Annotated in this window: 48 protein-coding genes and 1 riboswitch (1 of these 49 running past the window's edge); of the genes, 5 read left to right on the top strand and 43 right to left on the bottom strand. The window is 42.0% G+C overall.

All coding sequences use genetic code 11. The annotated features are described in order from the left end of the window. Positions 1-346, top strand: the 3' portion of a protein-coding gene (locus tag DFR58_RS02885; protein WP_114296300.1) for a metal-dependent transcriptional regulator. 32 nt of this gene lie to the left of the window's left edge; 346 of the gene's 378 nt are visible here — the last part of the coding sequence; its start codon lies beyond the left edge, outside the window; its stop codon occupies positions 344-346. A 32-nt stretch (positions 347-378) separates the two neighbouring features. Here DFR58_RS02885 and DFR58_RS02880 read toward each other — a convergent pair whose 3' ends face one another. The 6 genes from DFR58_RS02880 to DFR58_RS02855 all read right to left on the bottom strand — a co-directional run bounded on the left by DFR58_RS02880 (position 379) and on the right by DFR58_RS02855 (position 5,341). Further along, positions 379-1,773 (bottom strand): S26 family signal peptidase, encoded by a 1,395-nt coding sequence (locus DFR58_RS02880; RefSeq protein ID WP_114296299.1) that lies wholly within the window; start codon positions 1,771-1,773, stop codon positions 379-381. Further along, positions 1,757-2,755, bottom strand: a complete 999-nt coding sequence (locus tag DFR58_RS02875) for a hypothetical protein (protein ID WP_114296298.1) — start codon at positions 2,753-2,755, stop codon at positions 1,757-1,759. The genes DFR58_RS02880 and DFR58_RS02875 overlap by 17 nt, the downstream gene beginning before the upstream one ends. A gap of 25 nt (positions 2,756-2,780) precedes the next feature. Then, a complete protein-coding gene (locus DFR58_RS02870; RefSeq protein WP_114296297.1) occupies positions 2,781-3,323 on the bottom strand; it encodes a signal peptidase I in 543 nt (180 codons plus the stop codon). A 116-nt stretch (positions 3,324-3,439) separates the two neighbouring features. Then, on the bottom strand, positions 3,440-3,970 hold the full coding sequence (locus tag DFR58_RS02865) for a hypothetical protein (protein ID WP_114296296.1): 531 nt from the start codon (positions 3,968-3,970) through the stop codon (positions 3,440-3,442). A gap of 59 nt (positions 3,971-4,029) precedes the next feature. Next, complete coding sequence (locus DFR58_RS02860) at positions 4,030-4,356, bottom strand: hypothetical protein (protein WP_114296295.1); 327 nt, start codon at positions 4,354-4,356, stop codon at positions 4,030-4,032. Between the two features lie 22 nt (positions 4,357-4,378). Next, entirely contained in the window at positions 4,379-5,341 is a 963-nt protein-coding gene (locus DFR58_RS02855; protein ID WP_114296294.1) for a cellulose binding domain-containing protein, read from the bottom strand. Between the two features lie 233 nt (positions 5,342-5,574). Here DFR58_RS02855 and DFR58_RS02850 point away from each other — a divergent pair, with 233 nt between their 5' ends. Continuing rightward, complete coding sequence (locus DFR58_RS02850) at positions 5,575-6,504, top strand: transposase (RefSeq protein ID WP_114296293.1); 930 nt, start codon at positions 5,575-5,577, stop codon at positions 6,502-6,504. Between the two features lie 179 nt (positions 6,505-6,683). Here DFR58_RS02850 and DFR58_RS02845 read toward each other — a convergent pair whose 3' ends face one another. From DFR58_RS02845 to DFR58_RS02770, 16 genes are all read right to left on the bottom strand, one after another. Continuing rightward, a complete protein-coding gene (locus tag DFR58_RS02845) occupies positions 6,684-7,310 on the bottom strand; it encodes a shikimate kinase (protein WP_114296292.1) in 627 nt (208 codons plus the stop codon). A 48-nt stretch (positions 7,311-7,358) separates the two neighbouring features. Further along, positions 7,359-8,642, bottom strand: coding sequence for a phenylacetate--CoA ligase family protein (locus tag DFR58_RS02840; RefSeq protein WP_114296291.1), 1,284 nt, complete (start codon positions 8,640-8,642; stop codon positions 7,359-7,361). A gap of 2 nt (positions 8,643-8,644) precedes the next feature. After that, positions 8,645-9,790 carry a 4Fe-4S binding protein gene (locus DFR58_RS02835; protein ID WP_242987364.1) on the bottom strand — a complete coding sequence of 382 codons (1,146 nt, stop codon included), beginning with the start codon at positions 9,788-9,790 and terminating at the stop codon, positions 8,645-8,647. Next, positions 9,787-10,833, bottom strand: a complete 1,047-nt coding sequence (gene aroC, locus DFR58_RS02830) for a chorismate synthase (protein ID WP_114296290.1) — start codon at positions 10,831-10,833, stop codon at positions 9,787-9,789. Before aroC ends, DFR58_RS02835 begins: the two co-directional genes overlap by 4 nt. Before the next feature lie 438 nt (positions 10,834-11,271). Next, complete coding sequence (locus DFR58_RS02825) at positions 11,272-11,991, bottom strand: hypothetical protein (protein WP_114296289.1); 720 nt, start codon at positions 11,989-11,991, stop codon at positions 11,272-11,274. A gap of 14 nt (positions 11,992-12,005) precedes the next feature. Next, on the bottom strand, positions 12,006-12,902 hold the full coding sequence (locus tag DFR58_RS02820) for a DUF4846 domain-containing protein (protein WP_114296288.1): 897 nt from the start codon (positions 12,900-12,902) through the stop codon (positions 12,006-12,008). 57 nt (positions 12,903-12,959) lie between these two features. Further along, the gene (amrS, locus tag DFR58_RS02815; protein WP_114296287.1) at positions 12,960-13,787 is read right to left on the bottom strand and encodes an AmmeMemoRadiSam system radical SAM enzyme; all 828 of its coding nucleotides are present in this window, start codon (positions 13,785-13,787) and stop codon (positions 12,960-12,962) included. Further along, positions 13,784-15,169: an AmmeMemoRadiSam system protein A gene (amrA, locus tag DFR58_RS02810; RefSeq protein WP_114296286.1), complete on the bottom strand. Its 1,386-nt coding sequence runs from the start codon at positions 15,167-15,169 to the stop codon at positions 13,784-13,786. The genes amrS and amrA overlap by 4 nt, the downstream gene beginning before the upstream one ends. A 202-nt stretch (positions 15,170-15,371) precedes the next feature. Next, positions 15,372-16,499: a hypothetical protein gene (locus DFR58_RS02805; protein WP_114296285.1), complete on the bottom strand. Its 1,128-nt coding sequence runs from the start codon at positions 16,497-16,499 to the stop codon at positions 15,372-15,374. A gap of 460 nt (positions 16,500-16,959) precedes the next feature. Further along, positions 16,960-18,699: a GDSL-type esterase/lipase family protein gene (locus DFR58_RS02800; RefSeq protein ID WP_114296284.1), complete on the bottom strand. Its 1,740-nt coding sequence runs from the start codon at positions 18,697-18,699 to the stop codon at positions 16,960-16,962. A gap of 41 nt (positions 18,700-18,740) precedes the next feature. Further along, the gene (locus tag DFR58_RS02795; RefSeq protein ID WP_207659098.1) at positions 18,741-20,105 is read right to left on the bottom strand and encodes an SGNH/GDSL hydrolase family protein; all 1,365 of its coding nucleotides are present in this window, start codon (positions 20,103-20,105) and stop codon (positions 18,741-18,743) included. Between the two features lie 590 nt (positions 20,106-20,695). Beyond that, positions 20,696-21,841, bottom strand: coding sequence for a toxic anion resistance protein (locus tag DFR58_RS02790; protein ID WP_114296283.1), 1,146 nt, complete (start codon positions 21,839-21,841; stop codon positions 20,696-20,698). A gap of 31 nt (positions 21,842-21,872) precedes the next feature. Continuing rightward, positions 21,873-23,570 (bottom strand): vWA domain-containing protein, encoded by a 1,698-nt coding sequence (locus tag DFR58_RS02785; protein ID WP_114296282.1) that lies wholly within the window; start codon positions 23,568-23,570, stop codon positions 21,873-21,875. Positions 23,571-23,600: 30 nt separating this feature from the next. Beyond that, positions 23,601-24,317, bottom strand: a complete 717-nt coding sequence (locus tag DFR58_RS02780; RefSeq protein WP_242987363.1) for a hypothetical protein — start codon at positions 24,315-24,317, stop codon at positions 23,601-23,603. A 286-nt stretch (positions 24,318-24,603) separates the two neighbouring features. After that, entirely contained in the window at positions 24,604-25,797 is a 1,194-nt protein-coding gene (locus tag DFR58_RS02775; RefSeq protein ID WP_114296281.1) for an acylneuraminate cytidylyltransferase, read from the bottom strand. 1 nt (position 25,798) lies between these two features. Next, entirely contained in the window at positions 25,799-26,662 is an 864-nt protein-coding gene (locus tag DFR58_RS02770) for an N-acetylneuraminate synthase family protein (RefSeq protein WP_114296280.1), read from the bottom strand. 533 nt (positions 26,663-27,195) lie between these two features. Between DFR58_RS02770 and DFR58_RS02765 the strand changes: the two genes are divergently transcribed. Further along, a complete protein-coding gene (locus tag DFR58_RS02765) occupies positions 27,196-28,443 on the top strand; it encodes a 6-phosphofructokinase (RefSeq protein ID WP_114296279.1) in 1,248 nt (415 codons plus the stop codon). A 78-nt stretch (positions 28,444-28,521) separates the two neighbouring features. Here the strand turns inward: DFR58_RS02765 and DFR58_RS02760 are convergent, their stop codons facing one another. From DFR58_RS02760 to DFR58_RS02735, 6 genes are all read right to left on the bottom strand, one after another. Next, complete coding sequence (locus tag DFR58_RS02760; RefSeq protein WP_114296278.1) at positions 28,522-29,547, bottom strand: protein-glutamate methylesterase/protein-glutamine glutaminase; 1,026 nt, start codon at positions 29,545-29,547, stop codon at positions 28,522-28,524. Then, complete coding sequence (locus tag DFR58_RS02755; protein ID WP_114296334.1) at positions 29,544-30,368, bottom strand: CheR family methyltransferase; 825 nt, start codon at positions 30,366-30,368, stop codon at positions 29,544-29,546. The genes DFR58_RS02760 and DFR58_RS02755 overlap by 4 nt, the downstream gene beginning before the upstream one ends. Positions 30,369-30,625: 257 nt before the next feature. Beyond that, positions 30,626-32,458 (bottom strand): methyl-accepting chemotaxis protein, encoded by a 1,833-nt coding sequence (locus DFR58_RS02750; RefSeq protein WP_114296277.1) that lies wholly within the window; start codon positions 32,456-32,458, stop codon positions 30,626-30,628. A 34-nt stretch (positions 32,459-32,492) separates the two neighbouring features. Further along, a complete protein-coding gene (locus tag DFR58_RS02745) occupies positions 32,493-32,987 on the bottom strand; it encodes a chemotaxis protein CheW (protein ID WP_114296276.1) in 495 nt (164 codons plus the stop codon). A 257-nt stretch (positions 32,988-33,244) separates the two neighbouring features. After that, the gene (locus DFR58_RS02740) at positions 33,245-35,326 is read right to left on the bottom strand and encodes a chemotaxis protein CheA (RefSeq protein WP_114296275.1); all 2,082 of its coding nucleotides are present in this window, start codon (positions 35,324-35,326) and stop codon (positions 33,245-33,247) included. A gap of 36 nt (positions 35,327-35,362) precedes the next feature. Beyond that, on the bottom strand, positions 35,363-35,722 hold the full coding sequence (locus tag DFR58_RS02735) for a response regulator (protein WP_114296274.1): 360 nt from the start codon (positions 35,720-35,722) through the stop codon (positions 35,363-35,365). 289 nt (positions 35,723-36,011) lie between these two features. Here DFR58_RS02735 and DFR58_RS02730 point away from each other — a divergent pair, with 289 nt between their 5' ends. Then, positions 36,012-36,572, top strand: coding sequence for a tyrosine-type recombinase/integrase (locus DFR58_RS02730; protein WP_114296273.1), 561 nt, complete (start codon positions 36,012-36,014; stop codon positions 36,570-36,572). A 477-nt stretch (positions 36,573-37,049) separates the two neighbouring features. On the opposite strand, the gene DFR58_RS02725 is transcribed toward DFR58_RS02730, so the two are convergent. From DFR58_RS02725 to DFR58_RS02705, 5 genes are all read right to left on the bottom strand, one after another. Continuing rightward, positions 37,050-39,581, bottom strand: a complete 2,532-nt coding sequence (locus DFR58_RS02725; protein ID WP_114296272.1) for an AMP-binding protein — start codon at positions 39,579-39,581, stop codon at positions 37,050-37,052. Between the two features lie 739 nt (positions 39,582-40,320). Then, positions 40,321-40,527, bottom strand: a complete 207-nt coding sequence (locus tag DFR58_RS02720; protein ID WP_114296271.1) for a hypothetical protein — start codon at positions 40,525-40,527, stop codon at positions 40,321-40,323. Between the two features lie 4 nt (positions 40,528-40,531). Further along, complete coding sequence (locus DFR58_RS02715) at positions 40,532-41,431, bottom strand: nucleotidyl transferase AbiEii/AbiGii toxin family protein (RefSeq protein WP_114296270.1); 900 nt, start codon at positions 41,429-41,431, stop codon at positions 40,532-40,534. Beyond that, entirely contained in the window at positions 41,431-42,033 is a 603-nt protein-coding gene (locus DFR58_RS02710) for a type IV toxin-antitoxin system AbiEi family antitoxin domain-containing protein (protein ID WP_242987362.1), read from the bottom strand. Before DFR58_RS02710 ends, DFR58_RS02715 begins: the two co-directional genes overlap by 1 nt. A 194-nt stretch (positions 42,034-42,227) precedes the next feature. After that, on the bottom strand, positions 42,228-43,361 hold the full coding sequence (locus DFR58_RS02705) for a 3-dehydroquinate synthase II domain-containing protein (RefSeq protein ID WP_114296268.1): 1,134 nt from the start codon (positions 43,359-43,361) through the stop codon (positions 42,228-42,230). 232 nt (positions 43,362-43,593) lie between these two features. Then, positions 43,594-43,705, top strand: a riboswitch (ZMP/ZTP riboswitch). A gap of 85 nt (positions 43,706-43,790) precedes the next feature. On the opposite strand from DFR58_RS02705, the gene pflB reads away from it, so the two are divergent. Next, positions 43,791-46,040: a formate C-acetyltransferase gene (pflB, locus tag DFR58_RS02700; RefSeq protein WP_114296267.1), complete on the top strand. Its 2,250-nt coding sequence runs from the start codon at positions 43,791-43,793 to the stop codon at positions 46,038-46,040. A 45-nt stretch (positions 46,041-46,085) separates the two neighbouring features. Here the strand turns inward: pflB and DFR58_RS02695 are convergent, their stop codons facing one another. From DFR58_RS02695 to DFR58_RS02650, 10 genes are all read right to left on the bottom strand, one after another. Beyond that, complete coding sequence (locus DFR58_RS02695; protein WP_114296266.1) at positions 46,086-46,700, bottom strand: flavin reductase family protein; 615 nt, start codon at positions 46,698-46,700, stop codon at positions 46,086-46,088. Positions 46,701-46,759: 59 nt separating this feature from the next. Continuing rightward, a complete protein-coding gene (locus tag DFR58_RS02690) occupies positions 46,760-47,452 on the bottom strand; it encodes an endonuclease III domain-containing protein (RefSeq protein ID WP_242987361.1) in 693 nt (230 codons plus the stop codon). Between the two features lie 328 nt (positions 47,453-47,780). Then, a complete protein-coding gene (locus tag DFR58_RS02685) occupies positions 47,781-49,523 on the bottom strand; it encodes an NADH-dependent [FeFe] hydrogenase, group A6 (protein ID WP_114296264.1) in 1,743 nt (580 codons plus the stop codon). Between the two features lie 19 nt (positions 49,524-49,542). Next, complete coding sequence (nuoF, locus tag DFR58_RS02680; RefSeq protein ID WP_114296263.1) at positions 49,543-51,339, bottom strand: NADH-quinone oxidoreductase subunit NuoF; 1,797 nt, start codon at positions 51,337-51,339, stop codon at positions 49,543-49,545. Positions 51,340-51,391: 52 nt separating this feature from the next. Beyond that, positions 51,392-51,760 (bottom strand): (2Fe-2S) ferredoxin domain-containing protein, encoded by a 369-nt coding sequence (locus tag DFR58_RS02675; RefSeq protein WP_114296262.1) that lies wholly within the window; start codon positions 51,758-51,760, stop codon positions 51,392-51,394. Then, positions 51,744-52,313 carry an ATP-binding protein gene (locus tag DFR58_RS02670; protein WP_114296261.1) on the bottom strand — a complete coding sequence of 190 codons (570 nt, stop codon included), beginning with the start codon at positions 52,311-52,313 and terminating at the stop codon, positions 51,744-51,746. The genes DFR58_RS02675 and DFR58_RS02670 overlap by 17 nt, the downstream gene beginning before the upstream one ends. Before the next feature lie 49 nt (positions 52,314-52,362). Further along, positions 52,363-52,857: an NADH-quinone oxidoreductase subunit NuoE gene (gene nuoE / locus DFR58_RS02665; protein WP_114296260.1), complete on the bottom strand. Its 495-nt coding sequence runs from the start codon at positions 52,855-52,857 to the stop codon at positions 52,363-52,365. A gap of 421 nt (positions 52,858-53,278) precedes the next feature. Further along, positions 53,279-54,193, bottom strand: coding sequence for a homoserine O-acetyltransferase MetA (gene metA, locus DFR58_RS02660; protein WP_114296259.1), 915 nt, complete (start codon positions 54,191-54,193; stop codon positions 53,279-53,281). 172 nt (positions 54,194-54,365) lie between these two features. Next, a complete protein-coding gene (locus tag DFR58_RS02655) occupies positions 54,366-56,033 on the bottom strand; it encodes a ribonuclease J (RefSeq protein WP_114296258.1) in 1,668 nt (555 codons plus the stop codon). Positions 56,034-56,270: 237 nt separating this feature from the next. Next, on the bottom strand, positions 56,271-57,470 hold the full coding sequence (locus DFR58_RS02650) for a glycosyltransferase family 4 protein (RefSeq protein WP_114296257.1): 1,200 nt from the start codon (positions 57,468-57,470) through the stop codon (positions 56,271-56,273). Positions 57,471-57,671: the final 201 nt, after the last annotated feature.

Here is a 57,671-nt window from a genome sequence, read left to right as displayed (position 1 = left end):
TCTTGAGGCCATATACGAGCTGTCATCTTCGGGCCAGGGTGTGAGAATGTCCGATATAGCAGAAAAATTGGGAGTCACAAAGGCAAGCACTAACAGCGCTATGTCAACCCTTTCTGAAAAGGGTCTCATTACCAATGAAAAGTATAAGGAAATATTTCTAACCCCTGCCGGCTTGGAGCTGGCAGAGTTTACTTCAAGAAAGCATCATGTTATACGCAAATTTTTTATAGATATCCTTAAAATAGATGCTGCTATCGCAGATGAGGATGCATGTTCAATTGAGCATGTAATAAGTATTGATTCTATTCACGCCATGCAGGAATTTTTGCAGAAGAACGAAAAATAGTTTTAGAGGAACGATGCTGCGGCGCACATTTTTTATTTTCTTCTGGAGTAAATATTGGCTACTTGTCTTTGATAAAACAGTAAGATTGCCGGAAGCAGCAAAAACACAAGCCTTCCTACGATAGTATTTGCGAAAAGGATCAATGCTCCCAGCCACCGGCTTCTTCCTACATATATGCCACGCACGGCTTTGCCGGGAACCGTTTTCAGCATAGCTCCCGGCTGGGACATAGGAGGATAATTGTCAATGTCCACCTTAAAGCCGCTTTCCATATTCTCGATGATTCTTTCAACATAAGTCACATTGTTTTCCTCAAAAAGAATGATGTCCCCGTTTTCAAACATATGCCGGCTGTCGGTTCTTTTAAAATAAGCAAGATCATTCATCATGATTGTCGGTGCCATTGTATCGGATTTAAAAACATACGGAATTATCCCTTTTATGCTAAACTCCTTACCGGGAGCGGATATATTTATAAGAATTATAAGCACATTAAAAATCAGTGCGGCGCATATTAAAAAAATCAAAAGCGCGGTAGATACCGTGTCAAAAATTTTGCTGTGACGGACGTTCTCCATGCTTTCCGCAAGCTTTAATTTTCCTGTTGCAGCATCCTCATTTGCTACTGTTGCACCCTCTGGCAGGACATAATACCTTGCGGGCAGATTATAATATTTTGCCACATTTCCCGCTCTTATAACACATATAATGCAGCAAGCCGCCATTATTGCTGCGGCGGCAGGAAAATACAGCGATCTGCCGAAATCAAATAAATTATTAATGCTTTGCATAGATACACGGTTTGATATCACATTATAATGGCCCAGAGCCGTTTTAAGCACGATTATAAGCACTGCTGAGAATAAGGAGAGATATCGGGCATTGGTAATGGTTTTTACATAAAGTGAAAAGGTCATCAGCAGTATGGTTATAAGTGTAAGATCAACAAGGCCGGATATATAGAGAGACGGCATATAGGATAATATAAAGGGGTATTTTAAAAATATAGTAAGAAATACAGTAAAGATAAAGCCCACAAGATAAATAGTAAATACGGAAAGTATAAGTGCGGAAAACTTGGAAAAAATCATAGAGGCTGGGCTGTATCCCATTTGAACCAATAAATACCATGAATTTTTTCTTATCTCTGAAAAGAAGAGGTAATCGTAATAAATAATAAAATATACCGTGTTAAATATAAATGCCAAATGGATATAAATATAAACGGTAGAAAAAAAGCTGGGCTGCATGATTTCAGGAGCTACGTCCGAAAGCACGCTTTCCTTTAAGGTCTGAAGCACAAAATAGATTGCGAAGGAAATAAGTCCCTGAAAAAGAGCAAATGCCATCTTTCTATTAGTTCCTGTTCTATTTTCGGTATATGCCTGCCGAAGTTCCTTTTTGAAATAGCTATTTCTGTAAATCATACTGCAGCACAAGCTCCTCATATGCATTTTGTACAGTTTTAGAATTAGTCTCAATGTATTCGGGCACAAATCCCGTCTCAAGAATCTTTTTATAAATATACCCTGTCTTTTTGTTCTTTTCAGTCAGGCTTTCAATTAAAAGCCTTCCGTCTTTTATAGACAGCTTATGTCCCGGAAGCAAAACTGCCAGTTTTTCCATAATACCCCGCAGATTTTTGTCCCTGACTATAACCGCAACCTTGTCAAAATTCAGCCTCAGATTTTTGACAGTACCATTATATATTAATTTGCCTCCGGCTATAAATGTCGTATGGCTGCATGACCTTTCAATCATTAAGGAGCTGCAGGTTCCCATTATAAGAGTTTTGCCGGTTTTTCTAATAAATTTTGATATTTTTGCTATAGAATTAACAAGCTCTTCATGGAACTCGTATTCAGGAAGATTAAATATTATCATAGCACTGTCAGAGTAAGAAGCAGCAATCAATATAACTACGGCTTTTTCCTCTTTTGTAAGCATACTGTTGGCGGTAAGGGAAATTTTTCCAAGGCCCATGTCTATAATAAATTCAAAAATCTGCTCCTGAAGCTCAAGCTTATTATCGTTCAATTTGCCTGCTGCAAGCATAAGAAACTCTAATACATTCATATTGTCATAAATCATTTCCGAGCCTCCTATATAAAATACATGACTTAGTATAATTCTCTTATGCATGGGCATTCCTCTCTCTATTAAAACGCACCTTCCTGATGAATAGGATCTTATATTAGCCATAATTTCCAGCATAAGCTTAATCTCAAAAGCAGATCCTCCGGTTATCCCCCATATCTCAGACCTTTTGATAATTATGCTGATATCCTCAAGCACTCTCCGTGGCACTTCACCCTCTTGCAAAAAATGCTCTACGGAGGAGATATTCTGCATAAGCACTATCTTTTCAACGGAAATCCCGCCGTCTCTCTGTTCATATCCCTTATACATACTGATATCTCCTATAATAATATCTTCAGGTTAAAGGTATTTTAGCCACAAATATTGCTATAACTCTGTCAGGTGTTAGAAGCTCGGTATCCTCGGAATTTTGAGGATTATCACCTTTAGTGCGGTAAGCTGCACCGCCCCCCTCTTCAGCCATAACCTCAACTATCCTGTGTGTAACAATTGCTCCCGATAATGTTTTAAAGGTTACAATATCATTTTCCTTAAGGCTTTGGGGTTCTTTAGGTATTCGGCATAAAATAATTGTTCCTATATCAAAAGTAGGCTCCATGCTGCCCGATTCTACGACATAGAGCTGAAATATTCCCAAAAAGCTGGGGATTTGCCCCTTGCTTTTAGCTGCATTTATAGATACAATGGCACTGATAAGCAAAATAACGGCAGACAGGAAAACAGTCCAGCCTGCGGCCCGAGCAGCGAGTCTTCTTTTTGAAAAGCCCTTTTCACCTGTAGTATTGTCATGCTCTCTCTGCATTTTTTGTTTTTCCCGTAGGATTTCCATGCGCATTTCTTCAATCTCTTGCTCTGTGGTATATTTCGCCTGCGGCATTATATTGTCCTCCTAAAACTAAAACCTGACTATAGTATGCCCCAATGCATAAAAAAAGCTATCCTGCATAATAAAATGCGGACAGCCTTTTTATATTTATATTATATAATCAACAGCTATACCTGTGTACCTGTTACAGACACCTTGACAGCGGTTCCATAACCCGCTCCTGCATAATTTATATCAACGTCATTGTTGCTGGGCCATTTAACAGAAACAGTATAAATCTTTTCCTGTCCATCAGGAGACAGGTTGAAATTGTCTGCAAACTCAATCCTTCCGTTTTCGGTAACAGTACCTAATGTATTCCCTTGGGAATCCTTTACTGTAATCACGAGAGGTGCTATTGCACTTTTGCCGTTCTCAGCGGCAACATTAACATCAAAATCCAGCTTCATAGCAGTTTCGCTTACTATTGATCCGTCATAGTTCTTTACACTAAACTGCCAATTAACCGTCTCATCAGGGGCAATTTTTACATTTTTATTAAAGGTATCTGTTCCCCCTTCCATCATAATAAACTCTTTAGCAACCACACTTCCCTCAGCCAAATCGTCAATGGTAGTAGTATACATAGCCAGCGTTCCTGCAATTATTGACGTAGACACAACCAAAATAAGAGCAATAAGAATTAACGGTTTTTTCATTTGATTTTCCCCCTAAATTTAATTAGTTTATATTTTAACTACATTGTCAATCTCATTTGTCACTCCTGCCCCTGTGAAGCAGAACCTGCCTCATCCTCCATACCGGCATCCTCCTTCAAATCAACATTACTGCCGTGATTATCTTCAATAAACAGCTCAGTCAAATCGGGTTCATCCGGTATATTCTCTATTTCAGAATCCATGCCCGGGGAGGCGTTTTCTTGCTGTTCCTCATCCATTTGATACTGCCGTATTATTTTATCCCGGTCGGGATAAATATCAGCGCCAAAGGTTGATACGCTTATATAGCTTGAAAGGGTGCCCATTGTCAGTGAAGCAAATACTGCACATATAAGGGCCAGTACAATCAATATCTTAATCTTCATGTCCTTCCCCTTTCATAGCAAATTAATTCAAAGAAGACTTACCGAATTCACAGGTCAAGTCAATATCACCTATATCACTTACATTGCTGCCTCCTACAATTATATTGCCAATTGCGTGTGTTCCCATACCATAGGCAGGGCCTCTAAACGATACGCTCTGTCCCGGCAGTATATTATCAGTCGACTGATTGTTATAGCCCGGATTTTCAAATTTGTACATGCCTTCAGGTAAGCCTGCTACCATTTTAGCATTGCTCCAAGCCTGTGTAATCCTGTCGGTAGAAAGCGAAAATGCAACACTCCAATCTTTAATTGCCTCATCAGAATTATTAGTAATCGTCACCTTATACTCAAACTGATAAATACCGCTTTGCCCGTTCTGCCATGGAGTCAATGTTTCATAGCGAATGCTTACATCCTTTTGCTCAGGCGGATTTTCATGTCCCTCGCTCAAAGGAAGCTGTGAAGCAATTGCATCCACCTTTACCGCAGTACCGTAATTATTGCCTGCATAGTCGATATCTACGGGCCCTCCGTCCGGCCAGTATATCTCAACCTCATATTCATTCTCCTGACCTACTTCCGAAAGAGGGAACGAGCCGAGGACATCAAAGGTTCCCGTACCGGTAACACTTTTTAATACGTTTCCCTGAGAATCCTTAACCGCAACAGTCAATGGCTGTATTGCAGCTTTGCCTTGTACCGCAAGGACATTAAAAGTAAGCTTATAGTACAAATCTGTTTCAGTTATTACATAATTTTGATAATTTTTTACTTTAAATTGCCACCGCACAATTTCTGTGGGAGCTATTTTTATTCCATGCTGAAAAGAGTCAGTGCCGTCGCCCACAAAAACAAACTCCTTAGCCACAACACTTCCTTCTCCCAAATTGTCGATTGAAGCAGTATACATCGCCAGAGTCCCTGCAACAATAGAGCTCACCATTGTCAATACCAGTAATAATACAAAAATAGTTTTTTTCATAATCCACCTGCGATGTCCTTCAAGGGGACATTTCTCAATTAAGTTAACTTTACCTTGTCCACGTCATGATAACACGACGTAATGACTGCGTCAAGGGGACATTTCTCAACAAATAAGCAAAAATTTTTCAATTTTTCAAAAATAATTTACTTAAAACCCCTTTACCAAACTCATGTTCTATGTTAAAATATAGGAAATAGTATGTTAGAAAATATTACATTAAGGAGTCAAATATGCCTAGAAAATCCCGTGAAAAGCACCCCCATGCCATTTTTCATATAATGTCCCGCAGTGAGTCCGAATTCCTCCTCTTCAGAGATGACGACGACAAGGATTATTACCTAGGACTGCTTAAGAGGTATACCGACAAGTATAAGTGCGGCATTTACGCATACTGCCTGATGGACAACCATCTGCACCTTCACTTGGACCCCAAGGGCTTTGATGTGTCAAAATTCATGCACTGCTTAAATACTGCCTATGTGAGGTACTACAATCACAAGTACAAAAGGCACGGACACGTGTTTCAAGGCAGGTTTGAGAGCAGGATACTGGACACCGACGAATACAACCTGGCTGTTTCGGCGTATATCCACAACAACCCCCATGATATAGAGGGCTATTCAGGCAGAGAAGAGGCGTACAAGTATTCCTCCTACGGCATATACTTAGGCATACGGAGAGATCTGCTCGGACTAATTGATAAGAGCTTCATTATGAAGCTTTTCAATATAGAGAATCATGAACAGTTTGCAGAAAAATACTTTAGCATTGTGAGTCACCAAAGGGATGTGGGCAGCTTCAAAAAGCTGAAGAAGAGCCTTTCCACTGCAATACAGTATGAGTATGTAAGCGGAAGAGATATTATTGCACGAGACCTTCCGGTAACAAAGGTCATTTCTTTTATATCCACCAGTCTTATGCTTCCTAAATGGGCTGGACTGGCTCCCAGCGGCAAAAGGAAGCTGCAGGAATTCAGGGCATTCAGTGCCTATGTCTTACGGGTGCTATGCGGGCTGGGCTACAGGCAAATCTGCAGCAGTATGCACAACATAACCATATCCGGTTGTTCACGCATGTTTACAAGGGGCTATGAGCTGCTCAGCTCGGGCAATCCTATGTACCAAAGCGTGTTTGATGAGCTGGCAGGCTTAAGCGTATAGCCACCTTGCCTATAAAAAATATCTGTCAAAACACATATAACTCTCCCACAGCCATACAACCACTTCATTAACACTGTAGTGAGTCTTATTAACGTTAAGGCTTTATATTCTTTTTGCAGTTATCTTAAAAAACAATTCAGCTAAAACTTTCAAAAGCTTATCCTTAATACTTAATTTTACTAAAAAGGTAGCCAAGAATGGTTAGGCTCAATACTGTACCCATGATATTTAGACTCTTTTGATCTCTTTTTCGAGAAATGTCCCTCACTCAAATATTGCGTAATAATAGCTGAAACCTCCTCTGCCGAAAACGGATCGGTAAAAAGCTCATAGTGGCAGCATCTATATAGGCCTTCCCTCTCATGCATCAGTCGCAGCATGTTTCCCAGCTTGTCTCCTTCATCCAGCAAAGGCCTGCTATCGCAGCTTTGGCTTTCTGCGTATCCTGAAATATTGCTCATTATTTTCCACGGCGATGCCTTTAAACGTACCAGAAGGCCATTTATCTTCAGTTTCTCTATATTTTCAGGGTTAAGGACTGCCCCTCCCCCTGTAGCTATAACCACACCCTTTCTTTCAGAGAGCTCTGCTAATACACCCTTCTCCATCTCTCTGAAATATTTCTCACCATATATTTTGAAGATATCCTTTATCTTCATTGCACATCTTTCCATTATAATATCGTCACAGTCAAAGAAACCTCGCCCAAGCTTCTTTGAAAGCAAATTTCCTACAGTTGTTTTTCCAACTCCCATAAAATCTATTAAAACTATGTTCTTTCCAAGCAGGTTGTCCATCATATCCATACCTCCCTCCTTATCGGTTTTTTAATGACTACAGACCCGTGAAGCATATCATAGTATTTGAGGCATAAGCTGTCTGGAGCAGTCTCTCAAGTCAAGCACCTTTATAACCGACTTCGCCTCCCTTACCTTTCTGATATCGGTTATAGATCCGAGAGGAAGCAGCTCTGCAATGCATTTCAGACTTGTAAGACTAGTAATTTCACGAGTAAGCCCGGTAATATCATAGTCGTTTTTAGCTATCGGATATTCCTCCAGCCTTATATTTATTACGTCGCTGCAAACCTCTATTGTGTAATTCATAAATAGCCCATACCTGTAGATTATATCTTCAAAATCAAGGTTTCCCCATGTTTTCCCATTCAACTCCATTGACAGTTCGTACCTCCCGTGAGGCATAATGGATTTTTTAAAACCATGTTCGCAATTAGAAGCTTTTACCGTCACCACATCGTCCAGCATATATCTGACCATAGGTGTTGATTTTCTTATAAGCCCAGTAAAGCAAAGCCTTCCGGTGCCGTATTCACCAATACGGTTCATCTGTCCGTCAAAAAGCTCGATATAGTGCATCTCTTTCAGCAAGTGCATTTCACCGCAGGGACACGGTATGGAAACCAAGCCGTCTACCGATGCATAAGTATTTACATGAGTTATATTGAAATAGCGCTCGATCTGCTGTTTTCGGGAAAACGCGCAGGGTTCTGCCGTAGAAAGAAGAAACTTCAGATTCCGTATGACATCATCATGCTTTGATGGCAAGTCAACTCTGATAATTTCCATCCACGACATAAAATCAAGAGGGGTGGCAGAGATAGTAAAAGGCTTCAATTTGGCAATGGTTTCTGCTGTTCTTTGGGGCGTAGCAATTGTAGATCTTGTCCCCAACTGTGCAACCAGAGCCCCATGCTTCTGCATAAGAGCTCCAAACGATGTTCCTGCTATGGTAAATCCAAAGGTAAGACCGTTTACAGCAGTTCTGTTGTTACCCATTTCCTTTTTAATTTCCTTCATATAGGGAGTGAGCCTGGTTACACCGAGAAGTCCTTTGAAGTCATTCCTTGTCAGAAATGAGGGCGTAGGAGCCCCACTGCTTCCTGATGTCTCGGCATAAATATAAGCTTGGTCTTTAAACTGCCGGCTCAACAGGTCATAAGGGCTTACTCCCACAAGATCATATTTTGTCATAACCGGCAGTGTGTCAAATGACCTCCCGTCCCATTCCTTATAAAACTTCTTATAGAATAGGGTATTTTTCAAGGCATATCTCGCCATCTCCACAGGCTTTAATGACTTTATTCTCATAATCTTCAATATCAGTGAATCACTCAACATTTTTAAACCCTCCCTGCATACTCTTCCTTGCTTGTTTCTTTAGGCGCTTGTCCTTTATGGATTTTCCAAGAGATTTCAAAATGTCTTGCTTTGCATATCCGTGTACATTTACCGCATCTTATACAGCTTGTCACATCATTAAAACCTGCCTTTGCAAGATCTGCATCCATGGCGCAAATTTTGCTGCAAACTCCACAGTTCGTGCATTTTGAGTTGTCGTGAAGCACTCTCACAGGTGAAACATAGTTCCCAAGCCCTAACCAGGCTCCCAGTGGGCAAACATATCTGCAAAACCACCTTCCGCCTATAAGAATAGCTCCGGCAACAAGTGCAAGCAGTGAAATAAGCTGGAATACAAGCAGCGGTTTTATACCTTCAGCACCTAAGAATTCAGCCTTAAGTCCCGGCATCCCGGTTGTAAGGTAATAGGGAAATCTTCCATATATGTTTCCGCTCTGACAAAGAAAGGAACAAAAAAACGGCATTTTAAATATTATAACGAGAGGAATTGAAATAAACAGAATATATTTCAAATACTTAAATATCTTAGGAACCCTTATTTTCTTGAGGGATATCCTGTCAAACAGATCCGCAATAAACCCAAACGGACACAGCCAGCCGCAAATTGCTCTTCCTGCGGCGGCACCCGCCAAAAGCATTATACCTATAACCAGCAGCAACCCGTCCCCCTTAATCAGGCACCATTGAAGCATTCCTATAGGACATGCTCCTGTAGCCATCTCACATGCCTGACAGTTCAAAAACGGAAACACACACAATTGGCTCCTCTTCACCGGGTAGAGGCCTGAAACTCTAAGCACACCAATCCTTGCCGTTGCAAAAGCCGTCCACTGCAAAAACTTTCTTAAAATGAATTCTCTTCTGAGTTTAATGAGAGATAAGAATAACGTAAGTACAAAAAGTGCTGAAATAACGGCTAACGGCTTGTAATGCATAGTTCCATATACAATCTCCGACGCATAATCCTCTACTCCCGGCTCCAGCTTCATGATCCAGCTTTGTGTACCGGGAACATCAAAGTTGCCATATGTATTAGTTTCGTACACAAACTCCATTTCATTCCTTATAACGCCTGAAATAATAAGCATCAATGAAGCAGCAATAAGTATGACATACAGCTTTTTCATATCCCCCCCTTGCTGCCGCCAGAGGCCTTTGAGGGACTTATATACCCCGATATCATCATCTGATCGGCAAGCACAAGTGATGCGAGCGCCTCAGCCAGCGGGCCTACTCTTGGCGCAAAGTTTATATCAAACCGTCCATTAAGTTTTATTTCTTCCTGCTGCTCCTTCATCCAGTCAACCGATTTCTGTGGAAGTTGGATTGAAGGCGTGGGCTTTACCGCCAGCCTGAAATATAAATCAGTTCCCGTGCTTATTCCGCCAAGTGTCCCTCCGCAATTATTGCTCTCAAGCTTTATTCCGCTGCCGTCCGTTAAATAGCCGTCGTTGTGCTCCAATCCTGTCATTCTTGCAGCTTCAAACCCCATTCCGCATTCAACTCCTTTAACTCCTCCTATTGAGCTTAATGCATACATTATGAGTGAATTCAGCTTGCCAAAAACAGGCGTACCCACTCCTGCAGGAACCCCCATTATCTTAAGTGAAACTATTCCTCCTGTAGAATCACCGTTCCCCCCAATTTCCATGCATTTCTTCCTTGCCTCATCCAGGTCTTTCCCATTCCGGCACCTGATGCCGGCAAGCTCTTCGAGCTTGCTCTCAAATCCGATTCCCACACCCGAAAGCAGCTTTTTGGAAAAGACTCCTGCCGCAAGAAAAGATATGCTAACCCTCCCCGAAGCTCTTCCTCCTGTGCTGTTGTATACACCATATCTTTTATGGTATGTATGTTCGGCATGTCCAGGCCTGTAACAGTGTTTAATGCCATCATAGTCACTGCTCCTCTGCTGCCTGTTCGGAATCTCAATGCATATCGGCGTACCTACGGTAATGCCGTTATAAACCCCTGATAGTATCCTGAAATCGTTAGGCTCCCTCCTTGGAATACCTAATGCAATATCCGGGATATCCCTTTCCAGTTCTTTTTCAATGTCCGTGTGCTGGATTTCAAGACCTGCAGGGCACCCATCTAGTACAGCTCCAATAGAAACTCCATGAGACTCACCCCATGTTGTACATCTTAAAAGCGTCCCGATTGTATTCATAGCAACTCCCTCACAAACAGGCTTATGTAGTATTTAGAGAATCAATAAAAATAGAATTAATCTGGTATGATTGTTACAAAAATAGACTTTGAATTTAAAATTCTCCTTCATCCCTTGAAGTGTCAATTAAGATATAACCAAGACTAATTTTCATATATTCATCTATAATAAACCATATATGTTAATACTATCAGATTATATTATCTTATTACAGGCAATATCAGTCAATAGTCAGTTAGTAGGCTTCGCCTAGGTCTTCAGTCCGTTCGTCAGGGGCGTCCGTCAGGGGGACATTCCTCAAAATTTTTATTAAACTTATGTTTTACTTTAAAATATGGAAAATAGCGTGTTACGGCATACATGCCTAAATGATTGTATTAGAATTGCGACTCTGAATTGTGACGTTGCCACTTAAGTGTTCTTTGAGAAATGTCCCCCTCAAATTGGCAGGACAGTAATTAAATATCCCCCCAGCACAAGGCTGGCAATGTTTGCTATCAGCACACACAAAACTCGACGAAGTCTTCCATGCTCCTTTATTAAAATAAGCGCACCTGTAATTTCGGCTAAAAACACCCAAATTTCCATGAAAATAAGGTTTAAAATCAGATAGCTGGCAAAAGGAGAAAAACCGTTTAAGGCTATGTTTAAAATGCCCTGTGTAAGTAAATTCATCAGCAGAAAGGTAATCCAGCTCTTTTTGTCGCGAAACCCAAACAGCAAGAAAATCAATCCCTCAATCGCCAAGGTTAAAAGCACTCGCAGAGCCACCAAAAGAATTGATCTGGACAACAACTTCCCAGCCTGTATGCTTTGTTTGGAAAAGTCCAGTGTAACAATACTGTTGTAGCCATTCAGGTATTGCTCCCCCACGGCTTGGTCGTAGACCATTCCGTTCCCCGAAACCCTGAGAATAACTTGGCTGTTGTTTCCAAGATCCCTTTTGTAAAAGGCGTAATATGTTTCCCAGACAGTGTCGCTTTTTTTCCCTTCCTTTACCGAGTCCTCCGAAATAATAGAAATGGAAATGTCTTCAGGAGCATTTTTTACAATTACAATTAAAGCGGGCGGCTCAGCAGAGTTCGCATATGCCGTTGCCGGTGAGATACAAAAAATCGCAAGCAATATTATAAATAGCGTATATATTTTTCGTTTCAAACTGCATACCTCCTCTACCCGAACCGCATCAACTGCTCTTTACTAAACTGCCATTCCGGGGTACTTAATGTTTCACCGAAATTCACAGGATACCACGGGTCTAATCCCTCATCTTGAAGGTTTTTAAGTATATGTATGTCCTGAGCAGGCATGTAGCTTTGAGCAATCATGAATATTTTTTCACCCGTTACATCATTTTTTGCCATATCAAGGATAATTACTGTATGCCCAGGATTATCCCCCTTTATAAATACGTCTCCGATTCTCATATCATCTAAAGAGACCTTCTTCATTTCTTGAGAAAGCGAAAGCGTCCCCGCATAAGCAAAAACCATATTCAGGTATTCCCTGAAGCTGCCATACTCGCTGGAGTATCCTGTCTTCTCCGTCCAATAGGCTTTATTCCCTTCAACTTTAATCCTGTTGCCGTTCATCCACTTGATATAATCGGCGTTAAAGCCATTGGTAAAGTTAAAATGTATTTTGTCGTACAGTTTCCGATGATATAAATATTCTGCCCTTAGTCTGATTACGGCATCAGCACATTGCTGCAAGTCCCTCTCTCCTACATCAATGTCCACTACAGCCGCATGAACAGCATTATTTTTCACTCTTCCGTCATACAGACGTACTTCCGAACCATCGGGCTTTAATGGCAGACTTCTCAAATATTGGGCATACGAGTCCTCCTCCACTGCCACCCTTTCAAACCCATAAGGAGCTTTAATTCTTTCCTGAACCGTTTTCCCATCCGTATTAATTAAGCTTTCCTTTTCCTTCTTTTCATCCTTCTCATCTGATTTTACAGACACCTTATTCTGTATGTTGGTATTTTTTTGTTCATAATTAACACTTGTGCAACCCGTAAGGAAAAGAAAAAGCAATAGAATTAAAATTAAAATCCTTGTCATTTGTCGCTTGCCTCCACCCCTGTAAATCTACTTTCTAAAAGTTCCTGTTTTTCTCATTCAGCAATTCCCCTCATGGACATGCTCCAAGTGCCCTCTGGCAATCTGCGCCAGATGATAGACCCTCTTCACAGGAGTTGCCTCTCTGTCCTGCATGTGCCATCTGGGAAAAAAACGGGAGACATGAAGAGGAATTTCTTTATTTATCCCGGCAAGCCAGCCGGACAGCTTCTCCATCTCCTCGTCACTGTCATTCTCGTCGGGCACAATCAGGGTCGTGACTTCAACATGACACTTTTCAGAAGCAAGCTCAATAGCACGCTTGACCGTTGCCAGATCACCACCCAGCTTATGATAATAAGCCTCCGTAAAACCTTTAAGGTCAATATTGAATGCATCAATCAAGGGAAGAAGCTCTTTAAGCGGCTCTTCACAGATATAGCCGTTTGTTACAACCACATTTTTCATGGCCTTCTTCTTTGCAAGTGCCGCACAATCCCGGACAAACTCATAGCCTATAAGGGGCTCATTATAGGTGTAGGCAATGCCAATGTTCCCCTGCTTTTTTAATGCTATGCCCTTATCCACCAGCTCCTCGCAGGTAACCTCCACTTTGTCTGCCTCATCTGCTCCAGCCATGGAAATGTCACAGTTCTGGCAAAAGGGGCAACTCATATTGCAGCCATAGCTTCCAACAGACAGAACCTTGCTTCCCGGATAAAAATGATACAGAGGCTTTTTCTCAATGGGGTCTAATGCAAGGCCGGTCAGCTTACCGTAATTGCCGCTTATAATTTTACCCTCTCTGTTCGTTCTTCCCCTGCAAAGGCCCACATGTCCCTCTTCAATTTTACAGTGGTGGGGGCAGATTTTGCATTCAGCCTTCATTTATGCCTCACCACCTCGAAGCGTTCCATTGAGAATTTCTCGTTACCGTAAATTCCCGCTTTTTCCTTTGCTATTGAAATCTGCTGTTCTACTGTATCCACACCCTCTAAGTTTGGAAGTAAAAGCCCCCGCTTCCGCCCCGATGTAACAATCACACCATAACGTTTTACATCCAGCTCCGAGCTGTCCTTAACCTGCTCGGCCTCCCCAAGCACATCAACGCTGTAAATCAGTTCTGAGAGCTCCTCTTCCGTAACCGGTGCAAACCTTGGATCCTCCGTTCCTGAGCTTATGGCATTGCGGAGAATTTCACCAGCTATATTATCAGTCGCCGGACTGATTGTACCTATACAGCCCCTGAGGCTGCCATGCTTTTTCAGGGATACGAAAACCCCTGCTCTCCGGCTTAACATTTCCTCCGGCAAATCCTCCGGCAATTTTGCACGCTTCCCAAGCCTGATATAAGTCTCCAGAGATAATCTCGCAAGACGCACATAAGAGTCTTCACTCTGTCTGCTGTGCTTAGCTATCTCCTTCTGCCTCTCGGTAAATATCCTGTCAAAATTTCTTTCAGCACTGTCCCCAACAATCTTAAATTCGCATACGGCATAACCCACTCCAAAGGTTCCTTCATAGGAAAGCAGCTCCGGGGCAAGCTCTTTACCGTCTAAAGCTCCCGCCATAATGATAAAGGACCTTAATCCGCATTCCGCAGCCGCTTCACATAAGTCAGGCGAAAATTCCATGAATTTGAGAAAATCCCCCTCCTTCATTGCCTGCGTAAGCCCCTTATCAAAGCGAACACCTTCTTCCGCAAAGCCGTAAGGCCCATCCTCCTTCAATCTGTGGGAAAGATCTCCGCTTGCCACAAGCACAACTCTTCTTTCAAGCTTTTCGGCAGTCTTAGCGATGCATTTCCCCAGACGGTAATGCTCCGTATTAGAAAGTCCGGACAGCCCGATACGCACTAATTTATAGTCCTTCAGGTATTCATTTATGAAGTACAGAGGAACCATCGTCCCGTGATCCAGTTCAGCATTGCTCTCTCCCAGCGTTCCCGCCCGAATGCCTTCTATGTCCGAATAGTATTCCAGCATCTCGGGAAACTCCTCGTCATATTCTGCACGGATGACTGTGCTTCCCGCGCCGAACCGACCAAAGTCCCCCTTTGCCGCTTTCCCCGGCGAAATATGAAAATAGTCGGAATACATAATTGAATGGGGTGATATAACGATAAGAGTATCGGGAGCCAATGCTGCGATACGCCTTGCCGCTTCATGGTAGCTTTCAAGCGTTGCGCTCACCTTTTTCTCCTGTCCTTTTCCCACATCCGGTATAATGATGGGAGGATGCGGAACAACAAATGCACCAGCCAGTGCCATAATAACACCTCCAACGCGGTAATGCGTCTATAGCTTATTATAGAATATCATAATTGGTAAATTGCCTGTTTCTATGCCTTGGTTCTTAATTTATCATATCCAGAATAACACATATAAATCCTTTAAACAATAATGAGTCTAACGAAAAACGGGACGCTCTCGTTTATTCAACAAGAACATCCCTTTTTTTTACCCTCTTCTATTATTCAGTCAGCTCCGTAATTGTAGGCAAATTTTCGATGCCAGCTCCATAATAGAAGTTTAAGACGCTATAAAAATCAATAGGGGTTCCAGTATTCAAATCATACGCAATAATATGCTCTCCATATAAATAATCATCTGCTTCCAGCCTTCTTGGTGTTGTTTTGCCAAGGATATCGACGAATGAGGAATAGTAATAATGCGGATAGGATTGAAATTGTGATTCAAAATATGTAAACAAAGTGTCCTCATCTAAATATATGAGCATAACGTTATTAGAAGATGCGTACGAGGAAGAATATGAATATGGCCCGGCAACAGCTTTTATTTTTGCATAGCTTATATTATGAGTTCTTTGATTATAATTTCCTCCATACGAAAAATAATATTGTCTTTGCCAGTCAAGATGCTGTGTAGAGGCACTGGAACTTGTATTATATACAAATGTTCCATTTGCATAAACATCATTATTGCTGTATAAAACAACAAATTGTTGTAATGAAGGGGTCACTTTTATTATATTGCTGTAACTTCCCGCCGGGTTTGCAGCATTTATTCGCAGAGAATACGAATCCCCTAAGGTACCGTCAGAAGCCACAGCAAAGGCATAGTCTCCTTGAGGCAGCCCATTTAATGCAATCAGGGAGCCAGAATAGTTACCAACATTTGTAGGGGTCGCAGTCCCTGTTTCGTAATCAACTATATATAATGCAGTCCAATAATCTGCATTGTCCGATATCAACTGTGCCAGCAAAAATTTATTGCTAGTCACGCTGAAAAAGTGAAAGTCAACATCATTACTTTGAGTTAGTGTTCCATTTACTATTGTTCTGGGATTGTCAGATAATAAACCACTAGCTCTCCTTCTTGTTTGTGTTTCTATGCTCTTTATGCTTTTTGTGCTATCCACAGTCAAATTTGTTTCTGCTGCAATATCAATATTTCCCTCAATTTCGGATTCGATTTCTGATTGTGCCAGCATCACTTCTGCATTTTGATTTACTGGAATCTCCTGTGCTTTCACAAAGCTTTCACTACCTGTAGCTTCGGATGCAAAAGCCGGAAGTGAACTGAATACTAACGTCAACGTCAAAACAGTTACCATCACAAATTTAAATTTTATTGACATAATTCTTCCTCCTCTTTCTAAAGGGGGACATTCCTCAAAAAGTCAGCAAATCACCTCAATAATTGAGGAATGCCCCCATCTTGTGTGTTAAATATTGCCATCTCATAAATAATACTTTAGTTGATTTAATTTGTCAAGTTATATTATTAATTCAAAATTTATACATTGAATAATTATTTGTATGTTTATTATATTAAATATTTTGCTATCACATTAACCAATACACTAAATATTGGGTTATTGAATTCGTAAATATAAAAAGGACATTCCTGAATTATTTTAAATAATACAAAATGTCCCCATCAATATTTAAGAAACGAGAATAGCAGATTGACTTTTAGAAATGAGATATTCCTCAAAAAGTCAGCAAATTCCCTCAATAATTGAGGAATGTCCCCTCTCAATTCCAATATTTATTCTACTACTTAAATCCGCGCAGGAGCGTCCTCAGCGTCCCCCATTATAAGCCCAGCAGGTATTTCCTCATCTGTAGATAATCCAAAGTGTCTATAGAACCGCTTTCGTCAATGTCTGCCGCTTTAAATGCATCGCCCGTAAGAAGCTCGATGCCCAGAATATGTTTTTTTATCAGCACAAAATCTATAGTATCCACTCTTCCATCGTTGTTTACATCTCCCTTTGTGACGGCAGACACCACAATATCCAGTTGATCAATATTAGCTAAATCCTGCCCCGTAGATTCCAGCCGGATGGTATTTGATATGCCTCTGTTAAGCGTTGCCTTAACTTCTTTCAACGACCATACAGTCCAATTACCGGTAGGATCAAAGGTGATATTCTTCCACGCTCCTCCGTTTACCTGAATCCGTCCCGTTCTGGAAGTGTCCGAACCCAGCGCGTACCTGAGCATGAGGGTTGAATCCCCCCCAGCACCTCCATCGACATTCCTGAACTCCAGATATCCACCGCTTGATGGAAAGTTGATATATCCCGTTCCGTAATAGCCGGTATTTTTATACTCAAATATAGTGCCGCTTCCCCCATAAGCCATATCCTCGGCCTGATATGGGCTGCCTCCCGGCACAGGCTCCGGCACAGAGAACCTTATATTTTCCGAAACAATGCGGGCAAGCTGCGTGGCTCCCTCACGGTTTGGATGCAGAGTATCGCCATCCATATAAAGCCTTAATACAGCCGCCGGGCCTATGGACGTAAAATAGGACGAGCTTAAAACATTAAGATCTAGGAGAGTTACATCCTCTTCACCAGCCAAGGCAACGGTAGAATGCCTGTACCAGCGGTTTACGGCAGTGTGTACGTTGCTGGAGTTGAAATCCGTCGCCCTGCCTTGAGGTGTGGACAGTACCACCGTTGCCCCTTTGGCTTTTACCTGCTTTACCATATCGCGCATGATTTCCTTAAACTCCTGCTCGGTTTCATTATTTTTAGAGTTTGTGTCGTTGATGCCAAATTGTAATATGAAATAATCTCCCGGCTTTATATACTTCATAATAGCTTCAAATTGCCCGTCATTACGAAAACCTCTTGCGTACTGGCCGCTTGTAGCTATATTTCTTATTTGAAAGGTACTTTTGTCTAAATAATTCGACAGCATTTGACCCCATCCGGCTTGTACACTGCTGTCCAGCGGGTAGTAATTGCACACCGTAGAATCTCCGCCGATATAAATAGTCGGATTTGTTTCCGGATTATCAGATAGTTTCTTAATTTCCATCGCCGCCAATGTAAATACAGTACCTGCTTTGCCTTCCGTTGCAAGTATATTCAGCTGACCGTCCGTCACAGGAATCTGGAATTGGTCCTCCGCACAGTTCCCTGTCATATTCATGATTTGGAAAACGCCCTCCGCCGCTATGCTCACTCTCGATATGTTTCCCGTAACCACCTTCACCTCATACAAACCGTTCGGAAGATCTACATTAAACGTATTAGTGCTTTTCACCCCAAAGGCAAGGAACTGCACCGCGTCAGCCGCAACTCCTGTGCCTGAAGCGGCGACATCCTTCATATTCTGCGGCGTATTAAAGCCGTAGCCGCGCGCCGAATTGTAGGATACAGATGCACTCACCTTGGTATAACCGTATTGCGCCGCTCCATTGCCAAAATCAAATTTATACTCGCTTACCGCTGCAACAGCATTCATGCACGTCATGCCGCCAAGAATAACCGTTGACAAAAGAATAGCCCCAACCACCTTACATAACACCTTTTGTCTCATTTTAACCTCTCCTTACTTTTAATGTTAAAGTTACAAGTATGCTATTTCACGCCACCGGCTAACGGTATATTCAGCTTCTTCACTTCCCGGGAAATTATTCCGGCTATTGCATCCGCACCCGCTTCTGTAAAATGTGTATAATCCGATCCATTTGAAGAAACCAGATACAATTTGTATGCCTCATTGTAGCCTATTGAAGCATAATAGTTTAAACTGAGTGTCATTAAATCTATCAATACCACAGCTTTTTCGCTTGCAACTTGCTTCATTGCAGTACAATAATCAGGGAAATCGTTTTTAAAGGTATTATTTGAATAGTTGAGTCTGGCTACCGGCGTTATCAATACAGGGATAGCACCCTTTGCACGCGCTCCGTCAATGTATCTCCCCAGATACTCCTTATAAGTGGTATACGGAGCAGCGTAACGCTCGGGATTGCTTATTGTTGCATCATTATGTCCAAACTGAATAAACAAATAATCATTTGGTTTAATTACATTTAAAATGCTGTCCAATCTGCCCTCCTCTACAAAGCTTTTTGAGCTTCTTCCGCCAATTGCACGATTAACAAAGGTAACGTTGGAATTAAAATACTTTGAAATCATCTGCCCCCAGCCGGCCTGCGGGTAATAAGACGCATTGTAAGTCATTACTGTCGAATCTCCGCAAATATATACTGTAGCGCCTGTAAATGGCTTTGTTTCGGGAACCGATGCATTTGTTACCGACAAATAGTCCACGTTGGGGCCTCCTGTGGATGTAACCGAAGAAGCTCTGATAGTGTTATCTCCCTTATTAAGACTTGCGCTAAGGCTTACTTCCGCCCAGGTTGTCCAGCTTGCTGTCGGAGCAAAGCTGAGATTAGTGTTTATTGTCCTGCCATTGATTTTTATTTCCATAGGACGGTCAGCAGCAGTACCATTTGCATATCTGAACGTAAGTGTCTGATCCCCTGAATTTTTCACATTAACAATCCATTCAACATAGCTTGAGGTTTCATTATTGTAATTTGCATAGCCTTCCCCGGTATAGCCGCTGTTGATCGTTTCCTTCACTCCGTTATAAATATAGGCGTCTTCTGCCTGAAATATAGCCACGGGAATTACGCTTTGATCTGCCGGAAAAACATCAATTAATCCCAGAATGTACTTTTTTATCAGGGCAAAATCTATAGTGTCCACAGCCCCATCAGCATTTACATCCGCTGCGTGCGATCCTCCGGCATCCGGAAAATCTTCAATAATACCAAGAATTTTTTTCTTCATCTGGGAAAGATCCAATGTATTAACATGCCCGTCACCATTAACGTCCCCGTAGATTATTTGGGCAGAATTAACAAGGCTGCCTTTCCCAAAGGCTAAAAGCATAGTAAACAGGACCGCCATAATTACTATTTTCCTTTTCATATAAATCCTCCTTTTCTGTACCACAGTATCTCGGAAATTTTCACCATATCACGGAACAATGCAATTAGAGTTTATTTTCCATACCTCCTAAAAAACATAAGTATTATTTTGCCAGCCGGTTAACTCTTATCCTTAAAGGAGAAAAATATATTTGATTACGTCCATTTGTAAAAAACTAATTTTTAAACACTAAATATAAAAGTATATAAAGAGTAAATAGGGATTGATATAATTGAAGATGGTTTAAGATCGGACAATGCAAGAAAAGTTTCAGGAATGCTTGTATCCGCGAATATTCTTTGATTCAAGCCATCAGCCGGGTTGACGGCTTGAAAGAAATAATATGCCTGATATCTCATATATTCAAATATCAAAGATCTGATGTACATTTACGCAGGGTGTCTATAAAAGATTCCAGTCAGATATAATATTTTACATTAATAATTATATATGTAAATATATAATTTAGTCAATCAAAAAGGCCTCTGCATTATTTGCAGGGCCTCTTTAACGCTCAGCCTTAGGCTTAACTTAAGCCTATCTGTTTTAGATTAATTAATTTAAACAGGAGCGTCCCGTGTCTTCGGCTCTCACTCCCCTATAGCAAGCCGGCGGCCTTTTTCCAGCCGCTGTATCTGCTGCTCTCCCTGTTCCGCCAATTCCTTAAATTGATTTATTGTATCCCTCATCTTAGGCAGTGCTTCCTGTTTATACTTATTTATGGCATCCAGCGCAGACATAACATCCATAAAAGAGGTCTTTAAGGTTTCCACCGATATATTTGCTTCCATCGATTGCTTATGTATTGCTGCTCCCTGTTCCTTTAACATTTTTGACGTTCCCATAATCAAATCATTGGTAGTGGCATTCAGCATCTCTATCTTCTTTAATACTATTTTTTGATTATAGAGGGCGCTGGCTACAATAACAGAAATTTTCAATGCGGAAATAGTGACGTTTTTGGCGCGCTCTACTCCTCTAATAAGCTCTTTATTGTTTCTTATTACTACTTCCACCGCCATTATTCCCTGCTGGTTCACAACTATCATTTGCTGCATATCCATTATTCTTTGCCTCAGCGGAAAAAGCACCTCTTCTGTGACAAATTTTATTTTTTCAGGGTCCTCGTTTCTTGCTTGCAATAACTCTATCTGGGCAGTTATGGCTTCATCCATCATTGTTCCCATCTGAATTTCCTTTGCAAGCTTTTTTGTTAAATTTCTCATTGCTTCCTGTTCGATTTCCAAAGTTGTATTATCATTTTTTAATGTCTGTTTTCCTTTTTCAAGAGATCCAACTATATCCGATATAACAAAATCAGCCTTTTGATACTTTGCAAAATAGGCTCTCACCGGATTGAATATTTTTCCTATCAGTCCCGTTTTCGCAAAATCAATCATGCTTGGGTCCAAATCCTTCAGTTCTCTTTGCAAGTCAAGAAGGCCTTTAGCTACTATTCCTCCTTCATCCCCCATTTTTGAGAAATTATTCACAGTAACCTGCAGCAATGCGCTTTTTTGGGAAGAGCTCTGCATTGTTTCAATGCCGAAGGATTCAATAGACTTAATTATCGCTTTCCTTTTTACCATGGATTCAATATCCAGAGTCATTATTTCTGAAGCATTGCTCTCCGCTAATTCCTTCAGCTTGACAACCTCTTCCGGAACAGGCTTAACGGTTTCAACAATCTCATTCTTAATTGCTTTTTCATCTGTAATTTCCATAGAAAATCCCATAACATTACCCCCTAAAAAATGTTAAATAAACTTACATCTGAGCGTTAAACAAGCTCCCCAGCTTATAAACAACATCCTCCGAATCAGCGTTAATGCTAGCCGCTTCGTTAATGCTTGAAAGATTTTGCAAGGCGTTTATATTGGCATTATAGCCTATAGTGTATATAGGAATTTTAAATGTTTTTATTATGCCCTGTATGTCATTCAAGGAGTGTCCGCAGTTGGTTTCCCCGTCTGTCAATACAAAAAGCATTAGCTTGGCGTCAGGGTTTTTGTCTTTTTCTTCCATAAGCATTTTAGCCGCTACTATAACCGCATCGAACATTGCTGTATTTCCATTTGCCTGCAAATCAGTTACAGCCCCCGCAAATAAGGATCTATGATTCACGTCAAACTTTCCTATGGGCAAGTTTATATTAACATCGTCAGAAAATGAAACAAGCCCCACTGAATTTTCCTTTCCAATGTACTGCGAACCACTTATCAGTGACTTTTTCAGCTCATTCAGAGGCTCGCCCTCCATACTTCCCGAAGTATCCGCTACAAAAACCGAGACTATCTCCTTGTTTACATTTTTCTTATCCTTCCATAGCTTTTGCGCTCGGGTGATTACATCACCTTTTATATCCTCCATTTCAGTCCTGTACTCATTCAAATTGTTAAATCCGTACTCTGAAGCAAGCTTTTGAGCCTTTTTCGACTTGCAAAATTCAATAAATTTGTTTAATATTTCTTTCTTTTCATCTGATAAATCTCCTATTGCATACACCGGGCTATCGTGCCTTACACCAAACGGACTGAAAATATAATCCGATTTAAGGTCAGGTGAGTTAGCATATGTCTGATATTCCATGATGAATCCGTCAAGGACTCCGGATTTGGCCGAATCCCTCATCTGCAGTGTGGTATATGCTACAAACGGTATATTGGTCTGAAACTTTTCAAAACCGCTGACTGCTTTATCTCCCAATAAATCCTTATTATCAAATGTATACAGCGCAGACAGCAGGAAATTCAATCCTGTTGAACTTGCAAACGGATTAGTATATCCCATAGCCATTTCGTTGCTTGCCACTGCCTCCGTCACAGTCTTTATATTGATTGATCCATATTTTTTAACAAGCTCTTCATGCTTTTGCTTGGATATAAGAATTCCTGCCACATTTCCCGCAAGCTGCTTTTCAACCAGTGACAGCTTTATTCCGCCAGACTTAATCATTTCTCCCCACAGCTCGTTTGACGGGGTGAACGCATCAGGGATATGTTTACCTGAAACAATATAATCGGTTGCCATACCGGAAGCTATCCCTCTGATTCTTACAGAAACATTTTTGCCATTAACCTTTACACCGGATTTATTAAAGTCGGATGCTACATCATTAAGCCATCCGTCCTTGCCCTCTCCTGTCTTTTCGGTAGAAGAAAATATTTCTATAAAGTCACTTGTTGTACTGTCCACCTGAGGGGGGAATTTGGATATATCCGGTAAAGATTCCTTTACATCCGGCGGCTCCAGATTGATCTGCTCTTTTCTAGGTGTAACTGTATTTACCGTTATATCTTTATAAAGCTCACTCAACGCTTTCCCCGCGTTTTCCGCCGTAACCTCCTTACTGCTTTTCCCTATATTGCTTGTCATGGAAATTCCGGCATATATTATTCCGAAAACCACCACAGCTATTCCGCCAAAAACCAAAAGCACCCTCAGCGCACTATTTTTTCCCGCCATTTTATCGCCCTTCCTTTCACCGCTATTTGTCTACTTATAATATTTTGTTTGCGTTGTTAATTCGTCGATTTCTTTTATCGCACTCATGTTTTCTATCTCTCCATCCTCCAGACTGTTAAATTTGGACACTTCCAGCAAAAGCTTATCCAGCTTAAGTATAATCTGCTCGTTATCCTCAATGGAGCTTTTTACAAACAATATGTACTCCTTGTATATATTCATTTTGGTCTGTATAAATTCCGTAGTAAAGGCTTTCTCTGCACCCTTTCGCCTTATCCTGTCATAATCGTCCTCATCAAATGCATTAAGTTTGTTTAATATGCTTTTAAGATTAATATAAAATACATTTTCTACCGCTGATATTGCTCCTTCAAACTTTTTATAGCTCATTTCAGTGTAGTTGAATTTCTGCAAAAGAATATCTTTTATAAGCTCTCCTTTTTTTTGGAGTCTTTCAATCTGTTCCAGAATGGCAGTAATGTCCCCTTCAAAGACTTTTTTATCATAATGTTGCTTTAATGCATTCAGATAATCCTCGGTAGTTTTGATTTCACTCGTTTGAATTACCATTTCTTTTGCTGTAAGCAATTTATAGTTTCCATAAATGAACAGCACTATGCTCATCAATATGGCTGTACCGCCAAAGGCCGTAGCAAATGCGTTTGCCCCCACTATATGGATATTCAAAAGACCGGGAGAGAAAAGCATTACATTTATGGTTGCTATTGCTATATTTAATCCTGCCATTTTAATGATTTTTTTTGTGGTCACACTCTTCCGCTCTCCTTTTTCACAGATGCCTACAGAACCCATATAACCTCTATACAGTGTTTTACATCAGGTTCTTATGCAACCCGGAATTTTCAAGTTTTATGGTTTGAAGCCTTAATTTAGTTTCCAATCTATTCTATCACAAACATATTTTATTGTCGATATTACTAAATCTTCAAAACAAGGTAAAAGTAACCCACGGGAGCGGAACGCCACGGTGGGCGTTCCCTACGACGAAGCCTTTTCATGTATTGTCCCCGCCTCACACACCCAATATAAGCTCCGCCGCCTCTCTCACAGCCCCGTGCCCACCCTTGGCAACGGTCACATAATCCACTCTGCTTTTAACGCATTCCATAGCGTCGCTGACTGAAAAGCTGACTCCCACATTTCTCAGAAGCTCAGTGTCATTTATGTCATCCCCGATAAATGCAGCCTCGTCAAGGGTAAGCCCGCGCTCCTTAAGGAGCTGTTTCATTGCCGTCAGCTTATCTCCGCATCCTAAGAATACATTTTCAATTCCAAGCTTTTTGGCCCTGCTTGTCACAATAGCAGTGTTTTCGCCTGTTATCACAGCGGTTATTATACCCCTTTTGTGCAGAAGGCCTATCCCCATCCCGTCCTTTGCGTTGAACTTCTTTAACTCATCTCCCGCTTTGGTATAGTACATGCCCCCGTCAGTCAGAACCCCGTCACAGTCCATTGCCAGAAGCTTTATTTTTTTTATTCTTTCAGCTAAATCACTGCTTCTGCTTCTCTTTTTTAAAAGCTGCTCCGCTATAATCCAGTCGGATGGCTCATCAATTTCAAAATAGCTTTCATCCTCCATTTCATAGTGCCCGATATTCCCCGATATTCTGCATTCAGTGGAAAGAAGCAGCTCTCTTGACGTTATATAAAAGGCCCCGTTCTCCACCAGATAGCCTTCAAATTGCTGCCTCATCGGTCTTTTTAGAGGGTCGTAGTTCATAGGGAACGCCCGTCCGCCTTCCTCCTGCCCCCATATAAATCTTTTTTGCCTTACAACAGATAAAAGGCTGTCAAAGCCTCCTTCTCTATAAATATTCAAGGCACCCGTCAAATCCCCTTTGGTAAGCATTGGGCTTGTAGCTTGAATCAATACTATATTTTGAAAATCATAATGTGCCGCAAATTCCAGCATGGCCATCTCAGTAGAAGCGGTATCCGACGCCGACCCGGCGCTTCTTTCTATACACAAAAGCTTCCCTTCATCCAAATTATTTCTGTAAATCTCCTTATACTCATCAATTTTATTTTTTATAATGCCGCTGTCGGTGGATACATAGACTTCATCAATAAGCCCGCAGCCTGCAGCAGCATCCAGCACCCAATATACAAGCGGCCTGCCGTTCATCTCCTTTATATTTTTAAAAGGTATGGATCTGCTTCCCCCTCTTAACGGTATAAAGGCTATAGTTTTATGCTTGCTCTCCATATTATCTGCACTCCCTGTACTTAAGCTTTTCTCTTTGCCTTAGCTCTATGTCGAGAAAATCCTTTTGCTTATAGCTAAGCGCCTTACCGGCAGCACCCAAGTCTCTGACAAGCCTTCTTAAGCCGTCAGGCTCAAGCGATGCCGCGTGGTCTGTCCCCTTCCACGTTCTGTCTAATGTGAAATGCCTTTCTATCCATTCCGCTCCCAGTGTAAACGCCGCAATATCCACAGCTATGCCAAGATGATGCCCGGAAAAGCCTATGGCCTTTACAACACCCCGGTATCTTTCCTTAAGTCTCGAAATCTCAAGAAGGCATACATCCTCAAAAGGAACGGGATACCCCGATGTACAACTGTAAAGCACTACATCCCCACCTCTTCCCCTGTCCGCAAAAAAATCAACAATACCGTCAATTTCAGCCCTTGACGTCATGCCGGTTGAGACATGCATTTCGCCCTCATAATTTTCACACAGCCATTTGAGCATTGTAAAATTATTGTTAACGGCGGAAGGAATTTTTATCATGCAGGGACTAAGCGAAGCAATTTCCATTGCAGACGTCATATCCCATACCGAGCTTACATACTCAATATTGAATTCACCGCAATATGCCTTAAGCTCTCTGTGCTGTTCCACAGAAAACTCCAAATGCTCCCGGTGCTCGCCGTATGTCCTTCCGTATGAATTTTCGGAATTGGGATGCGGGGCGTTATACTGCTCGGGAGTCAGCAGCTCTCTGTTATTCCTTTTTTGAAATTTTACAACATTTGCCTTGCAAAAAACAGCGGCCATCCTTATCATTTCTTTCGCCGTTTCCATATCTCCCCTGTGATTGCACCCTATTTCAGCTATAACTTTCGGCATATTCCTTCCTTCCCCGGCAGTCCGGCCCACAAAGCCTGTCCACGCACATCAGTATATTAAAATCAGCTTCATATTTAACAATAAAGATTTTACATGGAGGATATAATTTGATGGAAGAAATTTTTTTGACCCGTAAGGAATACATCTAAGAAAAGCGCCTGATGACATACCCGTGAGACATTTCCCCGCAAGGCGTCTTTTCGTTGTAGTTAAAAATTTCTGCAAGCAATTATATCCTCTATGCTTGTAAAAGCTTTATTGCGTCCTGCTATATTTATTTTTATCGGAAAATATTGCGCACTTCTTTATTTCACAGGCTAAAAGCTCACTTATCTACATTTTATTCAAATGTTAAATTTTTGTCTATGTGCAATTGCTTTTTGTTTTCTGTTATGATATATTTTTAAATGAGTTTTGCTGTGCTTTAAGGTAACCGCCAGTAAGGCTCGTGTATTGTAAAGCTGAATTGTAAATAATAATTGTTTGCAGTTCTTTATTTTAAATTCTTAATTAATCTAAGGAGGTTTTCAAAAATGTCAGAGTTGAAAGGTGCTGCAATTTTCGGCCAGTCAGGAGGGCCTACGTCTGTTATAAACGCAAGTGCGGCGGGTGTTATTCAGGAAGCATTAAAGCAGGGCTGTATTACCAAGGTTTACGGCGCGGCTCACGGTATTAAGGGCATTTTAACCGAGCAGTTCTATGATATGAGCGAGGAGGATTCCTACGAGCTGGATTTGTTAAAAACAACTCCCTCCTCCGCATTGGGCTCCGTGCGCTACAAGCTTAAAAAGGCCGAGGATGACGATACCGACTATAAGAGGATGCTTGAGGTGTTCAAAAAATATGACATCAGGTATTTCTTCTATAACGGAGGAAATGACTCAATGGACACCTGCAACAAGATAAGCAAATATATGCAGAATTCAGGCTATGAGTGCAGAGTTATGGGAGTGCCCAAGACAATAGACAACGATCTCTGGGGCACCGATCACTGCCCCGGCTTTGCAAGCGCGGCAAAGTATGTGGCAACTTCCACCATGGAGGTATACCACGACGCAAGAGTATATGACACAGGAATGATTACAATTCTTGAGGTAATGGGAAGAAATGCCGGATGGCTCACAGCAGCTACCGCTCTGGCAGCATATAAGGGAAACGGCCCCGATTTGATATATCTTCCTGAAATTCCCTTTGATATGAACAAGTTTATTGAAGAGACCTCTGAAATATACAAGAAAAACGGGAAGGTCATTGTTGCCGTTTCCGAAGGCATCAAGGACAAGGACGGCACATATATTTCCGAGTACGGCTCCGACACCGCAAAGACAAAGGACGCGTTCGGACATGCCCAGATGGGCGGCCTCGCCGCAACCCTTGCAAACATAGCAAAGGAAAAGACCGGTGCAAAGGTCCGCGGAATAGAGTTCAGCCTCCTCCAGAGATGCGCTACTCACTGGGGTTCACTGACCGATGTTAACGAATCCTACATGGCGGGTCAAATGGCTGTAAAATATGCAGCAGAAGGAAAGACCGACTATATGGTCGCCTTTGAGAGAGCCGAAGGCACTGAATACAAGTGCAATATAAAGCTGATAAACCTTACCGAGGTTGCAAACACTGAGAAAAAGATCCCCAGAGAGTGGATAAACGCAGAAGGCAACGGACTTACACAGGCTTTTATTGACTATGCGCTTCCCCTTATACAGGGAGAATCCCATCCTCCTCTGGAAAATGGGCTTCCAAGGTTTGCAAAGCTCAAAAAGGTGCTTGCAACCAAATAAAGCTGAAGATATTTTAAAAAGAGCGGGCAGCAAATTTTGCTGTCTGCTCTTTTTACATTCCGGCTCATCCCCCAACGCTTATCCAAGCATGGAATATATTACCCGAGGCATATCGCACAGCGCGGCCTGCTTCTCAACGCCTCCGATATCATATGCCACCTTTGGCATTCCATATACCACTGAAGACTCTGCATTCTGCCCTATAGTCCTTGCACCCTTCCTTTTCATGGACAAAAGCCCTCTTGCCCCGTCATACCCCATTCCTGTAAGTATTACTCCTACAGAGCAGCAGCCCGCTTCCTTTGCAACAGATTCAAACAGCACATCCACCGACGGACAATGCCCGTTTACCTTGTCCCCCTTAAAGCATTCAACCCTGTATTTGTCTCCCGCCTTTTTTATTCTCATATGCTCGTCCCCCGGGGCTATCAGAACATGCCCCCTTTCAACATAATCACCCGTCCGCGCCTCCCTTACCTTCAGCCTGGTCGAGTTATCCAGCCTGTCGGCAAACATACGTGAAAAGGATGCGGGAATATGCTGCGCAATAACAATACCGGGCACGCTTTCAGGAAAGCATTTAAGGATGCTGAAAATGGCCTCCGTCCCACCTGTTGAGGCCCCTATCGCAATTATTTGTATGCTTGTATCACGGCTATTTCCCGAAATCAAATTCCGGATATTGCCGGGCTCCCTGTTTGCCACATTTGCGGCTGAGGCTATTTTAATTTTAATCACAAGCTCACTGGTAAAGGCATTTAAGCTCTTGTCAGACTTAGCGTCGGGCTTGCTCACAAAATCTACCGCTCCGGCAGCCATTGCTCTAAAAACAGCTTCACTGACAGTACTGACTACAACTACGGGAAGGGGGTACTGAGGCATAAGCCTTTTGATAAACTCAATACCGTTCATTTTGGGCATTTCCACATCGCAGGTCATAACGTCGGGTCGGTATTTTATGATTTTGTCCCTTGCGTCAAAGGGATCAGACGCCATAGCTACAACCTCTATATTGGGATCTGAGGCTATGCCCCTTGATAATACCTCCCTGAACACTATGGAATCATCAACAACCAAAACCCTTATTCTTTTCTTTAAATTCATGCCATATGCACCTTTCTGTAAACAGCCGGCATAACGTATTTGTATTTTGTATGCTCTCTTATTAAAGACTCCGAATGCCCTATAAACAAATATCCCCCGTACTCAGTCAGGTCGTAAAACTTATTGACCAGCTCCTGCCTTGTCTGGCTGTCAAAATAAATCATTACGTTCCGGCAGAATATAACATGAAGCTTCTTTTTAAATGGAAAAGCCGCATCCATAAGGTTAAGCCTTCTATATATAACGTCATTTTTTATTCTGTCTGTGATAACAAATTGTCCTCTTTCTAATTTTTTAAAATAGTTGGTTTTCCAGCAATATGGGAGGGCTTCCATATCCTCATTGCTGTAAATGCCTTTTTCCGCCCCACAGAGAACCCTTTCAGATATATCTGTTGCCAGTATCCTTGTATCCCACCACATTTTTTCATTTCCGAAGAATTCGTCTGTAAGCATTGCAAGGGTATAGGGCTCTTCCCCTGTGGAGCACCCCGCGCTCCATATCCTTAAGTCCCTGTCTTTTACGGTGCTTTTCAGCCATGGAAGCACCTTTTCCTTAAAGTAACGGAAATGATCGGCCTCTCTCATAAAAAAGGTGTGGTTGGTAGTGATTTTATTGATCATGGCGGTTGCGGCGCCACCGGTTTTATCCGATATAACATAATCATAATATTCGGAAAAGCTGCTCAGGCTTTTCTGCGCCAGAAGGTTATTAAGCCTGCCCGTTACAAGCGACAGCTTTTCCTCCTTTAAATTTATGCCGTAATTTTTCTTTATATAGCCCGCCAGCTTTTTAAATTCCGTTTTAGTAATTGTACGCATTTGCTCCACCTGCTGTTGCCATATATTTAGCAATAAAATCTGCTGATTATAATAATCATTTTTCCATAATTTCATTTCAACATATTTATATATTATTTGAGGTAGGGGCAGACCTATGTGTCTGCCCTGAATTTCTGTATGTTCCGCGTTTTCAGGCAATTTAAGGGCAGACACGCAGGTCTGCCCCTACGATTTTTATAATACATTGTACGCATTTGCTCCACCTGCTGTTGCCATATATTTAAAATTTAAATTTATCAATATTTGCCAAAGCCCCTGTCTCCCAATTCAATTTTGGGTTTTAGAGAATACTCCTCATCCTCCTCTTCCTCATTCTTGACCTTCCCTGCTTTTTTCTTATCCGCCATGTCTTCCAGCATCTTTAAGATCTCAGGGTTAATTTCTTCAAACTTGCCGTATGTATGAACAACCTTTTTAAGCTTAAATCTGCTAACCGATTCTCTCAGCAGCTCAGCCTGGCTTGACAGCTCTTCACTTGCCGCGGCGCTTTCCTCCGAAGTGGCAGAATTGGTCTGGACAACCTGCGATACCTGCATAACTCCCTGATTTATCTGTGCAATTCCCGTTGCCTGCTCACCAGATGCCACTGCAATATCGTTTACAAGCTCAGAAACCCTTGCCACATCACCCACAATTTTGTTTAATGCATCTGCGGTATCCCTCGCGATTTTTGTGCCGCCCTCCACCTTTTTGATTGAGCTTTCAATCATGTCCGTAGTCTCTTTTGCTGCGTTAGCAGACCTTGCCGCAAGGTTTCGCACCTCCTCCGCCACCACGGCGAAGCCCTTGCCGTGCTGTCCCGCTCTTGCCGCCTCAACAGCGGCGTTTAACGCAAGTATGTTGGTTTGGAAGGCTATTTCGTCTATAACCTTTATAATTTTTGAGATATTGGCCGAGGAGTCATTGATTTCTTCCATAGCCTTAAGCATTTCATTCATCCGGGTATTACCCTGCGCGGCATTTGATTTAGCTGCTTCGGCCAGTTCATTTGCCTGATTGGCATTTTGCGCATTTAATTTAGTCTGTGAGGATATCTCCTCGAGAGAGGCCGTCAGCTCTTCTATTGAGCTGGCCTGCTCCGTTGCTCCCTGAGAGAGCGCTATGCTTGAATCGGAAACCTGCTTTGAGCCTGCTGCCACCTGCTCTGAAGCGGAAGCAATATTGGAGAGAATTTCATTATTCTTTTCCACCATTTCAGACAGCTTCTTGCCAAGCAGGTCGTTTTCCGATCTCACATTCACCTCTGCGGTAAGGTCGCCCGACGCTATTCTTTCAGCGGTCATTGCCTGCTCGCGAATGCTTGCTATCATCCTTGCAAAGGACTCTGCAAGGCTCCCTATTTCATCCTTAAAATCAGCCTCAACATTTACGTTTACATCCCCCACCGCAAGCTTGTCAGCGGCGTAAACCATTTGGTTCACCGGCTTGCTTATAATGCGCGATATAAATAGTCCAAGCACAAAGGAGATGATTACGGCAGCTATTACAATTACTATCATTATTACAACCGCCGCGTTTGCCTGCAAAGTATTGTTCTTTGAAATGCTGTCGCCCATCTCAATGTTATAGGTTAAAAGCTTATTTATCTGTTCATCAATTTTTTGGGAAACAGGGTCGGTTTGTGTCAGCATAAAGTTTTTTGCATTCTCTGTCTGTCCTGACGACGCAAGGCTGATAACCCTTTCCCTTAGAGGTTTTAATTCTTCCAGCAGCACTAAAAGCGTGTCCAGATCCTCTCTTTCTTCAGAGGAGGAGATCCCGAGCTTATACTCTTCAAGCTGCTTATATATCTGTGTATTGAATTCCTCGATTTTGTCACTATACTGCCGAATATTGCCCGTGTCAATAACAATGTTTCTTACATTCAAGCGTACCCTCTGAAATACCGAAGCAGCTATGGCTAAATTCCCCAGAGGCTTTGTATTTTGTTCATACATAGCTGTAGAGCTTTGGTCAATGTCCTTCAGCCTTATTATGCCGAAGACTCCTACCGCACCCGCCAATAAAGCCACAGCGATAAAACCCGTCAATAGCTTAACAGCAATTTTTAAATCATAAAACCATTTCATCATCTGTCTCCGCCTTTACTTATAAATTTTGTTCTTACAATACCTTCCCCAAATCCTCCAGTTCATCCCCGGTCAGCAGCTTTTCACAATCCAGCAGCAGCTTGACGTCATTTCCAACCTTGGCTATCATCTTTATATACCTATTGCTAAGGCCCTTATTCATTTTAGGCGGCTCGACAATATCCTGTTCGGGAATTGCAAGAACCTCAGAAACACTATCGACAATAAGGCCTATGGATATATCGTTGATATCCACAACAATCACGCAGGTTCTGTCATTATATTCCCTTGACTGTTTTTTAAATCGAAGCCTGACATCCATTACAGGAATTATTTTGCCTCTTAAATTGATTATGCCTTTCACATACTCCGGAAGCTCCGGGATTTCAGTTATAGTCTGAATTCCTATGATCTCCGTTACATATTTGATTTCTATTCCAAAGCTTTCCCTATCCAGTGAGAAGGTCAAGAATCTGCCCTTCTGGGTATCCTCCTCCATTTCCATAACATTTTCAACCGTATTTGACATGCTTTCATCTCCTTTGTAGCTTATATAAATTAGGATATAAACTATCTAATAAAGAATGTAAAATAATATCCGGAATAATAATTTCCCCGGAATGCGTGACCGGGATATAATTTCAGCTAATTAAACTCACAAGCGCCTTCTACAGGTATACATGCTTTTATAGTTAGAGTAGAAATTATTATGGAGGATATTATTTTACATCCTCTGTTATCCGATATGCAAAAGCCTAAACTATATAGCGTAAGCTGTTATATTAATCATCCCGGTTCAGACAAGCCTGCCAGTCCCGCAATATCTACAATAAGGCTTATGCTTCCGTCTCCCAGCAGAGTGCAGCCCGCCAGCCCCCTCGTTTTCCCCGAGCTGCGTATATACGCCGGAAGCGCCTTAATAACCACCTGCTGCTGTCCCAGCAGCTCATCGGCGAATATGCAAAGCACTTTATGCTCCGACTCCACCATAATAAATATCCCTTTTGTGAATTCCGTTATTTCTGTCCTTACATTAAAATGCTCATGCAGGCGAAGCACAGGATAGCAGCATCCGCGAAGCATAACCATTTCATTTCCGTCGGGGTCTGTAATAATATCGTTCTCTGCGGGTCTGAAGGATTGCATTATAGATATTATGGGTATAGTATAGCGGGCGCTGCCTACCTGTATATTCATACCATCTATAATTGCCAGCGTCAGAGGTATTTTCATAGTAATAGAGGTGCCTCTGCCCATTACGCTGTCCACCTGAACAGAGCCTCCCACCTTCTCAATGTTTTTTGTTACAACATCCAGTCCAACACCGCGCCCGCTGTACTCAGAAACGCCGTCCTTTGTGGAAAAGCCCGCAAGAAAAATGAGGCTGAATATTTCTCTGTCGCTCATGTCATCTTCGGGCTTAAGCAGCAGGTCATTTTCCCTTGCCTTTGTGAGTATCCTTTCCCGGTTTAAGCCCCTTCCGTCGTCCTTTACTATTATAAGCACGTCGCTTCCCGCATTTCTGGCCTCAAGAGCAATTCTGCCGGAATGAGGCTTTCCAGCAGCCTTTCTCTCTTCGGGAGGTTCTATTCCATGATCAATCGAGTTTCTTATAAGATGCATCAGAGGGTCGGAGATGTGCTCGATTATATTCTTGTCAACCTCGGTTTCTTCGCCGGTTATTTCAAGCTCTACCTCCTTATCAAGCTTTCTACACATATCACGCACAATGCGATGCATTTTGTTAAAGGTATCGGCGAGAGGAACCATTCGGATGGACATTACCATGTCCTGTATCTCACCCACTATCTTGTTGAGCTGCCACGCGGCCTTCTGAAAATTATCCATCTGCATACCTTTAAGATCGGGGTTTTGCACCACCATTGCCTCTGCAATGACCATTTCTCCTATCCTATCCATCAGCCTGTCCAGCTTATTTACATTTACGCTTATAATGCTGTTGTGTATTGAAACATGCTGAGCTTCTGCATAATCCGCTTCTCTTTGCCCGTTTCCCCCTTTGCCTGGGCTCCCATCTTCAGAGACTCTGGCGCACATCTCATGTGCTGCCTGAGATAGAGCCGGTATATCATCCCTGCTTTCCGCCTCAGTAAGCTCAAGCTTTTTTAGAAGCACCGTCCGCATTAAAAGCTCATAAAGCTGCTCATACGGGTAATGTGTTGTTATGTACAGCTTAAAGCCTTCCCTTTGTATGATCTCCGAGCTTTTGCTATTGTCGGTTATGTTTTCGGGAATATGGTATACCTCATCCGCAATCCCCTTAAGATTATGAACAACCTCAAAAGCCCGGATATTCTCCATTTCACAGCCTTCCTCAAAGAATATAACCGCTTTAAAGAAGTTTATTGCCGCAGAAGGCGGGGCTGCTTCCCTGCTCACACAATTCTTATGCCATTTTTCACTGTTATGCTCTTTAGTATCTGCAGGTGCCCCGGAGGTGTTACTGTGCTTCAATACAGCTAAAAAAGCCTTAATATTATCAATCAGGGAATAAGCCTTCCCATCTGCGGCATCACCGTTTTTGATTTTTTCCATTTCAACCTTTACAAAATCCACTCCCTCAAGAACCAGGTCTGAAAGCGTGCAACAATCCACATTCTGAGGCTTTTCTTCTCGAAGGAAATAAAAAAGATCCTCTATGGCATGGGCCAGAGATGATATATCGTCGAGCAGCATCATTGCAGAGCAGCCCTTAATGGTATGCATAATTCTGAATATCTCATTTATTGCAGCCTGAGTATAGCAGTTCGATTTTTCACTGGATAATATGGCTGTCTCAAGCTGTTCAATAAGCTGGGTAGTTTCAAAAATAAACATATCAAGCATGGGCTCATTTGAATATTTCATTGTACATCAGCCCCTTAGTGTTCATATTTATATTTTTTACAGCAATACCTTGTTAAGAATTTGTATCATATGCTCTTCCTTAAAAGGCTTTACAATAAAAGATTTGGCTCCGGCGGCTATTGCTTCCCTCACCATTGACTCCTGCCCCATAGCGGAGACCATCACGGCTACTGCTCCGGGGTCAAACTCCTTTATTAGCTTTAATGCTTCAATGCCCGTCATTTCAGGCATTGTAATGTCTATTGTCACAACATCAGGCTTTAGCTCTTTAAACCTTCTGACAGCGGTATATCCATTTTCCGCTTCTCCCACCACTTCAAATCCATTTTTATTCAGCATCTCCTTTATCGCCATTCTCATAAAGGCCGCATCATCAACTACCAAAACCCTCTTCATAAGCGCCCGTCCTCACGTTACTATTTTTCTTTTCATCTTTTCATTTCACTTCAAGCATGTCAATAAAAGCATTTATTGAACTCCCTGCCGGATAATAAATATTGTTCTGTCATTTTATTATATAATGTAACTATATTACTATTTTGTTACATTAGATATACTTATAAAACGCTTTAATTTATTTATATATTGACTATAATGATAATTAAGTATAAATTTATGTTAATATATTTATGTAATGTTTTTTATGTATTATGCCTAATTAGATGTATAACTAGGGGGGTACCAGATGACCGTTGAACCCATCAGAAGCAAGGTAAAAATCAAACAAATGTATTATTATCTGTCAGGAAGAGAGGCTAAATATGCCCTGCTCTTTAAATTCGGCCTTAACACAGGACTCAGGATAAGTGACGTCCTTCCTGTCAGGGTGAAGGATGTCTACTGTGAAAACGGTAAATTCCGGGATTATTTGATTTTAAAAGAAAAGAAAACCGGGAAGGAGAAAAAAATCAAGCTCAATGCAGCCCTGCGAAATGCTATCGAGGACTATGTAAAAAATGAAAGTTTAACCTTGGGAGAATATTTCTTCTGGAGCAAAAAGGGCAAATATTTAAGCAGGATACAAGCATACCGCGTGTTAAAGGAAGCCGCTGAAATAATAGGCATTGAAAACTTTGGAACCCATAGCCTTCGTAAAACCTGGGGATACTGGACATATAAAGCCTCCCGGTACAATATAGGCCTCATCATGGACACATTCAACCACAGCTCGCCCAGCATAACCTTAAGATACATAGGAGTTAATCAGGATCAGAAGGATGAGCTGTACTCGCTTGTACAATTTTAAAGGGGGCTTCCATTTTTACAAAAAAATTTTTACTTTGCCTAAAAAATATGAAGGATTTTGTTGTTTTATGTCGAATATTTTTTTATGCAACAAAATAGTAATATAGTTACATTATATAAAAAAAGAATGGCCTCAGCTGTGCTAATAATGACGTTTTGCCGAATTTTCTTCTAACAAATTTAATAATAATCTATATCAAATAGTAATTCGATATAGATGTTGTAATTCCTTCTATTTTTTTGCAAATATCAGAAATTTCAAAGTAAATGCGTAGAGTATCTACCATAACGAACCTTTAGATAAAAGTAATATTTAGTTTTACAGTTCGTTATCTGTGATTTTATTATGTACGGAGAGCTTTAATTTAATTCCCGGGAAGTGAAAAAAATAAAAAATATTTTTTAAAGACAAGAGGCTGCCGCAAACCAAATTGCTTAAACGCAATATGCTTTGCGGCAGCCTCCCTCTATAGGCTTATTATGCCGTAACGATCCTGCTGTCGGCTTGCAGGCCCAGCTTTTCAACAGCCTGCTCACGCATCTTGTATTTAAGAATTTTTCCTGCGGCATTCATGGGAAATTCCTTAACAAAGTCAACATAACGCGGGGTTTTATGCTTTGCCATATGCGAACGCACATAATCCTTAAGCTCATCTGAAGTCAGAGCCTCGCCATCCTTCAATACCACGCAGGCCATGATTTCTTCTCCATACTGCTTGTCCGGAACACCTATAACCTGAACGTCTTTGACCTTGGGATGCGTATAAATAAAATCTTCAATTTCCTTGGGGTATATGTTTTCACCGCCACGGATAATCATATCCTTAATACGCCCTGTAATTTTATAATTGCCGTCGGAATCACGCCTTGCAAGATCCCCTGTGTGCAGCCACCCGTTTTCATCAATGGCGGCCGCTGTTGCCTCGGGCATTTTGTAATAGCCCTTCATTATATTATAACCCCGAGCAACAAATTCCCCGTCAACATTATCGGGCAAATCCTCCCCTGTCACAGGATCTACAATCTTGCACTCAACCCCCGGCAGCGCACGTCCGACGGTATTTACCCTCGCCTCGATGGGATCGTCCACCCGGCTTTGAGTGCATCCGGGAGAGGCCTCAGTCTGCCCGTATACAATGGTAATCTGCGTCATATTCATCTTGTCAACCACATCCTGCATTACCTTTACAGGGCAGGGACTTCCCGCCATAATTCCCGTTCTCATGTAAGAGAAATCAGTTTTGCCGAAATCCTCATGCTCTAAAAGCGCGATAAACATCGTGGGAACACCGTGAAAGCAGGTGATTTTTTCTTTGTTAATGCACTCAAGAGACTGTTTGGCAGAAAAATAGGGAATGGGAGATAGTGTTACACCATGCGTCATTGATGCCGTCATTGCCAGCACCATCCCGAAGCAGTGAAACATAGGCACCTGAACCATCATGCGGTCGGCAGTTGAAAGATCCATACAGTCGCCGATATTTTTTCCGTTATTTACAACATTATAATGCGTCAGCATAACACCCTTTGGGAAACCCGTCGTGCCTGAGGTATACTGCATGTTGCAAACATCATCCTTATCTATAAAGGCCTCGCGGCGGTAGACCTCGTCAAGTGAAACCCTTCCCGACATGGATATGGCTTCATCCCACGTTATACAGCCCTTTTGCCTGGATTCGACGGTGATAATATTCCGCAGAAAGGGCAGGCGTTTCATATGAAGAGGTTTTCCCGGTTCGGCAGTTTCAAGCTCGGGACAAATTTCTTTAATAATAGCTACATAGTCTGAATCCTTATAGCCGTCGATCATTACAAGCGTATGAGTATCCGACTGGCGCAGCAAATATTCCGCCTCATGAATTTTGTAAGCGGTATTGACAGTAACTAAAACCGCTCCTATTTTAGTGGCGGCCCAGAAGGTAATATACCACTGGGGCACATTGGTTGCCCATATTGCAACATGATCCCCCGGCTTAACACCTATGGCTATCAGAGAGCGGGCAAAGGTATCCACATCATCCCGGAATTCGGAATAGGTTCTTGTATAATCCATTGTAGTATAACGAAATGCATATTGGTCGGGAAACTCTTCAACCATACGGTCTAAAACCTGCGGAAAGGTTAAATCTATCAAGGTATCCTTTTCCCACACATATTTTCCCGTTTTGTCCGCGTTGTCAAACAGTGAGGTCTTAGGCTCTTTTCTTTGAATATAGCGGCTCATATAGTTTGTAAAGTGGGGGAATACAACACCGGCATCGTTAAGATCCGGCGCCCATCTCTTAACCCACTCCAAGGAAATATAGCCGTCAAAATTAATTGAACGCAATGCCATAAGCATTTCATTGATAGGCAAATCCCCCTCGCCCATCATACAGTATTGAACCCTTCCGTTATCCATTACAGAGTCCTTAACATGCACATGCTTTATGTATGCCCCCAGATTCTGAACAGTCTTTTCGGGAGCCTCCCCCGCAAACCTGTAAGGGTGATGAATGTCCCACAGTGCCGCCACCGCGTCGCTTGCCACCCTGTCCAGCAATCCCCGTAAACGCCCTGTGTCGGAATAGACTCCGTTTGTTTCCACCAGCAGCGTCACTCCCTTTTCCTCCGCAACAGGGATTAATCGGTTAAGCCCCGCCAGCACCACCTCATCATCCACCTCGCCCTCAGGCTTAGGGCCAATGTCGGCCAGAACACGTATATAGCGTGTACCAAGCTGGGATGCAAGCTCAAGATACTGCACAATTTCCTGATAGTTTTCGTCCAGCTTTTCAGCAAACTTAAGGCAACAGCCTGAAGAAAGACACGGAATTTCCAGCCTCAGGCCGGAGAGCTTTTTAACTGTCTTTGAAAGCTGGCTTGGAGTAAAGGGCTGGGCCTTGACTGCAAATATGTCGTTTCCAAGTCCCCGGATCTCAATACCGTCAAAGTTAAGATCCTTTGCCATGGAATAGATGTCTTCCCAGTCAAAATCAGGACACCCGAGAGTTGAGAATGAAATTTTCATAATAACCTCCTTGTAATGGTAACCGACGCAGGTTACTTATAGAGTCTGTATTTCAATATTTAATTCTATATAGGATGCAATAAAGCTTTTACAAACATGGAGGCTATAATTGCTTACAGAAATTTTTAATAGCAACGAAAAGACGCCTGCGGGGAAATGTCTCACGGGTCTGTCATCAGGCGCTTTTCTTAGAGGTATTCCTTACGGGTCAAAAAAATTTCTTGCATCAAGTTATATCCTCCATGTAAAATCTTTATTGCTAAATATATAAGGATAAATTAATTTAAGGACAAAAAAACTTTCGCCTTTAGCATCTTAAAAACCAGAGACGAAAGCCTTGCTCTACTCCTTGCAGCACTGCTGTTATCGGCATATAAGACACCTCGCTTGCACGGTATGCACCAAATTTAAGCAGCGTGTTCCCTCTATCAGTATATTCAAATGTTTTTTTGATATGGTATCAAATTTTGCACTGTTTGTCAAATATGTGACAAAAAAAACGGTATCCTTCGATACCTCTTTTCAATAGCCTGCTCCCGTATAGGGTATGGAAATTTTTAATATAATATTGACTTAGAGTTAGCTTTAAGGTTTATGATTATCATAGATTATCATTTAACACCATGTCAAGAAATCATTAGGAGGTATGGAATTATGTTTGCTTATTAATTAGGGTAGACACTATTTTTTTTATTATTTCAACCAATAGTTGAACTCTAGCATCGTGTTCATCCAGATTTTACCTATTTGATGTTGCAATATCGGGCAAATCATCTTCATCTAAAATGTCAAAATGTATTTCGCCTTCAATATAATTAACAAAAGCCTGAGTGTTATTGATAACATTAAGAAAGTTTTCAATAGCCAGTTTATTTCTAACATATTCGAAGTAATAAAACCCAAATGTTAATCCACCTGCTCCTGAAAATAGATCTACTATATTCACAGTATCACCCCTCCCAAACCTGTTCTTTACTAGACCAAGTTTTTAACCATTCTTTTTCACTTACTATTGAAAAATAGATGGGTTCAAGAAATGATCGCATAGTATCCATCACCGTCGTAAAATCAAGAGAGTCATTTTTAATATTTTTTAAAAAATATTTCCATTTGTTTTGCATGTCTGCATTTTCAGCCAGTAAAACAACACGATTGAAACTATCTTTTTCATACGGTGTTCCACGATTCTGCAAAGTTTCAAAAATAGCAGTTTGCAATTTTGCACCATCAAAATTAAATGTTCTGGCTAAATAGTAAATGTCATAAAAATCTTTCATCCGCCCAGTCAGTTCAAAACGCTGGAGAATGGCATCAAATTTTTCGGCAATTGTACTTTCAAGAGAATATGTGTTAATTTCTGGTGCTTCAAATCCCGGAAGTTGCGTATTAATCGTTCGCAATTCGGATTTTGGGACAATAATATCTCCGACTCCTATATCAACATTGAACGGTATACGAACATTCTTTATTTTCCCGATAATTTGCATACTGACGCCTTTATATTTTCTCTGAGGAGATATTTCTTCAAAGCCGTTGGCAGTCATTTCTATATAGTCATTTCCAGTGGGTACAGAAAGTATTGCTTCGATTAGTTTTTTTACTTCTTCAACAGAATTAGATTGATGTCTCAGAAGAAAATCTATATCAATGGTGGAGCGACTTTCAAACTTTGTAAGCGTATAAATAAAAAGTCCACCTTTGAGAACAAAGTTAAAACAATACTCTGATTTTGACAACTTACGCAAGAACTCTTCCTGCATGAATAATTGCAGGCACTGTTGATAGCTTATACCAGACAATTTTGCTTTGCTCTTTAATTTTGCTAAAATAGATACTGAAATATCAGCCATTACAACCACACCCCAATCAAATCATTTACCTTTTTCTGAACCCTCAATTCTTTCGCATATTGCATCAGATTAGGTATATTTTTTCTGGTATCCTTCACATAGTTTTGAATTGCCTTATTAAATACCTCTTTATCCATTTTATTTATATAGCGTAGGCAATCACAAATGGTACGGTCTCTATCATATATGCGAATACTATTTTCATCCATCTGACTTATTGTAAGCCCAATTGTCAGTAAATGAGGTTCGAAAAAATAAGTCTTTATAAAGGGATAATCAATTTTAATTCTATATTTTGATATATTCTTATCGACAGCCAAATGCCATTCACTTGGAGTCCGTTCACTGTAGCGATAATGAAATAGGGCGGTATTCATACAAAGAATTGCATCAGGGAACAGGTTGTTTATGATAGTAATTTCACTTCCATCATATTGATTAACCAGATGATAATATCCTTGTTTGATCTTTTCAATAATTCCATCATTCAGTAGCTTTTGAATATCTTTATAATAAATCCTCTCTGCATACAATTCAGAGGTGCGCATCACATTATTATGTTTTTTAAAAAGCTCATTTATTTCATGATTTGGTATCATCATCTCACCTCTACAAAACCTATGCAATTTAATTTAACGAGCGGTTACATTAGTAATTATAGGTTGTATAGAATAAAATGTCAATCCCTGCAGAAATATATTTCTTAACAAGCAGATCTTGAAAGGCTGTGTCGGCTATTCCTCCAACCCGGACACCGCAACATGGTAAAATAAAAGAAGCTGCAAAGCGGGGACACTTATACCTCCTTTATTGTCTCATCAATCTTAATACCCACATGTCTTCCCGGCTTATCTAAAAATCCAAGGAGCTTGTCCCCGGCTTTTATTTCGCTTGACGGAATAATCTCTCCTTTTGAGCCAAACATTCTTACATGCCAGTCATCCTGAATAAATGTGTTTATTCTTACCCCCTCAATTTCGCACTCTATATAGAGCAGCGGCCTTGATTCAATTTTTAATCTCCCGACGGTAACGGCCCTCGCCTCACCTGAAGAATTGACAACATATACTTTGTCCCCCGCCCTCAAATCGGAAAGGTATACGGCCTGCTCGTCAGGCCCCCACACATATAGATGGATGCCTCCCGCATTTACTCTGAATGTCCTTAATTTCATGTATGGAAGAAAATGAGTTTCACTGCATGTAAGCAGCCCCCCGCTTGAAGTCGACCCTAAAAGCATTCCCTCATCCTGCGTTAATTCGGAGGTAGTGTCTATGCATACCCTGCTTCCCATTCCCGACGGCTTTACTGCAGTAACCACCGCTTCCTTAAGGCTGAATTTGCGCCTGTTTGAGCGTTGTATAATATTTGCCATTTCGACCACGCTTCCAATATCATTTGAAGACAGGACAATGCCATCTGCGCCGACCTCCATAGTCATAAGGCTGGCTTCCCCATCCCTTGTGTCTTTAACCCTTTTCAAAATTCTACATTGAGATTTCTGAGTAGTTGCCAGTATGAGCTCCAGAGGAATATTGGTGGCATCCCGAAACCCTATAATAACGATATCAAGGCTGTTCTTAACCAGCTCTACCGCTTTATCCAATGTGGGCTTGTCCTTTACGTCTATAATCAATCCTAATTTCTTTTCACTTTTATCTTTAATCTGCTGCCATAATGAAATATTTTCAGAAATTATATACTCTGACTTCTTCCATAAGGCTTCGCTTGCTTTTACTGCTTCAAGCTCATCCATAGAAGAAACGATAAGCGCTGTTCTTATTTTTTGAGGAAGGTTTAAGCCTTCAAGCATATGGGCATTTTTCAGGCTTACGAGCACAACATCGTAAGCTGACTGGCATACCTTATCTATAGCATCAACGGATGTATCAGAATTTATTTCAAACCATAGTGTTCTTTCATTCTTCATATGTTTTCCCCTTTAAATTTAAAAAATTGTTAACTCTTATTTACATTCTTAAAAAATATTCCCTTAACATGGTAGCATAAAATATGGTATATTACAATATTTTTTAAGATTTTCCGCATAACGCGGCGGCAGCATTACTGTTTTATGTTAACATTAATATCCCCTTTGCGGTTTTCATTGACAAGCACCATATGCGTAAATTATACTTATAATATATTAAAACATTTATCAAACGAAACCGTATGACTGGCGGAAGTGGAATTTACCACAGGGAGTACGGTGGTGTTGGTGCGGCATTGAAATGCCTGTCAACATTTGATTTGCCGACCGCCTGGGCTTTTGTATTTGGCTCAGGCGGTTTTTTATTTCCCTCTAAGCCGCCTGATATAGCTGTAATGGGAAAATAAACGAGACAGGAGCTGGTTAGCTATGTGTGAAGAAGCCTGGAGCGGATTTGTGCCCGGAAATTGGCAAAACGCTGTCGACGTCAATGACTTTATCTCAAAAAACTATTGTCCCTATGACGGAGACGAAGCCTTCCTGTCCGACTCAAGCATGCGGACAAAAAAGCTTTGGAGCAAATGTAAAAAGCTTCTGAGGGATGAGTATTTAAAGGGCGGCGTTTTAAATGTAGATGCTAAAACGGTATCGGGAATTTTAAGCCACAACGCCGGATATATAGATAAGGAGCTTGAGCTGATACCCGGTCTGCAGACCGACAGGCCGCTAAAAAGGGCAATCGTTCCCTACGGTGGTATCAGAATGGCTAAACAGGCGTGCGAAAAATACGGCTATTCCCTTTCACCAAAGATAGAGGAAATTTTTGAAAATTACCGCAAAACCCATAACGACGGAGTATTCAGCGCATATACAAGCGAAATGAAAAAAGCCCGTAAAAGCGGTATTATAACAGGGCTTCCCGACGCATACGGGCGTGGAAGAATAATAGGAGACTATAGGAGAGTTGCCCTTTATGGCGTTGACAGGCTTATATCTGAAAAGCAGCTCGACTTAAAAAAGCTTGATTTAAAGCAGCTTTCCTCAGCACCCTGCATAGAGGAAGCTATGCGCCTCAGAGAAGAAATTTCAAGCCAGATAAAGGCCCTTAACGAGCTTTGTGCCATGGCCTCCTCTTATGGCCTTAATATGAGCCTGCCCGCCGCTAATGCACTGCAGGCAGTGCAGTGGACTTACATGGCGTTTTTAGGGTCTATGAAGGAGACAAATGGAGCTGCAAATTCGCTCGGCAGAGTCAATACCTTTTTTGACATTTATATAGAGAGGGATTTTGTGGAAGGACGGCTCACCGAGCCGGAAGCACAGGAGCTTATTGACCAGTTCGTGATAAAGCTGCGCTTGATACGCCATCTTCGCACTCCTGAGTATAATGAGCTTTTCGCGGGAGATCCCGTATGGATTACAGAATCAATAGGAGGGATGTCTGCCGACGGAAGGCATATGGTAACCAAAACGTCATACAGGATTCTTCAGACGCTGTTTAACCTTGGGCCCTCACCTGAGCCCAATCTCACAGTATTGTGGTCGCAAAAGCTTCCGCACAGCTTCAAGGCCTTTTGCGCGAGGGTGTCGATGGTAACAAGCGCGATACAGTATGAAAACGATGATATAATGAGCTGTGATTTTGGGGATGATTACGGAATTTCATGCTGTGTATCCTCCATGCGCATAGGAAAGGATATGCAGTACTTCGGAGCCAGATGCAATCTTCCCAAGCTTCTTCTGATGGCCTTAAACGGAGGCAGGGATGAAATAACGGGGCAGCAGGTAGGCCCTGTGTGCGAGCCTTATAGAGACGATTATCTCGACTATAAAAAGGTTGCCGCAAGCTTTCGCCATATGCAAAAATGGCTTGCCGGATTGTATGTTGACACAATGAATGTAATACATTACATGCATGACAGGTATGCCTATGAAAGCCTTATGATGGCGCTGCACGATACCGACGTGAGGCGGCTTATGGCCTTTGGCATTGCGGGGCTTTCGGTTCTGGTCGATTCCTTGAGTGCAATAAAGCACACATATGTAAAAGCTATAAGAGACGACAGAGGGCTGATTGTGGACTTTGACATAAGGGGAAGCTACCCTCAGTTCGGAAATGACGACGACAGAGCCGACAGTATTGCAGTGGAAGCGGTGAAGGGCTTTTATGAGGATTTGAGGGAGCATAAAACATACAGATCCGCCAAGCATACTCTTTCTGTCCTTACAATTACTTCAAATATAGTTTACGGAAAAAAAACCGGCTCAACCCCTGACGGCAGAAAGGCAGGCCAGCCATTTGCGCCCGGAGCGAACCCGATGCACGGCAGAGACAGGATGGGAGCTCTCGCGGCATTGAATTCAGTGGCCAAAATTCCATACAGGTACTGCATGGACGGAATATCCTTAACCCTCACTCTTGTCCCTAAGTCACTGGGCAGGGATACAAAATCCCGGCTCGATAATCTGGCGGCTCTGTTGGACGGATACTTCGCTCAAGGGGGGCACCATATAAATATAAATGTTCTGGAGCGTTCAGTGCTTGAGAGGGCAATGGAGGACCCATATAATTATCCTCAGCTCACCATAAGGGTTTCGGGGTATGCTGTAAATTTCGTAAGGCTCACAAGCCAGCAGCAGCTTGAGGTAATCTCACGCACCTTTCACGGCGCAATGTAAGGGGACATTTCTCTATTTTTTGAGGAATGTCCCCGCACTTGTCCCCTATTTCGTCTTTTTATCAGCCTTTCCACCCTTATCGGCCTTGCCGTTCTTGTTTTTTCTGGACACCGAATATCCAAAATGCCCAAGGTCCTTTCCCAGAGTCCAGTATTGCCCGTGTGAATAGCATATAAGCCCTGCCTTATCCAGATGCATTTTGCCCTTATCGTCTATCAGCCTGCCGTCTACATTCACCGCCGCTATCTCCGCTATAAACATGTCATGAGAACCCAGCTCAATCACATTTTTTACAACGCACTCTATGTTTACGGGAGACTCCTTAATCAGTGGCACCTCCACAACCGAAGCCTTTTGAGGGGTCAGCTTTACCGCCTCAAACTTATCCGTGTCCTTGCCCGATTTAACTCCGCAGTAATCGGTAGCAAAAGCCAGCTCCTTTGTGGTGAGGTTGACAACAAATTGGCCCTTATCCTTAATCAAAGCGTATGAGTATCTCTCCCTGCGCACTGAAATTGAAAGCATGGGCGGTTCAGAGTTGATTGTGCCGGCCCATGCCAGTGTAATAATATTGGGCTTGCCCTCGCCGTCGGCACACGTCACCATCACCGCAGGCACAGGGTTAAGCAGCGTCGAGGGCTTCCAGGTTTCTTTTCCCATATAATACCTCCAAAATACTTTATATTATTTTTATATTTATTACATTTTATCAAAATTTATTATATTTTACAAATTTTACTTAACGGGCATTCCGGGCAGAGCGGGCTTTTGCCCAAACAGTATTTGGAGCCGACTCCGTCAATCTGTGCATGGTATTCATTAAACAGCTCTGTGTCATGCTCTAAATTATCCATAAAGAACCTCTGCATATTGTCATAGCTCTCATCCTCTTTAAAATATCCAAGCCGTCCAAACACCCTTCTGGTATACGCATCCACAACAAATATCGGCTTTCGCGCCGCATACAGTATTATACAGTCAGCCGTTTCCTTTCCTATTCCATAGAGCGAAAGAAGCTCTCTTCTCAAGTCATAGAGGTCATTTTCAAACATCTTATCCAGAGATCCCCTGTATCGCGATTCAACATGCAGGCAAAAGACTTTAAGCTTTTTAGCCTTTTGCTTATAAAACCTTGTACACCTTATCAGCTCCTCCAGAATCTCAATATTTGCGCTGCATATTCCTTCTATGCTTAAAAGATTTTCTCTCTTTAAGTTTTCAATAGCGGTAGTGACATTTTTCCATGAAACAAATTGAGTCAATATTGCCCCCACAATCATTTCAAAATCATTTTCGGCAGGCCACCAATGCCTTGAACCCTCTTTTTCATACATACTGCCGTATATATCCATTAATGCCCTGTTCAAGCCTATATCCATCTCTACCCCTTCCCCATTCCAGCAATTAATCATATAATACACGACTTACAGCATATAAATCAACCTTATCACTCTATATAAATCAGGATACAAACTATATAAAAAGGATGTAAAATAATTTCCGGAAGAATAATTTCCCCGGAATACGTGACCACGCTACAATTTAGGCTAACTAAAGTCACAAGCGTCTTCTACACGTATACATGCTTCTATAGTTAGAGTAGAAATTATTCTGGAGGATATTATTTTACATCCTCCTCACCTCTGGCCCCTCTATTTTCAAAAGAGGGGAACCGATGCGTAAGACGCCAAAAAGGCCGGATTTATAGATCCGGCCTTTTTTTTACAAACTGGCTTTTACTTATACAGGATAGTTATCTCTCTTTTTATAATGTGTATGCAAAAGCTCATGTGATTTATGACTTCCCGGCTTCTCAAAATACTCATCGTAAAGCATTTTTATCTTGGGATTCTCATGGGACTTCCTTATCGGCATTTCCCTGTCCTCCTCATATATGGCCTTTGCTCTTTCCTTTCTGAGGTCGGTCCAGCTTCTTACCTGAGACGGCTGTATTGGCTGTCCGCCTCCGTTTACACAGCCTCCGGGACATGCCATTATCTCAACAAAGTGATATTCCTCTCCCGCTTTTATCTTATCAAGAAGCTTTCTGGCATTTCCCAGCCCGTGTGCAACCGCCGCCTTAAGCTTCATACCCCCGGCCTCTACGGTAGCCTCCTTGATGCCCTCAACTCCTCTTACGGCATCATATTCAATGGCCGCCACCTTTCCTCCGCTCAGTATCTCTGCTACAGTCCTCAGCGCAGCCTCCATTACTCCTCCCGTCGCTCCGAAGATAACCCCGGCTCCCGAGGCTTCGCCCATGGGATCGTCAAAGTGTCTTTCGGGAAGCTCGGTAAAGTCTATGCCGGCCTCTCTAATCATCCTTGCAAGCTCTCTCGTTGTCAGTACCACGTCAACATCGGGATACCCTACGGAAGACAGCTCCGGCCTCTGGGCCTCAAACTTCTTTGCCGTACATGGCATGATGGATACAACAAATATTTTTGCCGGATCAATTCCCATCTTCTCGGCATAATAGGATTTCAGCACCGCCCCGAACATTTCATGGGGAGATTTGCAGCTTGACAGGTTGTCAATAAATTCAGGATAGTAGTGCTCGCAGAATTTAATCCATCCCGGGCTGCATGAGGTTATTACAGGGAGCTTCCCACCGTTCTTTATCCTTTCTATTACCTCTGTGCCTTCCTCCATAATGGTAAGGTCAGCAGCGGTATCGGTGTCAAATACCTTGGCAAAACCCAAACGCCTCAAAGAAGCAATCATGTTGCTGGTAACCCTTGTTCCTATAGGCATTCCGAACTCTTCTCCAAGCGCTACCCTTACAGCAGGAGCAGTCTGAACCACCACATGGAGATCTGAGTTTGCAAGAGCCTCCCACACCCTGTCGGTGTCGTCCTTTTCACGAAGAGCTCCCACAGGACATACACTTACGCACTGTCCGCACATGGTACACGGCACCTCGTTAAGCGACTTGTTAAAGGCAGGAGCGACAACTGTCTTAAAGCCTCTCTCATTGGTATCTATAACAGATACCGTCTGAACATTTTTGCACATGCTGACACACCGTCTGCACAATACGCACTTGTTCTGATCCCTTACTATAGAAGGAGAAAACTGGTCTACAGCAAAATTTCCGCTCTCTCCCTCAAACCTTATATCCTTTATATTCAATTCCTCAGACAGCTTTTGAAGCTCACAATTCCTGCTTCTTACGCAGGTGAGACATTTCTTTTCATGGTTTGACAGTATCAGCTCTAAGGTAACCTTCCTTGCCTCACGCACGGCAGGGCTTTGAGTATATATCTCCAGTCCCTCCGATACGGGGTACACACATGCCGCCTGCAGGCTTCTGGCTCCCTTTACCTCAACCACACACATCCTGCACGCCCCGATTTCATTTATGTCCTTGAGGAAGCAAAGTGTAGGTATTGCTATATTTGCCTGTCTGGCAGCTTCCAATATGGTATAGTTTTTAGGCACCTGTACTTTTCTGGCATCAATCGTTATGTTTACCATTTCCATTCTTTACACTCTCCTTCCGCTACACATTTTTAAATATCGCTTTAAATGGACATTTTTCCATACATGCACCGCACTTTAAGCACTTTTCCTGATTGATTACATACGGAACCTTCTTCTCTCCGCTTATGCAGTTTGCGGGGCATACCTTTGCACAAATACCGCAGCTCTTACACCTTTCGGCATTAATAACATACTGCATCATCGACTTGCACACACCCGCAGGGCATTTCCTGTCCCTTACATGTGACATGTACTCGTCCTTAAAATATTTCAAGGTGCTTAAGACAGGATTTGGAGCGGTCTGTCCCAATCCGCACAGCGCAGAGGCCTTAATGTTCTTTGCAAGAACCTCAAGCTTTCCTATGTCATCGTCCTGACCCTTGCCATCAGTAATTCTTTCCAATATCTCAAGCATTCTCTTAGTACCTATACGGCAGGGAGGGCATTTTCCGCAGGATTCCTCAACCGTAAACTCAAGGAAGAACTTGGCTATATCCACCATACAGGTATCCTCATCCATTACGATCAGTCCGCCGGAGCCCATCATTGAGCCTATCTGAATAAGTGAATCATAGTCAATGGGGGTGTCTATAAGGCTCGCAGGAATACAGCCCCCGGAAGGCCCTCCTGTCTGCGCCGCCTTAAATTTCTTGCCGTTGGGTATTCCCCCTCCTATGTCATATACTATTTCTCTTAACGTTGTTCCCATCGGAATTTCAACAAGCCCGGTATTGTTTATCTTTCCACCTACCGCAAACACTTTTGTTCCCTTGCTTTTCTCGGTGCCAAGGCTTGCAAACCATTCGGGCCCTTTTAAGAAAATTACAGGTATGTTTGCATATGTCTCAACATTGTTGAGTATTGTAGGCTTATTCCACAAGCCCTTTACCGCAGGGAAAGGAGGTCTTGGCCTGGGCTCTCCTCTTTTGCCCTCAATTGAGGTCATAAGCGCGGTTTCCTCTCCGCACACAAACGCACCTGCTCCCAGCCTTATTTCGAGATCAAAGCTGAAGCCTGTATCGAATATGTTATTGCCGAGCAGTCCGTATTCCTTCGCCTGATCAATTGCTATCTGAAGCCTTTTTACAGCTATGGGATACTCGGCTCTTACATATATAAAGCCTTGATTTGAGCCGATTGCATATCCCGCAATTGCCATAGCCTCTATCAGCGAGTGAGGATCCCCCTCAAGAACGCTTCTGTCCATAAATGCTCCCGGGTCTCCCTCATCTGCGTTACAGCAGACATATTTCTGGTCATCCTTAGATTTGCTGGCAAATTCCCACTTCAGCCCTGTGGGGAATCCCGCTCCTCCTCTTCCTCTGAGGCCCGATTTCTTAACTGTATCTATAACCTGCTCAGGCGACATTTCCGTCAGCACCTTGGCAAGCGCCTTATATCCGTCATAGGCTATATATTCGTCAATTATTTCGGGATTGATTACACCGCAATTTCTCAGTGCAACTCTCATCTGCCTCTGGAAAAAGCCAACACCCTCCAAGGACTTTGTTATATCGGTATGCTCCTTGTCTCCAGCCAAAAGCCTTTTGACAATTCTCCCCTTAAGCAGATGCTCCCCGACTATTTCCTTTATATCCTCCACCTTGACCATTGTATACATTGCTCCCTCGGGATAAACCACCACAATGGGTCCCTCGGCACACAAGCCAAAGCAGCCTGTCTTTACAACCTTTACCTCGCTATCGAGTTTATTGGCCGCAAGCTGTACATCCAATTCCTTTATAATTTTTTCCGAGTTTGACGACGTACAACCCGTACCTCCGCAAACCAGGACATGTGCTCTATATAACTGCATCTTGTTTATACCCCCAATTCTCTAATTTGAATGTCTGTAAATCATCAAATTATCAGCCCTCTTCAGCGCCAATGGTTAAGTCCGAACAGACTCTACCGTTTACTATATGCTCCGCCACAACTCTTACAGCCTTCTCAGCTGTCATTTTAACATACGTTACCTTTTCTCCGTCGGGGTTTATAACCTCAACCACAGGCTCAAGCCTGCACACCCCTATACAGCCCGTCATTGTCACGCTGACATCGGAAATATTTCTCTTCTTCAATTCCTCCAAGAATGCATTCATGACAGGCCTTGCTCCTGCGGCAATCCCGCATGTAGCCATACCCACTACAACCCTCAAAACATTCTTATTTGTCCTTAAGCTGATTTCATCCAATGTCTTTTTTCTTATTTGCTCCAGCTCAGCTATTGATTTCATTCAACACACCTCCAAATGTAATCTTTACACCTTCATCAATAAACTCTTTAATCCAGTCCACCACTTCGTAATTGTTAATAGGAACCTCTAAAATCCTTGCCTTTACTTCCTCGGTACTGAATTCAAAGCTTTTGCCGCCGTCTTTCATAAGCACAAGCTCAAAATCAATTTCGGGGTTGGCGCTTATAACAGCTCCAAAAGTATCGGCTATATCACCTAACGGTATTCTGTCAATACTGCTTATCTTAAAAACAGCCTCAAGAGTCGTTCCCTGTCCCTTAACCGACTCTATATACAGGTCTCCTCCCGATTGCATGGCGGAGGATTTGAACAAAGGAATTCCCAAGCCTATTTTTCTGGTGGTTCTGGTGGTGGAAAAGGGGCTTGTCACACGTTCCAGCAGCTCCTTATCCATTCCTGATCCGTCGTCGGCTATACAAATTCTCAGCTCATCCGATGCAGACACAGTACTTATATAAACCTTAACCTTACCGGCACCGGCCGTTATTGAATTTTGTATTATATCCATTAAATGCAATGAAATATCTCTCATGTTCTCCCGTACAGACCCGTTAAAATGCTATCGGTATCGCCATCCGGCATTACAGATCCTTATATTTTTGAATTACTCCCTCTATATCATCAGCCTCCAGCCTTCCGTATACATCATCATTAACCATGATTACGGGTGCCAGACCGCACGCGCCTATGCACCTGCATGCATCCAATGAATACTTTCCGTCATCAGTACATTCTCCCACATCAATGCCCAGCTTTTCCTTCAGCTTATCCAGCACAAGCCCCGAGCCCTTAACATAACATGCGGTACCCATACAGACATTAATTTTAAACCTTCCCTTGGGCTTTAGAGAAAACTGGGTATAAAAGGTAACCACCCCATATATCTCCGTCAAAGGTATATTAAGACCTTCAGATATCGCCTTCTGTACCTCAACGGGAAGATATCCGTATACCTCCTGAGCCTCATGCAGCACCGGAATTAATGCCCCTCTGGTGTCCTTATACTTTGTGATAATTTCCTGCAGTTTCTGCTCTTTTTCGTCAACACATCCACAGCAGCAGTTGTTTGTACTCATTGACACAGACCTCCTAATCCAAATTAATAAGCTTAACATAAGCAGCTTTAGTATAAGCAACTTATCGTAAAATATTGCTTTTAACATCCACTGTAAAATAAAGCCATCGGACATCAAAATACAATTATAAAATAAAATATACTTGCATTTGTTAAGTATTTAACAATATCTATAATATTATATCAAATTTTCGACTATTCTTCAATGTTTTTAACGAATATTTAATTTCTTAATTGTCATTTTACAGATTATACATTATATTTGATTTAATTTCCACTCGAATTTTATACCTCAAGCCTTATGTTAAATATTTAACATCGCCTGGCAAAATAAAGCCGAAAATTTTACCGGGCACTCGGAAGTCTCACAAAAAGAGTTTATAGAGTGCCCGGTAAGTGTTTTTTAAAAGAGCTGCAAGCTTCTATACCTGCTCTAAATTGTACGGTGTCTCCTGATATACGTAATAATTCAGCCAGTTGCAGAACAACAGGGTGGCATGTCCTCTCCATCTTACCATAGGATATTTTGACGGATCGTCGGAAGGAAAATAGTTTTTAGGAACCTTTATGTCGATTCCTCTTGATATGTCACGGTCATATTCCGCCTTGAGCGTCAAGGGATCGTATTCGGAATGGCCTGTGACAAACACCTGCCTGCCACCCTTTAACGCCACAATATATACCCCTGAATCTATAGATTCCGACAAAATCTCCAGGCAGGGAACTTTTTCTATGTCCTCTCTTCTAATCTCGGTATGCCTGGAATGAGGCACAAAAAACTCGTCATCAAAGCCCCTGAGAAGCTTTACGTTCAATTTGTTCACGGTATGAGAAAAAATACCGAACATTTTTTCGCCAAGGGCATATTTCGGTATACCGTAATGGAAGTAAAGCCCCGCCTGAGCACCCCAGCAAATATGGAGTGTTGAGGTCACATTTGTATAGCTCCATGTCATAATTTCCTTAAGCTCATTCCAATAGTTTACCTCCTCAAAAGCCATCTGCTCCACCGGGGCCCCTGTTATTATCATGCCGTCGAATTTCTGATCCCTTATATCGTCAAAGGTATTGTAAAATTTTATGAGATGCTCATAAGGAGTATTTTTGGACAAATGGGTCTTAGGGTGCAAAAATACAATATCCAACTGCAAAGGCGAATTCCCTATCAGCCGGAGTATTTGTGTTTCGGTAGTAATTTTTGTGGGCATTAAATTGAGAATAACTATCTTAAGCGGGCGTATATCCTGATGGAACGCACGCTCCTCACTCATTACGAAGATGTTTTCGCTGTTTAAGATTTCTGCTGCCGGCAGGTTATCAGGTATCTTTATAGGCATGAAACTTCCCCCTTGAAGTCATATTAAATATTAAAAAAGGGCATAGCCCTAAAAGTAAAGCAAAATCAGTATACAATAAAATACTTTATCTGACTATGATACTATAATATTGTTTCAAAGGTCAAGAAAAAAATAAAGGCCTGCCGCGGCAGGCCTTTTAATGATATTTTATCTATACTTCCATTATTATGGGCAAAATCATAGGCTTTCTCTTTGTTTTTTCGTATATAAAGTCTCTCAAGGAATCCTTTATTGCATTTTTTCTGGCACCCCAGTCATTTTTTCTCTTGTCCTCACACTTGTCGAGCGCCTTCTTAACTACCTCTCTCATATTCTCCATCAGATCCTCAGATTCCCTTACATACACAAATCCCCTTGAGATTATATCGGGTCCTGCCGCTACATTTCCCGTATCCCCCTCTATTGTTATTACCACCACGATAAGCCCGTCCTGCGACAAGTGCTTTCTGTCCCTCAGAACAATATTGCCTACGTCTCCCACTCCAAGGCCATCCACAAGCACCTTTCCGGCAGGCACGCTTCCGCTTATTTTGGCTGTATCGGAGGTCAGCTCAAGCACCTTTCCTATCTCCATAACAAAAATTCTTTCATTGGGCATCCCCAGCTTATGCGCAAGGTTTGCATGCTGCTTCAAATGCCTGTGCTCTCCATGGACGGGGAAAAAGAACTTAGGCTTGACAATGCTGTGTATAAGCTTCAGCTCCTCTTGACACGCATGTCCTGAAACATGAATATCGGCAAGAGCTTCATATATAACCTCGGCTCCCTTCCTGAACAGCTCGTTTATTACTCTCGATACAAGCTTTTCATTTCCAGGTATGGGATTTGCAGAAATAATCACTAAATCTCCTGGGGCGATTTCAACCTTTTTATGCTCGGAGGCAGCTATTCTGGTCAATGCCGACATGGGCTCGCCCTGACTCCCCGTCGTTATAAGAACAAGGTTCTCGGGATTGTACTTGTGAATGGTGTCAATGTCAACCATCACGCCCTCGGGAGCGTGCATATACCCCAAATCCATTGCGGCTTTAACGACATTGACCATGCTTCTTCCGCAAATAGCTACTTTTCTGTTGAATTTCACAGCGGAGTTGATTGCCTGCTGCACCCTGTGTACATTTGAGGCAAAGGTAGCAATAAGTATCCTTCCTCCGGCATTCATAAATATGTCCTCAAAGGCCTCTCCCACAGTCTTTTCAGACATGGTATAGCCCTCCCGCTCAACGTTTGTGCTGTCACACATAAGAAGCAGTACGCCCTTTTTGCCCAATTCCGCAAAACGCGCCAAATCCATAGGCTCACCCTCTATAGGCGTATAGTCAATTTTAAAATCCGCTGTGTGTACAACTATCCCCACAGGGGTGTATATGGCAAGAGCAACAGTATCGGCTATGCTGTGCGTAGAACGTATAAACTCCACCTTAAATACCCCAAGGTCAATCGTCTGTCCCTGCTTGACTGTATTTAAGGAAACGCTCGAAAGCATTCCGTGCTCCTCAAGCTTATATTGCAACAGCCCTAATGTAAGCTTGGTTCCGTATACCGGCACGTTTATATCCTTAAGCACATATGGCAGTGCACCTATATGATCCTCATGCCCGTGGGTAAGCACTATGGCCTTGACCTTATCCTTGTTCTTGGCCAAATACGTGGTATCAGGTATCACAAGATCTATACCAAGCATTTCGTCTTCAGGAAAAGCCAGCCCGCAGTCCACCACGATAATTTCATCACCATACTCAAACACTGTGATGTTCTTTCCAATCTCCTGTAATCCCCCCAGCGGAATTACTTTTAGTTTTTTCTTGTTTTTTGCCACTTTCCAACCTCCATAACTTTATTATTTTAATGTGATATATTAAAAAGATTACCTCTTTATAATTCAATGTAATTCAATAAAACAGCACTTTTCCATATGCACAGCTTTACTATTATAGCATATTTCCAGTAAAATCAAATACAATTATTTTTTGATGGGAACAGTCTAAAAGCCGTCACAAAAATATGAGGACCTCCCCAGCCCCCATAAACTACATAAACAGGATTTTATTCTATTTTAAACCTGTATCTCCCAGCTCTTTTTTTGGCTTTCCTCAATAATCTCCCTGTAAACCTCCAGTGTCTGTCTCGATATTGTATCCCAATTATACACCCTGTACACCTTTTCCATGGCCCTTTTCTTTATTTCCTCAGCCTTCTCCGGGTTGAACAGTATATCAAGGATGCTGTCGGCAAGAGATTCCGCATTGCCTGTATAGGACTTCATCCCGTCAACCCCGTGGTACACAATTTCCCCCAGCCCCCCAGTGTCCGAAACCACCACGGGAACATTTGCAACCATCCCCTCCAACGCAACTATGCCGAATGGCTCATACAGGCTCGGGAAAACCGCTATATCCGCGCACTTGTATAATTTGCACAAATATTCGTCGCTTATATAGCCTGTGAAATATATTTTGTGGTTTATATTCATTGCAGCAGACTTTCCCTTTAGATATTCACTCTGAGGGCCCTTTCCCGCAATAACAAACTTGACGTCATTATAGCAGCCTATAATTTTAGGCACTGCATCTATTAAAACATGAGCTCCCTTTTCATTTACCAGCCTCCCTACAAAAAAAACAATTTTCTCATTATCGGAGGCATAATTCCTTCTGAATGCAATATCCCTTTCAAAGCCCTTAAATTTATTTGGATCTACCCCGTTATGTATCACACGGACCTTGTCCTCTGGAAGCTCAAATATATTTTTGACTTCATTGCTCATATATTCACTGTTTACTATTATCTTCCAGGATTCGTATGTAAGCCACCACTCAACGTTATGTATGTATCTCTGCATGTCATTATGCACACCCCAATTTCTTCCATACTCCGTAGCATGTATGGTGGCAATCATGGGGATTAAATATGCATTTTTCAATGTCTTGGCTGCAAAGGCCACTATCCAGTCATGAGCATGTATTATATCAAAATCCTTGTATTGGGTTATAAGTCTGATTGAACATTCAATAATACTGAAATTCAACTGTAAAACCCAATCAACAAAATTAATGGTATTTATGTCATATGTATGAACCCGGTGAACAAAGACATTCTTATCCCTCTCCATTTCCTCGGTACCGGCTTCCCAACAGGTTACAACATGAATTTCATTGCCCTTTTCTCCCAGCTCCTGCGCCAGATCATGCACAACGCGTGAAATACCGCCGACAATTCTGGGAGGATATTCCCATGAGAGCATAAGTATTCTCATATTATTCCCCTCTCAAGCATATATTACATCAAAATGTTTTTCAGGCAACTTGCCAATAACATTATCCTTTTTAATAGCTTAACTATTAGTATTATAACACTAAATAAAGCAATTTACATATTTTTATTTTTCGGTAAGCCTCCATGCTGAATAAATACACCCGGCTCCGAGTTAAAATATTATGGATGCTAAAAACATCCT

Source organism: Anaerobacterium chartisolvens (assembly GCF_003337415.1).
Classification (GTDB): Bacteria; Bacillota; Clostridia; order Acetivibrionales; family DSM-27016; genus Anaerobacterium; species Anaerobacterium chartisolvens.
The sequence above is the reverse complement of the archived record's forward strand: the minus strand, read 5'-3'. Positions and strand labels throughout refer to the sequence as shown.

Coding starts and splice junctions, on each gene's coding strand:
- DFR58_RS02880 (WP_114296299.1), bottom strand. CDS start 1,773: ATGATTTACAGAAATAGCTATTTCAAAAAGGAACTTCGGCAGGCATAT.
- DFR58_RS02875 (WP_114296298.1), bottom strand. CDS start 2,755: ATGTATAAGGGATATGAACAGAGAGACGGCGGGATTTCCGTTGAAAAG.
- DFR58_RS02870 (WP_114296297.1), bottom strand. CDS start 3,323: ATGCCGCAGGCGAAATATACCACAGAGCAAGAGATTGAAGAAATGCGC.
- DFR58_RS02865 (WP_114296296.1), bottom strand. CDS start 3,970: ATGAAAAAACCGTTAATTCTTATTGCTCTTATTTTGGTTGTGTCTACG.
- DFR58_RS02860 (WP_114296295.1), bottom strand. CDS start 4,356: ATGAAGATTAAGATATTGATTGTACTGGCCCTTATATGTGCAGTATTT.
- DFR58_RS02855 (WP_114296294.1), bottom strand. CDS start 5,341: ATGAAAAAAACTATTTTTGTATTATTACTGGTATTGACAATGGTGAGC.
- DFR58_RS02850 (WP_114296293.1), top strand. CDS start 5,575: ATGCCTAGAAAATCCCGTGAAAAGCACCCCCATGCCATTTTTCATATA.
- DFR58_RS02845 (WP_114296292.1), bottom strand. CDS start 7,310: ATGGATATGATGGACAACCTGCTTGGAAAGAACATAGTTTTAATAGAT.
- DFR58_RS02840 (WP_114296291.1), bottom strand. CDS start 8,642: ATGTTGAGTGATTCACTGATATTGAAGATTATGAGAATAAAGTCATTA.
- DFR58_RS02835 (WP_242987364.1), bottom strand. CDS start 9,790: ATGAAAAAGCTGTATGTCATACTTATTGCTGCTTCATTGATGCTTATT.
- aroC (WP_114296290.1), bottom strand. CDS start 10,833: ATGAATACAATCGGGACGCTTTTAAGATGTACAACATGGGGTGAGTCT.
- DFR58_RS02820 (WP_114296288.1), bottom strand. CDS start 12,902: ATGACAAGGATTTTAATTTTAATTCTATTGCTTTTTCTTTTCCTTACG.
- amrS (WP_114296287.1), bottom strand. CDS start 13,787: ATGAAGGCTGAATGCAAAATCTGCCCCCACCACTGTAAAATTGAAGAG.
- amrA (WP_114296286.1), bottom strand. CDS start 15,169: ATGGCACTGGCTGGTGCATTTGTTGTTCCGCATCCTCCCATCATTATA.
- DFR58_RS02805 (WP_114296285.1), bottom strand. CDS start 16,499: ATGTCAATAAAATTTAAATTTGTGATGGTAACTGTTTTGACGTTGACG.
- DFR58_RS02800 (WP_114296284.1), bottom strand. CDS start 18,699: ATGAGACAAAAGGTGTTATGTAAGGTGGTTGGGGCTATTCTTTTGTCA.
- DFR58_RS02795 (WP_207659098.1), bottom strand. CDS start 20,105: ATGAAAAGGAAAATAGTAATTATGGCGGTCCTGTTTACTATGCTTTTA.
- DFR58_RS02790 (WP_114296283.1), bottom strand. CDS start 21,841: ATGGGATTTTCTATGGAAATTACAGATGAAAAAGCAATTAAGAATGAG.
- DFR58_RS02785 (WP_114296282.1), bottom strand. CDS start 23,570: ATGGCGGGAAAAAATAGTGCGCTGAGGGTGCTTTTGGTTTTTGGCGGA.
- DFR58_RS02780 (WP_242987363.1), bottom strand. CDS start 24,317: ATGGCAGGATTAAATATAGCAATAGCAACCATAAATGTAATGCTTTTC.
- DFR58_RS02775 (WP_114296281.1), bottom strand. CDS start 25,797: ATGGAGAGCAAGCATAAAACTATAGCCTTTATACCGTTAAGAGGGGGA.
- DFR58_RS02770 (WP_114296280.1), bottom strand. CDS start 26,662: ATGCCGAAAGTTATAGCTGAAATAGGGTGCAATCACAGGGGAGATATG.
- DFR58_RS02765 (WP_114296279.1), top strand. CDS start 27,196: ATGTCAGAGTTGAAAGGTGCTGCAATTTTCGGCCAGTCAGGAGGGCCT.
- DFR58_RS02760 (WP_114296278.1), bottom strand. CDS start 29,547: ATGAATTTAAAGAAAAGAATAAGGGTTTTGGTTGTTGATGATTCCATA.
- DFR58_RS02755 (WP_114296334.1), bottom strand. CDS start 30,368: ATGCGTACAATTACTAAAACGGAATTTAAAAAGCTGGCGGGCTATATA.
- DFR58_RS02750 (WP_114296277.1), bottom strand. CDS start 32,458: ATGAAATGGTTTTATGATTTAAAAATTGCTGTTAAGCTATTGACGGGT.
- DFR58_RS02745 (WP_114296276.1), bottom strand. CDS start 32,987: ATGTCAAATACGGTTGAAAATGTTATGGAAATGGAGGAGGATACCCAG.
- DFR58_RS02740 (WP_114296275.1), bottom strand. CDS start 35,326: ATGAAATATTCAAATGAGCCCATGCTTGATATGTTTATTTTTGAAACT.
- DFR58_RS02735 (WP_114296274.1), bottom strand. CDS start 35,722: ATGAAGAGGGTTTTGGTAGTTGATGATGCGGCCTTTATGAGAATGGCG.
- DFR58_RS02730 (WP_114296273.1), top strand. CDS start 36,012: ATGACCGTTGAACCCATCAGAAGCAAGGTAAAAATCAAACAAATGTAT.
- DFR58_RS02725 (WP_114296272.1), bottom strand. CDS start 39,581: ATGAAAATTTCATTCTCAACTCTCGGGTGTCCTGATTTTGACTGGGAA.
- DFR58_RS02715 (WP_114296270.1), bottom strand. CDS start 41,431: ATGGCTGATATTTCAGTATCTATTTTAGCAAAATTAAAGAGCAAAGCA.
- DFR58_RS02710 (WP_242987362.1), bottom strand. CDS start 42,033: ATGATGATACCAAATCATGAAATAAATGAGCTTTTTAAAAAACATAAT.
- DFR58_RS02705 (WP_114296268.1), bottom strand. CDS start 43,361: ATGAAGAATGAAAGAACACTATGGTTTGAAATAAATTCTGATACATCC.
- pflB (WP_114296267.1), top strand. CDS start 43,791: ATGTGTGAAGAAGCCTGGAGCGGATTTGTGCCCGGAAATTGGCAAAAC.
- DFR58_RS02695 (WP_114296266.1), bottom strand. CDS start 46,700: ATGGGAAAAGAAACCTGGAAGCCCTCGACGCTGCTTAACCCTGTGCCT.
- DFR58_RS02690 (WP_242987361.1), bottom strand. CDS start 47,452: ATGATTAATTGCTGGAATGGGGAAGGGGTAGAGATGGATATAGGCTTG.
- DFR58_RS02685 (WP_114296264.1), bottom strand. CDS start 49,523: ATGGAAATGGTAAACATAACGATTGATGCCAGAAAAGTACAGGTGCCT.
- nuoF (WP_114296263.1), bottom strand. CDS start 51,339: ATGCAGTTATATAGAGCACATGTCCTGGTTTGCGGAGGTACGGGTTGT.
- DFR58_RS02675 (WP_114296262.1), bottom strand. CDS start 51,760: ATGAAATCAATAGCTGAGCTGGAGCAAATAAGAAAAAAGACATTGGAT.
- DFR58_RS02670 (WP_114296261.1), bottom strand. CDS start 52,313: ATGAGAGATATTTCATTGCATTTAATGGATATAATACAAAATTCAATA.
- nuoE (WP_114296260.1), bottom strand. CDS start 52,857: ATGAGTACAAACAACTGCTGCTGTGGATGTGTTGACGAAAAAGAGCAG.
- metA (WP_114296259.1), bottom strand. CDS start 54,193: ATGCCTATAAAGATACCTGATAACCTGCCGGCAGCAGAAATCTTAAAC.
- DFR58_RS02650 (WP_114296257.1), bottom strand. CDS start 57,470: ATGAGAATACTTATGCTCTCATGGGAATATCCTCCCAGAATTGTCGGC.